The sequence below is a fragment of the Blautia glucerasea genome (assembly GCF_020537505.1).
In the GTDB taxonomy this organism is placed as follows: domain Bacteria; phylum Bacillota; class Clostridia; order Lachnospirales; family Lachnospiraceae; genus Blautia_A.
Genome location: NZ_JAJBMO010000026.1, coordinates 1 through 56556, shown reverse-complemented (window position 1 = coordinate 56556; position 56556 = coordinate 1). Strand labels below are relative to the sequence as shown.

Genomic DNA, 56556 nt, shown 5'->3' with positions numbered 1-56556 from the left:
CCCATTGTCCGAATGCGTCCCTCTTCGACGAACTTTTCAACCCACAAAATAGCAACTATATTGTCTGGCTGGGCGCAGCTCCGAACTGCTTCTTGTAGGCGCGGGAGAAGGTGGTGTAGTCGGAGAAACCACTTAACTGGGCGGCTTTTAGGACGGGAATGCCTTCGGCAATTTTGGTGCGGGCCAGGAGTAGACGCTTGTTGATGATGTAGTTGTGGATGGTGTAGCCAGTTTCGTCTTTGAATTTTCGCATCATGTGGTACTTGCTCAGATAGTATTTCCGGGCAAGGGTTTCGATGGAGAGGTCTTCGGTAAGGTTGTGGTTGATGTACCGGAGAAGCTCTTCCACCTGGGAGTCGCTGCTGTAGGAGTGGGTGTCGTAGATGTACTGTTTCTCCAGAAAAATGCGGTTTACATATACCATAAACTGGGTGAAAAGGGCGGTGCCAAGAAGGTCACTGCCGAATTTTTCGTCTTTTAGGGCAGCTTCTAATTCATAGAGAAGCTGTTTTAATTTTTCCTGGGTGCCAGAGTCAAGGCGGATCAGGTTGAAGCTTCGGTCGATGGCTTTCTGGAAGCAGCGGAGCAGGTCGGTCGCTGCAATATCGTCCCGGATCCAGAGCACGAAGCGCTCGTAGGGGACGGAGAAGTCAATCTCCGGTTTGTGTATGGCGTGACGGTTCACAAGAAGAATGTCCCAGGGCTTTAGGTAGTAGGATTTTCCCTCAATGTGGTAGGCTGCCTTTCCGGAGAGAAAGACGATTACCTTGTGAAAATCATGGTAATGGTAGGAAAATTCCCGTTTGGTCTGATCTTTGATGTGAAAAAGCCGGAAGTTCTGCTCCAGATAGCCGGTTTTTTCCGTAGGCTCATTAAAATAGTTCATAGGCAGCAGCTCCTGTTCTTGAAAGATTAAGGCATGCATGGCAGTATAAGGGGACTGCCCGCAATATCCTGCGAAGCAATTATTACACAATTGGTTGACTGCAATATTATAAGCTGTTCTTATTATAGAATAATAACCGCATTTTTTGCAATATATTTCGCAAGTTCTTCTATATACATTGGAAAAATAAACGATATACTGGATATATAAGATGCGTTTTAGGAAAGAAAATCCAAAGCCTCGGGCGTTTCGCCAGGAAATGGATTTTGAAGGTTACTGTGCCGTGAGTGGCGGTAACGATTTCGGTGAGTATATAAATTCAGTGAGAAAGGGATTGAAAACAATGAGAGACAGCATTATCATGACAAAATATCAGGGCTTTGGAAACGATTATCTGGTACTGGATGCGAAGAAAAATCAATTGCAGCTACAGGGCAAAAAAGTAGCCCTTCTTTGCCAGCGTGGATTTGGTCTTGGCGCAGACGGTGTGCTTTACGGCCCAGTTGAGATGAATGGAAAAATGGGAATGCGCATTTTCAATTCCGATGGAAGCGAAGCAGCTATCAGTGGAAACGGTGTCTGTATTTTTGCAAAATATCTTATGGACAATGAGTATGTGACAGAGAAAAAATTTGCCATTGAAACTTTATCCGGAACAATTGAGGTAGAGTGCCTGAACGCCAGAGCCTCAGAATTTCGTGTAAACATGGGCAAGGCCTCTTTCCTTTCTAAAGAAATTCCAGTAACAGGAGAGATCCGCGAGGTGATCGATGAGCCATTTACCTTCAAGCAGAAGGAATACAAGGCGACCTGTCTTACCGTAGGAAATCCACATTGCATTATTTTTATGGACCAGATATCCCCGGAAAAAGTGCGGGAGCTTGGACCATATGTGGAAAATGCAGACGATTTCCCGGAAAGAGTGAACCTACAGATCTGCCGTCAGATCGACAAGGGCAATCTGGATATTGAAATCTGGGAGCGGGGAAGTGGATATACAAAAGCATCTGGTACAGGCAGCTGTGCAGCAGCTATTGCAGCTTACCGAAAAGGTTTGATGGAGAACCGGATCAATGTAAACCAGCCCGGTGGCATGATCCAGATTGACATCCAGGACGATGGAACTATTTTTATGACCGGGACAGTTGGATATATTGCGGAGATCAGTGTGGCGGAGAGCTTTTTCTCATAAAAAGAACATGTCGCCTATTGGTAACGTCATCAGCAAAATATTGGAAAAAGTGAGTAAGGATTCAGGTATAGAAGTAAGAAGACTTCTGCATCTGAATCCTTTTTTTCGCGGGCAACGAGCCAAAGTCCGGGCTTGCACGAGACCTTGGCGACTGCCGCGAAACCTATGAGAAACACGCTCTGCGAGTTTTTCATAGGTGCGGGCAACGAGCCAAAGTCCAGTTCTTCCTTCTTATTGATAAAAAAAGTACAATGTGTCACGGAAAAAAAGATAGACACATCTAACATAAATATGTTAAATTAACAAATGTTAGATAATACTAATATGAGCTGAAGAGGAGAAAGAGAATGACTGACAAAAAGTTATTTAGAAAAATTGCTCCGATTATCATGAGCGTGGTTGTTGCAATGACCAGCTCACCTGTCGGAGTAATGGCAGAAGACTTTACCTCTGGTGATGTTGCCGTTGTAGAGGAATATACCCAGGAGGAAGAGACAGATACTTATGACGAGTATTCTGAAGACGTAGCTTCTGAAGATGCTGCTGAAAGTGGCTTTGATGCAGCAGAGGAAGAGGACGGTTTTGGCGATGGAGAAACAGAAGATGAATTTACTTCTGATTCCGAAGCAGCGCTGTTCTCTGACGGAGAGACAGAGGTGGAAACACAGTCTGTTGAAGGTGTGGAGTATGTTTTAATGAACATCCCATATGAGGCTTTTTACAGATCCCAGCTTAGCAACAACAATGTAATAGTAGATGCTTTTACCTCAGCTACCTTAAATAAATCCAGAACAGCTGGTATGATGAACGGTAATGCAGCTTATCATACAGATGCAGCAGGAACCAATCTTGCTGGTGTAACGTTCCCGGTAAAGATCAGTGATCCATCTGTCCTTGCAAACCTGAAACAGGTTACAGAGGATACTTCCGTAACCATTTCTGTTACAAACAGAGGACAGACCAGCAACAACACCTACACTGGAAAGAATGCACTGATCGAAAGTGCTGATTATTCTTATTATATCTTAACAGAAGCTCCTTCTTATTATAAAGAGCTGACCGTAGATGAGGCTGGAAACTTCTCATTTGGACCAGTTCAGGGAATGGATGCACAGACAGTTTCTATTGCATCTACATTTACAACAGATACATCATATGGCGATTATGAGTTAGATCTGAATGATGACACCTTTGGAAAGTATATCACTTTACAGTCTAGTGATTCAAATGCAGTTCTTGACAGTGTTTACGGCGCTGTGATCAATACAACAGACGGAACTACCTATGCTCTCCGCCATCTTGAAAATATCTGGAGAGGCGGCCATCTGGCATGGAGCACTGGATTTACCACAACAGTTCACGGCGGTCCGGTAAGCTCAGCGCATTACGTATCCATGATGGGCAAAACCATTTCCAGTGTAACCTACTATACAAGCAAGGGAATCATCAATTTTGATATTGAGGATACCTATGTTCCGGTAACAACTGGAATCACAGCAACAGCAGCAGATGTAAAAACCTCTGATACAGCTCTTAAGGTAGAGCTTTCCGCTGCGCTTCCTTTCGATTTTGCAGTTTCTTATACCGTAGACGGCGTAAAGGCTGAAGGAAAAGATGGTGTTGTAACAATTGACAAGCTGAAAATGGGACAGCATGAGGTTGTTGTTTCTGATGCAAACGGAAAATATGCCCCTATCAGCACAGCATTTGAGGCAAAAACAGATGTTAAGCCAGCTGTATATAACGAATATGATCTGAAGCTGACAGCAGCTACAGATATTACAGCTGAGCAGTTTGCAGCATACATCAAAGCAATTTCCAAAGTAAAAGTTGGGAAAAAAGAGTATGCAGCAACCGGAAGAGGAGCTGTGACAGTTGTTAAGGAAGATGGTTCCTTTGATTTTTCCAAGGCGGCTGTAAATGAAGGTGATACAGTAACTGTATATGCAACAGGATATGAAAATGTAACCTTTACTTACAGCGAAAGCGTTTATGCATACGCAGGTCTTACATGGGCTCAGTACTGGGCTGCTGAAAATGTTCTCAATGCAGGAAGCACAGCTTCCTCTGATACTGCAGACAGAAGAGGCGAGAAAGACCTTGGCGCATTTGACGCAGTAACAAGAGCAACTTCTAATCATGGACTTCATAGAGGAAGCTTCCAGACAATTGCAACAATTTATACAACAGCTGGAAACTCATACAACTTAGCAGGCTGGAAGGATAAATCAACAATGATCCTTACGGACGGAAGTACAGCTTCTTTTGGAAGAGGCACTGTGAATGGAGAAAATATTGATCATTATGTAGTATCTGGACTGAAATACGTTCCTGTAAAAGTGAAGAGAGCAGACTATAGCGCATTTAAAGAAGCTTATACAGTTGTGGAAAATGGCGGAACCTTATTCGGAGGCTTTGGAGAAGATAACTTACAGGCCTATACAGCAACTGCGGCAGTAACCGGAAGTACCAATGGATTAAAGACAGCTGTGAAAGCAGAGGATGGCTCCTTTACTTTCAGCGCAAGAGCAAACGGTTCCGATTCCGGACTGAAGGATACTGCACAGAAAACAGCAGATGGCATTACAGTTACTGTAAAACCTGGAAATGGTTCCTATGGTGAGTTTCTCAGAGTTGACCTTACCGGAAACTATGGTGGTCTTGGTGAGGCCATGCAGGCTGTAAAATGGACCTATTATGGAAATGACAGCACATACAGCACTCCGCTCCAGTCTTATGGAACTAAGTTTGCAGCAGATAACTGGATGCATAGAAAGATGGGAGTACAGCTTGGACTTAGTGATTCCTTAAGATGCCAGCTTCCAGAAGGATATGATGGAACCGGATACTGGACACTGACAGTTTACGGACTTGGCTATGCAGATTACACTGTAAAATTCCAGGCTGCATCTGAAAATATTGCAAAACCTGCAGGCGATGCAGATTCCGCTCCACTGGAAAACATTATCGCAGAAGCAAAAGCTTTAAATGAGGCTGAGTACACTCCTGAGAGCTGGGCTGCTGCAAAAGACAATATTGCAAACGAGCTGGAAGAGTGCGAGGACATGCTTGCAAACATCAGCCAGCAGACAACTTACGGTGTAGAAGAGCAGATCGGACATTTAAGAGAAGCTATTGACAGCCTTGTAAAAGCGGAATTCAAGCTGAGTGCAGAAAAAGCGTCTCTGGATACAGACAAGAACAAAACAACAACACTGAAAGTTACTACCAACATGACAGGTGATGTTACCTGGAAGAGCAGCAATGAAAAAGTGGCAACTGTTGATAAAAACGGTAAAGTAACAGCTGTAAAGGCTGGTACCGCAACTATCACAGCAACACTGGGATTGAAGAGCGCAGCCTGCACCGTTACTGTTAAAGAAGTTGTAAAGCCAACCCCAACTCCAAAACCAGTAGCTCCAACTCCAGCTCCGGTTCTTACAGCAAAAGCACAGGCCGCAACCATTTACGCTGGTGGAACTACAGGAAACACAACTACTATTAATGTAACAAAGAGCGGAATCACAGAAGCTGCTAAATTTACAAGCAGCAACCCAGCAGTAGCAACTGTAGATGCAAACGGAAAAGTAACTGCAAAGAAAGCAGGAAAAGCAACTATCACAGTAACTGCTGGAAAACTTACCGCAAAAGTTGACATCATTGTTGCGAAGGCTGGCGTTACCGCAAAAGCAAATAGCGCAGTGATCTATACAAAGGGACAGAAATCAACAAACCTTACGGTAACAAAGAATGGTATCAGCGGAACTGCAAAATACACATCCAGCAACAAGAAGGTTGCAACCGTTTCTTCTAAAGGTAAAGTAACCGCAAAGAAAGCTGGAAAAGCAGTTATCACTGTAAAAGTTGGAAAATATACCACAAAGGTTACAATCCAGGTTAAGAACCCAACCTTAAAGCTTGCTAAATCATCTGCAACAATTAAGAAAGGCAAGACCGCTACTATTAAGGCAACCACTACTCCAAAAGGAAAAGTAAAATACACATCCAGCAACAAGAAAGTTGCAACTGTTTCCACTAAGGGTGTTGTAACAGGTAAGAAGAAAGGTACAGCAACCATTACAGTTACATGCAATGGCGTATCTAAGAAATTCAAAGTAAAAGTAAAATAATGTTACCGTTCACTCCGTGACCAGTAACAAAATAATGGCTGCTGTTTTACACACAACCATTAAATGATATGAGTGTCAAAAGGTCTTTTGCCACTCATTTGATACCCCGGATTGCTCCGCAGCTACGCTGCTCCCGCAATCCTCCAAATATTCGAAATCCGCTGATTTACTGCGTAAATCGCTACTTTCTCATATTTGGCGTGTCCCAAGTTCAAACGCCTTATCGTGCAAGCACGAACGGCTTTTTGACCTTTTGACACTGGTATCATTAAATAAGGTAAAAGCAGAAACGGGGGCCGTTTAATAACAGCCCCTGCTTTTGCTTGTAAATGGAAAGTAATTTTACAAAGCAATTTATGATGTACCAGGCAGGAGACAGCATGAAAAAAACAGACGACAATAAGAATCACTTTGAAAAAAAGAATCTGGTTAAATTAGCCCCGGCTGTGGTAGTGATCGCAGCAGTGGCCGCCGCAGGTGCCCGGAATATGGATGCAAAGACCAGTCAGACAGCAGATGAAAAAAGCATTGTAAAATCAATAGAGGTAGAAAACTGGCTGAAAACAGCTTATACATATGAAGAAGAGGAAGAAATTCTGAAAAATAATGGAAATCAGTCTTCTTCCAGTAAGAAAAAGAAATCCCAAACAACATTGAAAACAGGTGGAATAAAAAAGGGTTCTGCCAAGACTCTGCCTGTAAGGTCTGCAGAAGCAACTGGACAGGGGCAGGGAACAACCACCACGCCTACCACAGAAGTTCCGAAAGACGGTTACAAAGATGGCACTTATCAGGGAAGCGGAACTGGTTTTGGAGGAACTATCACAGTACAGGTAACAGTATCCGGGGGAAAAATTACGGAAATAGATATCATAAGTGCTTCTGGAGAAACAGGCTCTTATTTATCCAATGCTACAGGCGTGATCAGCAGGATCCTTTCCAGCCAGTCTCCCAATGTGGATGCGGTCAGTGGTGCTACTTATTCTTCCAATGGAATCATCCAGGCGGTACAAAATGCCTTAGGAAAAGCTGCAAACAGTAAGAAGAAAGTAACCCCGACTCCAAAGCCAACAAAAAAGCCACAGCAGGATACTTCTGTTCATTATAAAGACGGGATTTATGAGGGACAGGCAGAAGGCTTTGACGGGCCTGTAACAGTAAAAGTCACCATAAAAAAAGGAAAGATCAAAAAAATAACAAATACCAATACAGATACTCCGGAATTCTTTAACAAGGCATGGAAAAATATTAAAGCAGATGTGCTTGCAAGACAAAGTCTGTCCGGCGTAGATGCGGTCAGTGGCGCAACATTTTCTTCCAATGGTATCCTTGGAGCTATTTCCCAGGCACTTTCCCAGGCGTCTGCAGATCCTGACTCCGGGGAAAAGGGCGAAATCACGCCAGTTCCAACACAGACGCCATCTGATGAAGCGCCGACAGTAACCCCGCAGCCCACAGTTCCCCCAGATACACCATCTGATGATCCGGATACTCCATCTGAAGTGAAGACATTGAAAGACGGCACTTATACGGCCTCTGCCTATGGATATTCAGGTCTTGTTAATATAACCTTGACCGTAAAAGATGGAAAAATTATTGAAATCACAAATACAAATTCAGATACAAGAAGCTTTTTTAATAAAGCATGGAGAAAGATCCAGCCACAGATTCTGGAAAAACAGACCGCAGAAGGAATCGATACGGTTTCCGGTGCAACCTTTTCCTCTACAGGAATCCTGGATGCGTCAAAATCGGCGCTTGAACAGGCGAAAATTACTGAAGTGGAGCCTACTGTAACTCCGAAGCCTACAAGCACACCAAAACCGACAGAAGCGCCGCAGCCGACAGAAGCACCAGAACCAACCAGCACCCCGGAGCCTACCAGTATTCCAGAGCCTACCAGCACGCCGGCACCAGAGGAGACACCGGAACCAACCAGTGCACCACAGCCAACAGAAGCGCCAGAGCCTACCAGTATTCCAGAGCCAACTCCGGCTGGATTTTATAAAGATGGAACCTATACTGGCATTGGGGAGGGCAATGATGGTCCGGATAGTGTGCAGGTAACGGTGACTATTTCCGGTGGTCAGATCGTCAGTGCAACCTATACTTCCTATGATGACGAGGACTATGTGGATGAGGCCTGGAACGGAATTATTGGACAGGTGCTGGGAAGCCAGTCTGTGGACAGTATAGATACCGTATCTGGCTGCACCTATTCCTCCAAGGGAATTATCCAGGCATTTAGAAATGCATTAAACCAGGCAAAAGGAGCATAACCCATGAAATACCAGAGTTTTATTATGAGAGTTTTATGTCTGATCCTGATCATTGGAGCGGTACTTGGCTACAATTCCATGCAGAAAAAGGACAGTGATACAGAAAAAGACCAGCAGATCGCCAGCCTGACCACAAGAGTGGAGGCTTTGGAAAAGCAGCAGGACGAGATCTTAAGTGCAATTGAGGAGGCTTCCAAGGCCCAGGAAGAGGCGAAGAAGAAAGCAGAGGAAGAAGCAAAGAACAAGAATGACAGTGCTGCGAAAAAGGATGCAGATGCTGCTGATAAAGAGGAAGAAGACCAGGCTGACGCAGACAGTGAAGAGGATTCTTCTGAGGAAAGTGAAGACCTTGCATATAAAAATGGAACCTACACAGGAGACGGACAGGGATTTGGAGGAAACATCCAGGTTCAGGTTACCCTTGAAAATGACACCATCACAGACATTCAGGTGGTAAGTGCACCAGGTGAGGACTCCGCATATCTTTCCCAGGGACAGGGCGTGATCAGCACCATTCTGGCTGCCCAGAGCACAGATGTGGATACCATTTCCGGTGCAACCTTCAGCTCCACTGGAATTATCAACGCTGTAAATGATGCACTTGGAAAGGCGGAAAATCAATGAAAAAAAGGCAGAGAAAAATCCGGCTGATCCGCGCCGGAATCCAGCTTCTGTTTTTCATTTTTGCCCCGGCACTTTTTTCTACAGCCTTTGCCGGTGTAAAATCCATTTTCCAGGCAATCGCAGCGCATCAGGCGGTCACATGGAATTCTTTCCTGGATGTGACAGCCGTACTGCTTGTGGTAACCAGTCTGTTTGGACGGCATTTCTGTGGATATGCATGTGCATTTGGCTCGCTGGGAGATGCGTTGTATGAGCTGACCGTGTTTGTGAGACAGAAAGTATTTCATAAGAAGGGACGCCACGGTTATTCAGAGAAGACGATCCGCATTCTTCAGAAAGTGAAGTATATCTGGCTGGCAGTTTTGCTGATTTCCATTCTTACCGGCTGGTATGGACAGCTTCAGGGCATGAGCCCATGGGACGTATTTTCCATGCTGACTGCGGGAAGACTGCCTGGAGCCACTTACAAGACCGGCATTATCCTGCTGATCCTGATCATGATCGGAATGTGCACCCAGGAACGGTTTTTCTGCCAGTTCCTCTGCCCAATGGGCGCAATTTTTGCTATAATGCCTATAGCACCCTCCGCACTTTTTAACCGTGACCGAAACACCTGTCCGGCGAAATGTGGTGCCTGCAAAAAACGCTGCCCGGCCCACCTTGACATTGACGGTGATACCCCTCTTTCCGGAGAATGTATCTGCTGCCACGCCTGCCAGGGAATCTGTCCGAAGAAAAATATCCGGATCGGGATCCCGAAGGTGAAGGAAGAGAGGAAAGCAGTACAGGAGAATGCAGCAAAAGTTTAAGAACAGTAGATTAAAATAACAGCAGAAAGAACAGGATATGAGTAAGAGAAGAAGAGAAGCGGAATTTCAGAATGAAATTGATTTAAATAAGGTATATTGTGAAAAGAAACCAGTGAAAGGCTTGTTACATAGTTGTTTGAGTTCAGTTAGTGGAGGAACTCATTTGAGACAGAGAGGCGTGGTTGGAGTTCTATGCAGCAGTTTGCTGCTTAGTGGTGCCTCGGGAATAATGCCGGGAAAAACAACTACAGTTGTTTACGCAGCCGACATAGAAAAATACACAAATGCAGACTTCGCAATGGACACAGTAGTTTCCGAAACCCTTTACACCTCCGGCGAAGACATCAACATCCAGATTGGCGAAAAGCTCCGCGAAATGGAAACCACCCTCCTTTCCTGGACAGACGAAAATTCCCAGATTTCCCAGCTGAACAATGCCGACGGCGGGACGGTGGAGGTTGACACTGATCTTGCTGCAGACCTTGCGAAAATCTGTCAGCTCTCCCAGGATTCCGAGGGTGCCTTTGATCCCACCCTCGGAAAGCTCATCCGCCTGTGGGACATCGACGGCGAGAACCCTCACGTACCAGACCGGTCTGAGATTGACGCCCTTCTCCCCGAAGTGGGCTACGGGAAAATCCAGCTGAATGGGAACCAGGTAACCCTCCTGGATGGCTGTACCCTGGATCTTGGTGCCGTTGGAAAAGGCATGGGCTGCGACCTGATCATGGATTACCTGAAAACCCAGCCTGACGTTTCAGGCATGATCCTGAACCTGGGCGGCAGCAGCGTTATGACCTACGGCGAAAAGCCCGACGGCTCTCCCTGGAAAGTTGCCCTCACCGATCCCCGGGATACCGAAGGGGACTACCTTGGAGCCATCACCCTGGATGCCGATCAGTTCCTGTCCACCTCCGGCGATTACGAGAAATATTTCATAGAAGACGGAACCCGCTACCACCACATCCTGGATCCCAAGACCGGATACCCTGTCTGGAATGGCCTCACCTCCGTCACCATCGTCTGCGGCCAGGGCTACCTTGCCGACGGCCTCTCCACCGCCTGCTTCGTCCTGGGTATGGACGCATCCAAGCCCCTCCTGGAGAAATATGGCGCAGAAGCGGTCTTTGTAGACGAAGATAAGAATATATATGTGACAAGTGGTTTGATGGATAAGTTTGAATTGATGAAAGACGGATACACAGTAAACGAAGCATAGGATACGCTTACATAAAAAGAACCCTGGTTGATAGCCAAAACTATCGCCCAGAGTTCTTTTTTTCAACTAACAGCATTTGGACTGGGTATATTCCTAAGCGCGCATCCCCGCGTGGAATATACCCAGTCCAAACGCGTACGGTACTAATACCTCACGGAATCCTCTTTAAAACTTCTTTCGTCAGCACTCCGATCAGCAGTCCCGTCACAACTCCCGACACCATCAGCGCCGGAGCATAATAATACAACAGTCCTATGGTATGCGTGGCAGGAATCGCCACCAGCAGCTGCCCGATATTGTGGGAAACACCGCCAGCCACACTCACGCCCAGGTGTCCGAAGTCCACCTTATTTTTCACAAAAACCATCACGATCAAGCTAAGGGTCGCACCCGCCAGGCTATACATAATACTGGACCCGCTTCCAAACATAAACCCGATAATAAAAATCCTCACAACCGAAACCAGCGCCGCCTCTTTCCAGGTATACCTCTCCAGCACAAAAAGCACCGCCAGGTTTGCCAGCCCCAGCTTCATCCCCGGAATTCCTGCAAAAAAGGGAATCAACGACTCCACATACCCAAAAATAATCGCAATCGCCGCAAACAGCCCAAGATACGCCGTCTTCTTCTGATCCATAGACCTACACCACTGCGTCAAATCCACCATCAGAACCCTGTGAATCTGAATCGCCCTCTCCCTGAATGACTACTCTGTTGGGCAGGCACACAATATATCCACCTGCACTGCCAACCGCCGGCTGCTTTATACAAAGATGATCCGGGCAGTCCGCCTCCGTCATCTTCACTTCGCCGTCCTTAATTTCACACACATTGGTATCCCCGATCTGGATCACCTGATCCTCGTCCAGTGAATACGTCCCATAAAGCTCCCCATCCACTGTGATCTGAATAGAACCATGAGTCCCATGGGGAACCACATAAACGAAAATACAAAGCACCACTGAAATAACCAGCAGCGCACCGATAAATACCGCTTCTTTTTTCTTCAAATAAATACCTCTCTAAGAAAATCAGCCTGCTGCAACACGAAGAAATACATAGGATCCGTCCTGCCAGCACGCTACCCTGTTTTTTTATAAACACCAGTTAATGATAAAAGAAATCGAAACATTTTTCAACCCATTCTAAAATCCATTTTTGAGAAAAAATTGCAACAGGAAGACACGGCCGCTTTTTATTGTAATTTCCCCCCGAATATGCTATTGTATAGTTTGAAAGTCTGTGTGCCGCCGGGGCAATTGCTTTAAGTGAGCGGCATTGTTGAAGAAATGTAGCAGTGAAGATATTCCACAGTTACAGAGAAATATAAGAAAGAAGGTGAAGCTATGGTTGAATTAGACCAGTTCAAGAGCATTCTTGCAACATACACAGAACCATTAGTGGAAGTGAGGGATTCACTTTGACCTGGCTAACAAAGAAAAGCGGGTTGAAGAATTAGAGCGCGAAATGGAAGCGCCTGATTTCTGGGACAATGCAGAAGCTTCCCAGAAGAAAATGAAAGAATTAAAGAGCATGAAGGACGACATGGAGACCTATCAGAATCTGATCACACAGAAAGAAGATATGGAAACCCTGATCGAGATGAGCTATGAGGAAAATGATCCGTCCATGATCGAAGAGATCCAGGAAATGTTAGACGAGTTTCAGGCACAGTTTGACAGCATCCGTGTGAAGACACTTCTCTCCGGAGAGTACGACAGCGAGAATGCCATCATCAAGCTGAATGCAGGAGCCGGCGGAACAGAAGCCTGCGACTGGTGCAGCATGTTATACCGTATGTATACACGCTGGGCTGAACGGAAAGGCTTTTCCATTGAGGTTCTGGATTATCTGGACGGCGATGAAGCCGGTGTGAAATCCGTTACCTTCCAGGTAAATGGAGAGAACGCATATGGACTTCTGAAATCCGAGAAAGGTGTTCACCGTCTGGTCCGTATTTCCCCATTCAATGCGGCCGGAAAGCGTCAGACCTCTTTCGTATCCTGTGATGTAATGCCGGATATTGAGAAAGACCTGGATGTAGAGATCAACGACGAAGATATCCGTATTGATACCTACCGAAGCAGCGGTGCTGGTGGACAGCACATCAACAAGACCTCATCCGCCATCCGTATCACACATTTCCCAACTGGAATCGTGGTACAGTGTCAGAATGAGCGTTCTCAGCATATGAATAAAGACAAGGCTATGCAGATGCTGAAAGCGAAGCTGTATCTTTTGAAACAGCAGGAAGCAGAAGCCAAGCTTTCCGGAATCCGGGGCGAAGTAACCGATATCGGCTGGGGCAACCAGATCCGTTCCTACGTTATGCAGCCATACACCATGGTCAAGGATCACCGTACTAATGAGGAGACCGGAAATGTAGATGCAGTTATGGATGGTGCCATTGATATCTTTATTAATGCATATCTGAAATGGATCGCACTTGCGAAGAAGCCTGCGCAGCAGTAAATGAAAAGGCAGCTGCCGGATCTAAGGCTACTGTGCACAAAGTGAACGGTAACAGATTTCTGAATGCAGGCGGCTGTGACAGCAGGAATTTGCAGGGCGCAGTGAAAGTGGAAGGAAATGCAGGATGCCAAAGACAACAGATAAGAATAAGTACTTTGTAGTAAGGGAACGGGCGGTACCAGAAGTACTTCTGAACGTAGTTGCTGCGAAGAAGCTGCTGGAATCCAAGCGTGCGGCCACTGTTCAGGAGGCAGCAGATGCAGTTGGGATCAGCCGGAGTTCTTTCTATAAATACAAAGATGATATTTTTCCCTTCCACGAGGAAGCCAAAGGAAAAACTATCACATTTATTATACAGATGGATGATGAGCCGGGAATTTTATCCAATGTTCTTCGGGCTATTGCGGAAAACCATGGCAATATTCTGACCATACATCAGAGTATTCCCATCAGTGGGATTGCCACTCTTACCTTAAGTGTGCAGATCCTTCAGGGCGAAGGGGATGCAGAGGCAATGGTGGATGACATTGAACAGATGGAAGGAATCCATTATTTAAAAATATTAGGCAGGGAGTAACGGACAGATGATAAATATTGCAGTGTTAGGATATGGCACAGTTGGAAGCGGTGTAGTAGAAGTCATCCGCACCAACCATGAGCTGATTAACAAAAGAGCCGGGGAAGAGATTAAGATCAAGTATGTTCTGGATCTTCGGGAGTTCCCGGGAGATCCGGTAGAAGAGATCCTGGTTCATGATTTTGAGCAGATTGTAAATGATCCGGAAGTTGAGATCGTAGTAGAAGTAATGGGTGGAACCGGTGCTGCCTATACCTTTGCCAAGAGAGCACTTGAAGCTGGCAAGAGCGTGTGTACCTCCAATAAAGCACTGGTTGCCAAATACGGCCCTGAACTTATGGAAATCGCGAAGGAGAAGGAGATCAATTTCCTTTTCGAAGCAAGCTGCGGCGGTGGAATTCCCATCATCCGCGCTATCAACGGTTCTCTTACAGCAGATGAGATCGACGAGGTTACTGGAATCTTAAATGGAACCACCAACTTTATGCTGGATAAGATGAATACAGAGGGGGCTGATTTTAACACCGTTCTGAAGGAAGCGCAGGAGAAAGGCTATGCAGAGGCAGACCCTACTGCTGACGTGGAAGGACAGGATGCATGCCGCAAGATTGCCATTCTTTCCTCTCTGGCATATGGAAAATTCCTGGATTTTGAGAATGTTTACACAGAAGGAATTACCCGGATCACACCAGAGGACATGGAGTACGCAAGAGAGATGGGAAAAAGCATTAAGCTTCTTGGTACAAGCAAGAGAGTTGGAGAAGATTCCTTCTACGCACTGGTTGCACCTTTTCTGGTAGGACAGGAGAACCCTCTTTACAGCGTAAACGGCGTATTTAACAGTATTTTTGTACATGGAAATATGCTGGGCGACGCCATGTTCTACGGAAGCGGAGCTGGCAAACTTCCTACTGCAAGTGCTGTTGTAGCAGACGTTGTGGAGGCTGCCAAGCACCTTCATGATACCATTCCGAATAACTGGAGCAATGAAGAGATGACTCTTATGGAGCCAGATTCTGTAGAAGGCCGTTTCTTTGTCCGCGTGAAGGACACTTCCCTGGACGAGGTGGATAAGGCCTTTGGCAAGGTGGAGGCTGTGATCGAGCCGGATTCCCTTCCGGAAGAATTTGGTTTTGTTACCGGACTTATGACACAGGGCGAGTACAAAGAGCGTGTGAAAGCGCTGGGAGAGAACGTTCTGGGCATGATCCGTGTGAAAGACTGATATAAAATAAAACTGACAGCGTGAAAGGAAAAAATATGCTGATAGTTAAGAAATTCGGCGGTACCTCCGTTGGTGACAAAGAGAGAATGTACAATGTTGCCAACCGTTGTATCGAAGAATATAAAAAAGGAAATGACGTGGTGGTTGTTTTGTCCGCCATGGGAAAATACACAGATGAGCTGATCAGTATGGCTCATGATATGGACGACAAGCCGCCGAAGCGTGAGATGGATATGCTTCTTACCATTGGGGAGCAGATGTCCGTATCTTTGATGGCCATGGTAATGCATAAGCTGGGCGTTCCGGCGGTTTCCCTGAATGCTTTTCAGGTGACCATGCATACCACAAGCAGCCATCAGAATGCAAGATTAAAAAGAATCGACACAGAGCGTATCCGCCGTGAGCTGGATGCCCGCAGGATTGTCATCGTTACCGGATTCCAGGGAGTGGATAAGTATGATGATTATACCACCCTGGGACGAGGCGGTTCTGATACCACTGCTGTGGCACTGGCAGCAGCGCTTCATGCAGACGCCTGCGAGATTTATACAGATGTGGACGGCGTTTACACTGCCGACCCGCGTAAGGTTCCAAATGCCAGAAAGCTGAAAGAGATCACATACGATGAGATGCTGGATCTGGCAACATCAGGAGCGGGTGTACTTCACAACCGTTCTGTGGAAATGGCGAAGAAATACGGAGTGCCCCTTGTGGTCCGCTCCAGCCTGAATAACAGTGAAGGAACGGTAGTTAAGGAGGTAGTTAGCGTGGAAAGAATGCTGATCAGCGGTGTTGCGCTGGATACAGACGCTGTGAGGATCGCAGTACTGGGACTTCGTGATGTGCCTGGTGTTGCATTTAAGGTATTTGATACCCTTGCAAAGAAAAATATTAATGTAGATGTTATCCTGCAGTCTATCGGACGTGCAGGAACAAAGGACATTTCTTTTACCGTAAATAAGGATGATCTGGATGATGCAGTTGCCACTCTGGAGGAGAGCCAGGAGCGCCTTGGCTTCAAGGAGCTTCACTCTGAGCGCAATATCGCCAAGCTTTCCATTGTTGGCTCCGGTATGCTCAGCAATCCTGGCGTGGCTGCCAAGATGTTTGAGAGCCTTTACAATGAAGGCGTAAACATTAATATGATCTCCACATCCGAAATCCGTATTACCGTCCTCATCAATGAAAAAGACGGAATCCGGGCTATGAATGCAGTACACGATGCTTTCGGCCTTGCCGACTGATCGAATATACATTCTAAGGAGGAATTTCTGTATGAAAAGAAAAGTATTGGGAGTGCTTTTTACAGCAATGTGTCTGTGTGCGGTTCCGTCCGCGGCTTATGCAGAGGCACAGGAAGCCGAAACTACAGAGGCAGCAGGAGAGGCTGCGGATGAGCCTGAGGCTGGTGCAGAAACGGTTACAGAGCTGTCCGACAGCCTGTACGATTTTCAGGTGAAGATCGGGGATAAGGTTTACCAGTTCCCTATGTATTACCAGGATTTCGCAGCAGACTGGACACTTGGCAAGAACGAGGACCCGGAGATGGGCGTTGGAACCAATTCCTATGGTTCCATCAGTTTTTACAAAGGGGACGACCGCGTTTCCGTAGATGTGATCAACCTTGGAATCAACCAGCTGCCATTAAACCAGTGTCTGGTTGCGGGAATTGATATTGATGCAAGCTATGATTTTGATGTGGCGGCTACTCCTGTAGAACTGCCTGGCGGAATCGTAATGGGAAAATCCAATTTTGATGATATCAAAGCTGCTTATGGTGATCCAAGCGATACTTACGAGGGAGACCTGTATACCAAGTATTCCTACTCAAAAGACTATTATGAGGAAGTTCATCTCTATGTATATAAGGATGACAATACTCTGAAGCAGGTAGATATGCGTAACTTCGTAGAGCCAGAAGGATATGACAAGGGAAGTGTAAGCGAGGAAGTTCCGGAAATCGTATCTTCCTATACCGCTCCTACTGAGCTGGGAGATGATCTGCTGGCTCCACAGTTGGAATTCTGCGGAGATCTTTATTCCCTTCCGGCTCCGGTGTCTGCATTCCTTGAGAATGGCTGGGAGCTTCAGAATGTGGAAGATGGCGCTTATGTGGCTGGCCGGGATCTGGAATTTGTAGACATGATGAAGAATAACCAGAGTGTGCATTTCAGTGTTTACAATTTTACCCAGGATGCAACTGCCATCGAGAACTGTTTTGTACGGGAGCTTGAGGTAGGCAATTACGACAGTGATGCTCTTACCCTTACTCTTTCCGGTGGATTTACCCTGGGTGCGAAGAAGGCGGACCTGATCGCAGCTGCAGAGGAAAAAGGCTATGCGTGTGATGAGGACGGAGATTACCTGAATATTTATAAGACTGCAGATACCAAGATTGACAACCGGGCACAGTTCTGGTTTAACAAGGATGAGGATCCGGATACAGTGGCAAGTGTTGCGTACAGAAATGAAATTCTTCCAGAATAAGGGAGAACCCGATCTGGAGGTTTTGCAAAATTAGTAACAGGAGGGAAATATGAGCGACTATGTGATCAGCTGCTGTTCTACAGCAGACCTTACGAAAGAACATTTTGAGAAAAGAAATATTTCCTATATCTGCTTTCATTATGAATTAAATGGAAAAGAATATGCAGATGATCTGGGACAGGCTATGCCATTTGACCAATTTTATAAGGCCATGCAGGATGGTGCATCCACCAAGACTTCCCAGGTAAATGCAGATGAATTCGAAGAATATTTCGAAGGATTTCTGAAAGAGGGAAAAGATGTGCTCCATGTCTGCCTGTCTTCAGGAATTTCTGGCGTTATCAATTCAGCTAACGTTGCAAAAGCGGATCTGGAGGAAAAATATCCGGGGCGTAAGATCCTGGTGGTGGATTCTCTGGGAGCATCCTCCGGATATGGGCTTTTTATGGATAAACTTGCAGACCTTCGGGATGAGGGGAAATCCATCGGGGAAGTTCATGCCTGGGCAGAAGAACATAAGCTGAACCTGCATCACTGGTTCTTTTCCACAGACCTTACGTTCTATATCAGAGGAGGCCGTATTTCCAAGGCCAGCGGCTTTTTCGGCACGATGCTGAATATCTGCCCGCTGCTGAATATGGATGATCAGGGAAAACTGATCCCAAGATTTAAGATCCGTACCAAGAAAAAGGTGATCCGGGCTATTGTAGACAAAATGGAAGAGTATGCCGAGGGCGGACTTGACTATAATGGGAAGTGTTATATTTCCCAGTCTGCGTGCATAGAGGATGCCCGGGAAGTGGCAAGGCTGGTGGAAGAGCGTTTCCCGAAATTAAATGGGAAAGTAGAGATCAATAACATCGGAACTACCATCGGAAGCCATACAGGTCCTGGTACGGTAGCGCTGTTTTTCTGGGGAAACAAGAGAACGGCGTAATTAAAAAATTACAGATGTCAGATGGAAGAATGCTATATTGGGAACAACTGGCATGGCTTAATGGAGCAAAAAGTGAAAACAGCGAAATGGTGCTGCAATATATCTGGCCGGGATGCATCAGAATCCCGGCCTGCTGTTTCACTGCAAAGGAGAATGATGATTATGAAAAAAAGAAGTACGAAGGAAATCAAACTGCAGGCAAAAAAGGCATTGCAGGGACATGTTGGAACTGTGATCCTTGGGCTTCTGGCAGTGTATGGTCTGAATACCTTAGGAACAATCCTTTCTACCAATTTATTTTCTGGCACATCCGCGCTGGATCTGGTTCTCAGTGAAGTATTTATGCTGGTGGTGTCACTGATCGTGGGAATCATTTCCGCTGGTCTGGGGTATATGCTTTTGAATATTTCCAGGGGAAAGGAGTTTTCTCTGGGAGATCTGGGCTACTTTTTCAAAAACCAGCCAGACAGGGTGATCGTTGCAGGCTTTGTGCTGGCGCTGATCCAGCTGGTCACAGCAATCCCTTACTATTACGTGAGCTTTACCACAGATCCGGGACTGACTGTGGATTCCCAGATCCAGTGGCTTTCCATGACTCTGGGACTGCTGGCGGTAAGCACTTTGCTGAATTTTCTTATTTCCCTTCCATTTGCCATGACCTACTTTCTCATGGCGGATGACACAGAGCTTGGAGGAATCCAGGCACTGAAAGAGAGCGCAAGGCTGATGAAGGGAAATATCTGGAGATATGTGAAGCTGAATCTCAGCTTTATCCCGCTTTTGTTATTATCTGTGTTCACGTTCTATATTGCACTTTTCTGGATCATGCCTTATATGGAAATGTCCATGGTGGCATTTTACCGGGATCTGGATGGGGAACTGGACTACAGACTGCCGGAAGATAGGACTATTTAGAAATACAAGCAACAAGAGGAGATTGAAAAAATGGATATTTTACAGGCAATCACCCAGGAACTGGGGGTGCAGAAATGGCAGGTAGAAGCTGCTGTTAAATTGATTGACGAGGGAAACACTATCCCTTTTATTTCACGATATAGAAAAGAAGCTACCGGAACCTTAAATGACGAGCAGCTTCGTAACCTGAACGAGAGACTGACTTATCTCCGAAATCTGGAAGACAAGAAGAATCAGGTCCTTTCCAGCATTGAGGACCAGGGCAAGCTGACAGAAGAACTGAAGGCACAGATCCTGGCAGCACAGACGCTGGTAGTCGTAGAGGACCTTTACCGCCCGTACCGTCCGAAGAGACGTACCAGGGCAACCATTGCCAAGGAAAAAGGCCTGGAGCCCCTGGCAAATATCATTATGCTCCAGATGACAAACAAGTCTATTGAGGAAGAGGCAGAAGCCTTTGTGTCAGAGGAAAAAGAGGTTGCTTCTGTGGCAGACGCCATTGCTGGTGCGAAGGATATTATTGCAGAGCATATTTCTGACGAGGCAGATTACCGAATCCACATCCGTGACCTTACTGCAAAGAAAGGAACCATCAGTTCTGTGGCAAAGGATCCGGAGACACAGTCTGTTTACGAAATGTATTACGAATTTGAAGAGCCGGTGAAGAAGCTGGCTGGACATCGTGTGCTGGCGTTGAACCGCGGTGAGAAAGAGAAATTCCTTACTATTAAGATAGCAGCACCGGAGGAAGATATTCTCCGCTACCTGGAGAAGCAGGTGATCACCCGTGACAACCCGTTTACCACACCAATCCTGAAAGAGGTAACAGAGGACAGCTACAAGCGTCTTATTGCGCCGGCAATCGAGCGTGAGATCAGAAGTGACCTGACAGAGAAGGCAGAAGACGGTGCTATCAAAGTCTTTGGCAAGAACCTGGAGCAGCTTCTTATGCAGCCTCCAATCGCAGGGCAGACTGTCCTTGGCTGGGATCCGGCTTTCCGTACCGGCTGTAAGCTGGCTGTTGTAGATCCTACTGGAAAAGTTCTGGATACTACAGTTGTTTACCCGACTGCGCCGACCAATGAGAAGAAGATCCGCGCTGCAAAGGATACCGTAGAAGCCATGATCAGGAAATATCATATTTCCCTGATCTCTGTTGGAAATGGTACTGCTTCCAGAGAGTCTGAGCAGGTGATCGTAGATATGCTGAAGGAGATCCCAGAGGCAAAGGTTCAGTATGTGATCACAAATGAGGCTGGTGCTTCTGTTTATTCTGCAAGTAAGCTTGCAACAGAAGAATTCCCGAATTTTGACGTAGGACAGAGAAGTGCCACTTCCATTGCAAGACGTGTGCAGGATCCTCTGGCTGAACTGGTTAAGATCGATCCGAAATCCATTGGTGTTGGACAATATCAGCATGACATGAACCAGAAGAAGCTGGGTGAAGCCCTGACTGGTGTGGTTGAGGATTCTGTTAATAAGGTTGGCGTAGATTTGAATACAGCATCTGCTTCCCTTCTGGAGTATATTTCCGGTGTTTCCAAAGCAATCGCTAAGAACATTGTAGCTTACCGTGAAGAGAATGGCCGTTTCACAAGCCGAAAAGAACTTCTGAAGGTAGCCAAGCTTGGACCGAAGGCATTTGAACAGTGCGCTGGCTTCATGCGTATTACAGGTGGCTCCAATCCTCTGGACGCTACAAGTGTTCATCCGGAGAGCTACGAGGCTGCTTCTAAGCTCCTTGAGAAGCTGGGATATTCCGCAGAGGATATTGCAGGCAGCAGGTTAGCTGGACTTTCCAGACAGATCAGGGATTATAAGAAGACGGCAGCAGAGCTGGAAATTGGTGAGATCACACTTCGTGATATTGTAAAAGAGCTGGAAAAACCAGCCCGCGACCCACGAGATGAGATGCCGAAGCCAATTCTTCGTACCGATGTACTGGATATTAAGGATCTGAAAGAGGGCATGATCCTGAAGGGAACAGTCCGCAACGTAATCGATTTCGGAGCTTTCGTTGATATCGGCGTTCACCAGGATGGACTGGTGCACATTTCCCAGATGAGCGAGAAATTTATCAAGCATCCGCTGGAAGCAGTAAGTGTTGGGGATATTGTGGAGGTTCGTGTTCTTGGTGTAGACGAGAAGAAGAACCGGATCAGCCTTTCCATGAAGGGGCTGAATAAATAAAAAATGTTGGAAAATATACTTGTTGTATATCTAATTATAATTAATATTGTAGCTTTCGGGATGTATGGCATAGATAAGCAGAAAGCCATCAAAAAACAGTGGCGCATCCCGGAAGCCCAGCTTCTGGCGGTGGCTGCCATCGGCGGCTCCGCCGGCGCCCTTCTTGGAATGCAGTTTTTCCACCATAAGACCAGAAAGTGGAAATTCCGTCTGGGCGTGCCGCTGATCCTGGCGGTGCAGTTGATACTGTGGAGATTTTTGCAGTAGGCGGTGGATAAGCTGCTGAAAAAATGAGTTGACGGTGGAAAACGTGTTAGAGTCCGTTTGAAAAATCATTCCTGCAATCTGCACGCAGAAAGCCTTTTTAAACGTGCTCTGGGAAAGGACTGACGAAAAGGAGATGAGAATTTGGAAGGACAGGTTATAGAAAACGCAGTCCAGGAGACTGTGCAGGAAACAGTAGATAAGGTAAGCTTCAACTGGGAACAGATCAAGACTTACTTTAACGGTCATATTCCGGATTTGATCAGCTTCGGAATGAAAGTAGTTCTTTCCATTGTGGCTTTTTATGTGGGAACCAAACTGATCAAGTGGTTTCTGAAGCTTGCAAGGCGTTCCATGGAAAAGGCAGGAATAGATAAGGGGGTAGCCCAGTTTATCTGTTCTTTTGGAAGATTTCTTCTCTATCTGATCCTGGTATTTAACATTGCAACCAATTTCGGTGTGAAGGAATCTTCGGTGGCAGCTCTTTTGGGAACTGCCGGTGTTACCATCGGTCTTGCCCTGCAGGGCGGTCTGGAGAATCTGGCAGGCGGTGTGATGCTGCTTTTGTTTAAGCCTTTTCAGGTAGGAGATTATATTATCCAGGATCAGGCTGACGGTACAGAGGGAACTGTGTATAAGATCGAAATCTTTTACACTACACTGATCACCATTGACAATAAACACGTGATCATTCCCAATGGAAAGCTGTCCAACAGCACCATTATTAATGTAACAGCCCGGAATTTGCGCAACCTGGAGATCAAAGTGGGAATTTCCTACGATTCCGACATTAAAAAAGCCAAAAAGCTTCTGCAGCACATTTTACAGGAAGACCCCGGAACCAAGTCCGACAAGGACATGATCGTCTTCGTAGATGAACTTGCCGACAGCGCCGTAGTCATGGGCCTCCGCGTCTGGGTCCCCACTGACAAATACTGGAAGACCAAATGGCGCCTCAATGAAAAAATCAAAGAATCCTTCGATGCCAACGGAATTTCCATTCCCTATCCGCAGATGGATGTGCATGTGGTGGAGACAACTACTGTGGAGAAAAGTTCCAAGTAAAACGGTCAATACTTTAACGATGCAAAATATGAAAAAAGCTTACAAACGCCTTGCCTGGAGATTTTTTCTGGAAAATTTAGATTTCATATTGAAATTACAACATATCTATTGTATAATCCACCATGAAAAGAAAATTTCTTCGGGGCAGGGTGATCGAAATCTTTAGAGATCGAAATTCCCTACCGGCGGTATAGTCCGCGACCCGCTTCGGCGGCTGATTTGGTGAAATTCCAAAACCGACAGTAAAGTCTGGATGAGAGAAGAACGCGCAGAATATTTAGATTGGTTGATATTTATATGTACGTGCTCATAGCCCTGGAAGAGATTCCGGGGCTTTTTTATGTGGTTGGAATCGCTTTCTATGCATTGGAAAATGCGTGATAAACAGTAACACCTGTTTTCCTGTATGCTGAAGTGAATTTCATCCCATACTTGCAGAAATTTTCTTTAAATATTATAATTTAAGGAGCGATGAGTATGAGCGAACAAGCAATCAGAAATGGAAACGTAATGGAGCGAAGCCGTACCAGAACCATTGCACAGGTGGCAATGTTAGGTGCTGTGGCAGGTGTGTTGATGAATTTTGAGGTACCGCTGCCGTTTCTTGCACCGTCCTTTTACCAGCTGGACTTCTCCGAGATTCCAGCATTGATTGGTTCTTTTGCAATGGGACCTGTAGCTGGTGTGTTGATCGAGCTTGTGAAGATCCTGGTACATCTGGTAACAAAAGGAACTATGACAGCAGGTGTTGGTGATGTGGCAAACTTTCTCTTTGGCTGTTCTTATGTAATTCCAGCTGGACTGATCTATCGTTATCAACATAAGAAGACAAGAGCACACGCAGTTGCAGGTATGGCAGTTGGCGTAATTCTTACCACAGTCCTTGCATGTTTTGTAAATGCTTTCGTACTGCTTCCGGCTTACGGCAAAGCATTTGGAATGCCAGTTCAGGCGTTTATTGAGATGGGTGCAGCAGTACACAGCGGTGTAACAAACCTTCTTACTTTTGCAATTATGATCCTTGTACCATTCAACTTATTCAAATACACATTAACCTCAGTGATCGTGTTCTTTATTTATAAGAGAATCCGTGTGATCCTCCGCGGTGACTGATGAATCTGTTCCAGGTTAGAATCTGCGAGGCTTGCTGTCCAGATTGATAGGTAACTTCGTCAGACCTTTGCAGTGAACAGTAACAACTGACGAAAAGAGGTTCCTATGGGAAAAATCAACAGCATTACCAAACAGACAGATAATCGTTATGTAAACCTTTACAATGTAAAAGCCACCAGCGTACACAACACCCCGGTAAACTATTTTGTAGCTTCTCGTGCCAAAGACGTAGACAGCTTGAAAATGGTAACTCGGAAGAAGAATCCGGATGGTGTGATCATTTACAGTATTTATGGCGAAAAGCATGATAAAGTAGTTTTAATCCGCCAGTATCGTTATACTTTGGGCGATTATATTTATGAATTTCCAGCAGGGCTTGTGGAATCAAACGAGAATTACCATGAAGGTGCAATCCGGGAAATGTATGAAGAAACAGGGTTGAAACTTGCTCCAATTCCGGTAGCAGAAGCATACCAGAAGCCTTATTTTACCACTGTTGGAATGACGGACGAATCCTGTGCAACCGTATACGGCTATGCCAGCGGCGAAATCAGTTCCAAGGCGCTGGAAGATACCGAAGAGATTGAAGTGGTTCTGGCTGACCGTGAGGAAGTAAAACGGATTCTGAAAGAAGAAAATGTAGCGATCATGACAGCATATATGCTGATGCATTTTCTGGAAGATAAGGAACCCTTTGAATTTTTGAATAAGATAAAATAAAAGCAGGAAAATCAGATTTTGTTATGGAAACGGAAGCTTTTATAATGTTAAATAAGGTTAACTTGTAAAAAGGAAAATCCCCGAAATCATATCTCAGTATTAAGGATCTTTTAAATCCTTAAGAGATAAGAGATTCGGGGATTTGTTATTAATGCTTATTCTTTTCGTCTATGATAATGAATTTTACCTGACAAAGTATACGCATCAGAGAAGTCCTTATTCATAATACTCAATGTCTTGATCAGAAGTATCCTCCGTATAGTCTCCATTGTCTCCATTATCGGAACTGGTATCACCGCTATTATCAATGTAATCCAAGTCCTCACTGTCATCCTGTCCGGAATCATCAGAGGTATCTTCTGTATAATCCGGGATATCGGATGTGTCACTTCCTGAACCATCTTCAGAATCATCTGTAGGATAAGTAATCTGGTCACGATCAGAAGAATCGCTATCAGAAGAATCATAGCTGTTATCGTAGGAACTATCGTCCTGACTGTAATCGTAAGAATCATCATAATTACTGTCCTGACTGTAAATTGGAAATTCTTCCTGCTGTGCAGCCTCCGCTTCTGCGGCTGTTTCTGGAGCCTCTGTTAATGTGGTCTTAGCAGTTGGAACTCTGCTCTCCTTGGGAACAACTACGGAAATTCCAACCATAGCTACACTGAGCAGAATTGCAGTGGATGCAATGTGGAACTCATCTCTGTATTTCATAAACTTTACACCTCGTAAGTAACGATTCAATGTTCTATGTTGAACAGAATCCTAATATTTCTTTTAACAATATTCAACAGATGTCCCCATTATACCATATCTGTCACTGATTTTGTAAAAATAATACTGGAAATTTTCCTTTTCTTTATGCCAAAAACGTCCCCAATAAAGCCAATTACTGCTCCACCAGCGTATCCTCTGCCAGAATATCCAGCAGAATGGAAAATGTGTTGCTGCTGAACGCATTCAGGACCATGGACATATGAGCAGACAGATAATGGATTACCTGCTGGAAAGCAGCAATTTTTCCCTCTTTAAGTAGTATCGTTTTTTACAATACAGATCCATTCACATAAACTATAATATGGACAACTTAAGAAAAAGAACCAACAACGTAAAGACAAAGGCGTCTGCAATTCATTTTGCAGGCGCCTTTTTTCGTACTAGAAAAGGGGGAAATACCATGGGCACACGTATTACGGAGCATCCGATCTTAGGAGTAACGCAGAAGGGAAGATTAGTAAATTTCACATATGACGGACAAAAAATCCAGGGCTATGAAGGGGAACCGATTGCGGCGGCGTTGAAGGCGGCGGGAATTCTGATCCACCGTTATACAAAGAAAGAGCATACACCGCGAGGTATCTTTTGTGCCATTGGCAGGTGCACCGACTGTGTCATGGTGGTAGACGGAGTTCCGAACGTGAGAACCTGTGTAACCCCGCTGAAGGCAGGAATGAAGGTTCAGACACAATACGGTGTATCGGCAGAACCGTTTGAGGAACAGAAAACAGGAGGGCAGACAAGATGAAAAGATATGATTTGATCGTAGTTGGAGCAGGCCCGTCTGGTCTGTCAGCGGCAATTGAGGCAGCAAAAAGAGGACTGAAGGTAGTCGTATTTGATGAGAATGAAAAGCCTGGTGGACAGCTTTTTAAGCAGATCCATAAATTCTTCGGTTCCAAGGAGCATAAGGTGAAGATCAGAGGCTTTGTCATCAGGGAAGAGCTTCTGGCAGAAGCAGCCAGGGCTGGCGTTGATGTAGAGCTGAATTCTACCGTAATTGGAATGTACCAGGAAAAAGAATATGATATTACGAATGTTATAAGAGTAAGAACTGGAGACGAGGGAATTGATGCGTTGTAGGTTGTTCAGGGCGGACGCATTTAGACAAGTGTTATTCCCCACAGACCGGTGCAACGCAACACTTGATCAGTGACGAAGGAGAGTGATTCACATGGAAGAAAAGGACAGAACTTTGGGGCTGCGGAGTGTGGTTTCCATCTCGGTTGGATTAGTTATAGCGACCAGCTGTCTGGTTTCCCTGGGACAGGGAGCTGGAAGTATTGGTGTGGTATTTATCGGGGCGATGGTGATTGCCTGTCTTCTGAATATGACGACCGTGGCATCGCTTTCGGAACTGAATGCGCTGATGCCCAATACTACAGGTGGTCTGGCGCAGTATACACTGGCCTGTATGGGACCTTTTCCCACGCTGATCTCTATGGTGGGAGGATACCTGATCTGCAATATCATGTCATCTGGCGTTGAGGCTTCTATTTTTGCTTATGCCATGGCTTCCACTATTCATTTACCGATTCCAAGTTTGATGTATACGTTCATTATGACGGTGGTGGTTATGATCGCAAACCTGTATGGTGTGGATATGTTTGCCAGGATCCAGGATCTGGTAGCATTTCTTCTGGTAGGGTCTATGCTGGTCCTGGGAGTGATCGGAATGCTGGGGCTTGGAACTGGGGAAGTGGTGCATCAGCCGTATAGTATGGCAGCGCCCCATCTGCTTTACGGTGGAAATCTCCTGGGAAATGCAGGAAAGGTGTGGATGACTTTTGTTTCTGCCCTTGCTGTTGTCAGCACCCAGAACTCTACTGTAAATGGTCTTGCAGGTATCTGCCAGGGAATGGCGAAAATGAACATGATGCCCCGCGTTTTTGCAAAGACAAATAAACATGGTGTGCCATATTTCGGAGTGGTTTTCGTAAGTGTATTTATCTTTGTGTTTGCTGCACTCAGTGACGGATCCTCCGATGCCATCTCCTTCCTGATTCTGGTCGGCTCTGTTTTCTGGATGATCTCCTACATTCTGGCACATATGGATGTGTTGATTTTGCGAAAAAGACTGCCGAAGGCACCCCGCTCCTTCAAGGTTCCCTGCGGCCCTCTTTTCCCAATTATCGGAATCTGTGGAACCGTATATATGATTCTGAATATTTCCACAGATCCGGTAGAGCGAAACATGATCTGGCTGGTAACCGGAATTACCTTCCTGGTGCTTGGGATCTATTCCTTCTTCTGGATCAAATACAAGATGAAAATGCCCGTTTTCAAGAGCGTACCCCTTCAGAAGGTTATGGCTATGGAAAACAGTATGTATTATACCATTCGGAAAAGGCGGGGAATGTGGCGGTAATGGGCAGAATGCGGCGGATAAATAATTTATAAAGAATAAGACGTTTTCTTTTTGGGTAAAGGGGACGTCTTTTTTGTTGTGTACTGGCAATGTTCTGCAAAGCGATTACTGTCGGGCTGTGGACAGTAGCGTCTTTTTAGGCAGGATAAAGGTTATTTATGCAAATAGTATTGTTTTAAGTGAAAAGGAAAGATATAATTATTAATAATAAACAGGAGGTATGTGATCATGAAAACAAACTATGCCAAAAGCGCATACCGAACCTTCCTATTCTGGGGAGTATGCTCTTCTCTGGGAGTTACCGTATCTACCCTTGTGGATGCAACCCTGGTAGGAAATTTTATAGGCAGTACCGGACTTGCAGTAGCGAATATTGCCACACCGGTATTTCTGCTTTATTTACTTATGGGAATCACCATAGGCGGTGGTGCAGGCGTTTTAATTGGGAAAAAACTTGGTGAAGCGGATCTGAAGGGTGCAAATCGGGTTTTCGGCTCTGTATTAAGTGCAGGCCTGATAATAGGTGTGCTTTTTGCAGCAGTGGCACTTATATTTCGCAGCTCCTTGTGCAGACTTCTGGGTGCCACACCGGAACTTTTGCAAAATGCTCTGCAATATTTAACTGTGGTATTCGCCTTTGCCCCAATCTATGTGTTATATAATATTCTCTCTATTGCAGTGCGGACAGACGGAGCGCCAAAGCTGGCAGCCATTTCTTCCGCAGGTGTGATTATTACTAATTTAAGCCTGGATCTGCTCTTTATGAAGGTCTGGAACTGGGGACTTGTAGGTGCATCTGCGTCCCTGTGTATCGCGGAAACAGTGGGAACTTTGCTTTTGCTCACTCATTTTTGGAACAAGCAGGCGCTTTTAAGCCTTCATTTTCAAATTCCCACCTGGAATGAGATCAAAGAATATGTGGAAAATGGATTTGGCGTTGGCTCTGCTTTTATTTTTCAGGCGGTGGTTATGCTGGTGTTTAATACCATGCTGTTAAAGGGCGCTTCAGAAGACGGTACTTTTTCCGTAGCAGTATTTGGCGTTATCTATACCATGAGCACCATTCCAGGCGCTATGTTTGACGGAGCCGGAGCAGCCGCTTCCACGGTTATCTCCATTTTAGGAGGGGAAAAGGACTGGAAAGGAATGCTTGCGGTGTACCATGACGGACTGCGGATCGTGGTGGCAGCAGGTCTTGTAATTGTGTTATTTTTTGTGGTTGGAGCAAAGCAGATACTGGTTTTCTTCGGCCTGAATGATAGTGCAGCACTGGGAACAGCAGTCACAGCCTTTCGGTTTTATGCATTAAGCGTAGCTCTGGCAGGCGTGAACGTGGTAACTACATCCTTCTGGCAGACAATCGGAAAGACGAAATGCGCCTCTGTTTTATCACTTCTGCGCAACTTTATCCTTATGCTGGTGACGGGATTCCTGCTGATTAGCAGAATGGGAATTGTGGGACTGGCCCTGGTGTATGTAATAAGCGAAGCCGTATGTCTGTTGCTTGTTTTGGCAATCCAGATATTTGGAAAAATAAAAGATTACATAAAAGAAAAATACAGCTTTACCAACCGGGTTTTCGAAGAATACTATCCCATTGAGGAAGGCAGTATGGAAAAAATGTCCCAGAATCTGGAAGGACTGTGCGACGAATGGGAACTTGATTTTAAACAGTCCTTCTTCATCCATCTGATCGTGGAAGAACTGCTTTTGAATATTATGAAATTCGGTATTGGAAAAACAGATAAGAAATATTATGTATCCGTAAAAGTAATGGACAACAACGGTGAATGCATCCTGCGGATCCGCGACAATGTCAATTCCTACAACCCCTTCGACCTCCGCGGTGACGAGGTTGACCGGGCCGTAATGGAAATGATCAAGAAAAAGGCGAAATATTATGAATATCAGAGGAAGCTGGTGTTTAATTATCTTTATGTGAAGATATAACTTGTTTTGCATACATCAGAGAAAATACCTGCTTCTGCTTTAGAATTATGTGACAGATGTGTGCCTTACCGCTTGCGCCGGTACTCATTAGGAGTCATTCCAGGGTGTTTTCGATTCCGCTATTTTTGGGGCAAAAGTATAACTAGCCTTTGCCAGAAGATTATACAGTCCTTCAAGGCTGTCCAGCCTTTCCGAAGCCTGGATAAAATAATCGGAAAGCTGATAGGCACTGTCATAATCCAGACCACCTTCTATTGCAGCACGGGTACAGATGGTTGTAGTGATGATGATATCATTCTTCAGCTGGCGAAGTACCGTAGAACCGGTAACACCCAGATGATAATTGCTGTCACTGAATTCAATATTTTTAAATCCCTGGTAGTTACCAGTCCGCACAAGCTTATCCGAATAAATTTGGAAAAGAACATCCGGTATTCATGTCCCTGAATTATGAAAACGGAAAATTTCAATAGCAGCTATTTATCCCACTTTTCTTTCCGATATTCCCCAGGGGTTGTCTGGTAGTGTTTTTTGAAAGCTCTACAAAAATAATCTACATTGTGAAAACCAGTTTCGGCTGAAATGGTGCTGACTTTTTTCTCTGTATGGGAAAGCAGAAGGGCAGCCTGTTTCAGCCGATAGTTTATGAGATAATTGACCGGCGTGATGTGAAGATAGCTCCGAAAAAGGTTTAAGGCAGAGCTTTTGCTGATCATAGACTGTGCAGCAATCTCATCCAGGGAAAGATTTCTTCTGTAATTTTCGTGAATAAACTGCATCATCAGCTGGAGCCTTGCGCGGTTTACAGAGAACTGTCCAGTGATTTCCGGCGAAGTGGAAAGGTCTGTATGCTTGTATATTTCCAGCCAGAGCTGTTGCATAAGGGAAGAGGTCAGAAGATGGCAGAAAGAACCGGAAGTCTGCGCAGAAATAATCTGCTTCATAAGATCAAGAACCCTGGCCTGCCAGGAAATCTCCCTGCGAAAAATCCAAAAAGGAATATTCGATGAAATGATAGGCTTCACATAATTCTGGTAAATATAGCTGTCTGTAGCTACAAGGAAAGAGGGCATGCAGAGAAAGTTTGGGATGACAGCATCCACAGGTGAGGAAAAACGGTGAAGGAATTTGGAATTAATAAAAATGCCGCTGTCAGCTGTCAGCTCCAGCTGTTTTTCCCCAATCCAGACAGTTACGGTTCCGGATTGAACATACACAAATTCCAGCTCCGTATGCCAGTGCCAGTCTATGCAGTTAAAATCAAACTGGGCTAAATGCTCATAATAGTAGCGAAAGGGATAGTCCTGGCTTCCGTGTGGAAGAGTTTCCATTAAATTTTCGTCAGTAATAATTTTGGTATATACGTTGGTTTCTTTCATGTCTTGTTTATCCTCAAATCGAGACCTGGAGCCTGTTTGAAAATCATTCCCGCAATCTGCTCGCCTCACTTTGCGGTATATTTTGCAGAAAACCTTTTTCGAACATGCTCTGGGAAGTGCCCCGAAAAAATAGTAAATTATTGTTTTTACGATATTGTACAACAAAAATCATAAATAATCCAATGAAAAACACATTCAAATATAATATAATCCAATAAGACAAAAATCTTCTTTAAAGAAGAAAAAAGGAGAACTAATCATGCCAAATTACAAGAAAACCAAACGAGCCTGTTATATGGGCTTTATCACCCAGGCTATAGCAGCAAATTTTGCACCTTTGCTGTTTCTGAAATTTCACACAGATTATCATATTTCCCTTGGAAATATTGCACTGATCTCCACCTGCTTTTTCTTTACCCAGCTGTTGATTGATTTGTTTTGTGCCCGGTTTGTGGACAAAATCGGATATCGCGTGTGCATTGTGACCTCTGAGATCAGTTCCGCTTTAGGACTGGTGGGGCTGGCATTTCTTCCGGAGCTTTTGCCAGATCCTTTTGTGGGAATTATCATCAGTGTTATTGTTTATGCTGTTGGAAGCGGACTGATTGAAGTGCTTTGCAGTCCCATTGTGGAAGCCTGTCCTTTCGAAAATAAAGAGGCAACCATGAGCCTTCTTCATTCCTTCTACTGCTGGGGATCTGTGGGAACCATTGCAGTTTCCACCTTGTTTTTCGCGGTTTTCGGAATGGATAGCTGGAAGTGGCTGGCAGTTTTGTGGGCAATCGTTCCGGCCGTTAATGTTTACAACTTTGCTACTTGTCCCATCGAGCATCTGGTGGATGAAGGGGAAGGCATGAAAATCGGGGAACTGTTTCGTAAGCCTGTATTCTGGATTGCCGTGTGTCTGATGGTGTGTTCAGGAGCATCAGAGCTGTCCATGTCCCAGTGGGCATCTGCTTATGCAGAGGCGGCACTTGGACTGTCAAAGATCATTGGAGACCTGGCCGGTCCCTGCATGTTTGCCATTACGATGGGAATTAGTCGTGTGATCTTTGGAAAATACGGAGATAAAATGGACTTGACGAAATTTATGGCTGGCTCCGGAATTTTATGCGTATTCTGTTATCTTCTTGCATCTCTGTCCTCCAATTCGGCAGCAGGATTGATTGGCTGTATTGTCTGCGGATTTTCCGTTGGAATCATGTGGCCTGGCACCATCAGTATTTCTTCTAAGAAATTTCCGGCTGGCGGAACAGCCATGTTCGCCCTTCTTGCCATGGCAGGAGATCTTGGAGGCAGTATAGGCCCTGGAATTGTGGGACGTGTCACACAGAATGCAGGAGATAATATCCGCGTGGGTATGGGCGTAGGACTGATTTTCCCAGTGGTGCTGCTGGTGATGATTTTTCTGCTGAAAAAGGTGAAAGTAGAGGAAAAATAACTGATATTTGAATGCTTTACAATCTAATAAGAAGGCTGAGGTATTATTTAAAACGGGTTGGCGTAAATTAAAGATAAGTATATTCTGAGTATGCATATGCTGCAAAATGGAGGGAATATGCCAGATCAGAAGCTGGATAATCTTTTAAACCTTGCAATGGATGCTACAGAAGAGGAAAGAGAGAAATCCCGGAATCTGAATGTGGGGTATGAGAAGCAGACACGAAAGTGGGAAATTATTGTGAAGTATAGTGAGGTGGGGAACGCTAATGCTGGGAATGCTGGTGCGATAAGATCTGGGAAAACGGAAAATATAGGAAATATAGAAAAGTCTATGCAGGAAAAATCTAATGGTTCGTTAGGTTGTGAAATGGGTGATTCTGTTAAGGTGTTGCTTGGTGGACCCGAAATCTCCGTGGTCCCTCTCCTTGGCGGGTATGCCATTGTGACGCTTCCTGAAAGCATGCTGGATGAATATTCCAGGCGTCCCCAGATAGAATTTATAGAAAAGCCCACCCGTCTGTATTTCGAAGACTTGTTTTCCAAAGAGGCAAGCTGTATTACCCAGGTGCAGCGCGATGAACCTGGAAATCTACAGCTGACAGGGCGCGGCGTTTTGATCGGAATTGTGGATTCCGGTGTGGATTACCGCCATCCTGCATTTCTCACAGCAGATGGAAAGTCCAGAATATTGCGTTTGTGGGATCAGAGTATTCCCGGTAATCCCCCGGAAGGCTATGCAACAGGAACTGAATATACCAATGAGGAAATCAATGAGGCATTGTCCCTCTCTGTGCAGGAGGGACGGCGCCTTGTTCCGTCTGAAGATGTAAGCAGTCATGGAACCGCTGTGCTTGGAGTGGCAGCTGGCAGCGATTTTTCCCGTGGTGCAGTGAACCGGGGCGTGGCATATGAAAGTGACCTTCTGGTTGTAAAAATGGGAATTCCAAGACAGGATTCTTTTCCAAGAACTACAGAGCTGATGCAAGGCGTGGATTATCTGGTTCGGCAGGCCATACGGCTTGGAAGACCAATTGCGATCAATTTAAGCTTTGGAAATAATTATGGTTCCCACAGAGGGGATTCTCTGTTAGAAACCTACCTGGACAACGTGTCCGGCATGGGGAAAAATGTGATCTGTGTAGGAATGGGCAACAATGGAAATGATGCTCTGCACGCTGGAGGAAAGCTTTCGCCAGGTGAAATCCAGGAAATTGAACTTGGTGTTGGTGCCTTTGAGCCTACCTTAAATGTGCAGCTTTGGAAAAATTACGAAGATGAGATGGAAATCTATCTGGAAAATCCAGCCGGGGAGCGTGTTGGCCCCCTTTTTGAAACACTGGGCGCCCAGCGTTGGCAGGCGGGAAATACGGAACTTCTGATTTATTATGGAAAACCGGCACCCTATCATGTGACGCAGGAGATTTATGTGGATTTTCTGGCGCAGGATGAGAAAAATCCCTATGTAGACAGTGGTGTGTGGAAAATAATCTTAGCAGCAAGAAGTATAAAAAGCGGGGAATATTTTCTGTGGCTTCCAGGTGGCAAAACTTTAAATCCAGGCACAGCCTTTTATCTTCCTCGTCCCCAGGGAACTCTCACAATCCCTGCCACCGCCAGGCGCGTGATCAGCGTCGGCGCCTACGACGCCCGTCAAAACACCTATGCCGATTTCTCCGGCCGCGGCTGTAGTGCTCTTCCATACCCCAAACCCGATCTTGTCGCCCCTGGTGTTGACATCTACGCACCTCGCTTTGGTGGAGGCTATGCCGCCTTTACTGGCACATCCTTTTCCACACCTTTCGTCACTGGAGCCGCCGCTCTTCTTATGGAATGGGGAATCACCCGCCGAAACGATCCCTACCTCTATGGCGAAAAACTAAAAGCCTATCTCCGCCGTGGCGCAAAAGCCTTGCAAGGATCAGAAAAGTTGCCGAATGACTTAATTGGGTGGGGGGCCTTATGTACAGCTAAAAGTCTCCCTCATATGTGAAAGCTAAATGTATTCATCTTGGAATCAATATACATGCACAATACCCCGGATGTGGCTGAAAGCAATAAATAGTCAGGTCTTTCCCGATTTCCGGACTGTAATCATGTAAAATGACCTTTGTACCGTTTAAAGCTACGTCGGCATAAGTAACCAGCCATTTTTTATCTCCATTTTCAAAAACCTCATAAAACGAATTATTCAGCATTTCTGAAACTGGAATTCCCTCTACAACAGCCATTTCCTCATTACAATAACGAAATACAAAATCTACTCCCCTGCCGTTCGCATCAAATACAAGTTCAATAACACAAAAAGCAAGCGGCATGTCATTGAGAATACTACATTTTTCCAACAATTCAAGGGGGATCATTTTCTCTGTTTTTTCATTCTGTTCTTTAGACAATCCTAACGCCTGTCTGAGCTGTTTATGTTGACTGATATTCCTTTTTCGTCCCTGAAATACACTTCCATCTGTCATGGCATATAATCCGTCATCTGAAATATTTACAATCTGTGATTTTCGAAGAAGAATACCTTTTGTAATATTCACAAATTCTTTATCCGGAAGATAAAGTGCAATCTCTTTCACCGGAATTGCAGTCAGGATCTCTTTCCCATCAAAAAATGTAATTTTTGTAAGTGGATTTTGACGTGTAAGATAAAGAATATTAGATATATCAATATTTTTACGTTCAAAAAAATGAAGTACATTATATCTCATGTAAAAATACCTGCTTTCTGTTCATTAATAATTTTCTGACTTTAATGTTACTATAAATTTCTTCAAAATACAATAAAACTTTTCATGATTTCATTTTAAACTCTTGATAATAGATAATTATTTTGATCTTAAATTAATATATTGAAAAATATCTAAAATTTACATGTATTTACTCATTTTAAAATTATAGAAATATTGTTGTTTAAGTGCGTTTATGCTAAAATAAAAACAGTGAGGATGAGGATATAAAATACGGAAGGAGGAAAAGAAAAACGAAAGCTAATTCAGGTTTGAAAAAGAACAGAACAAAGGGGGAAAGATATCATGAAAAGAAAAAAAGTTATTACTATGATTGCCGCTGCATTGGCATTTACCATGACTGTCTGTGGCAGTTCAACCGCAATTGCAGCATCAGAATTAACAGCGGAAAGCAAACCGGCTACCCAGTATACGATTGATGCAAATCAGGAAGTTTATGCATTGCTTGATTTTGAAGATACTACGGAGTTTGAGAATGCGACCAAAGGTCTGCTTGCTTCTCCGGATACTCTGGATATTTGTGATGAAAACGGGAAGGTTGTATGGAGTCAGACGGCATATGCTTTTCTGGATCAGGACGCTCCGGATACAGCGAATCCCAGCCTTTGGAGAAATACACAGCTGAATCATATTTATGGCCTTTTTGAAGTAACCGATGGAATTTATCAGGTGCGTGGCTATGATATGTCCAATGTCACATTCATAAAAGGTGATACAGGATGGATTGTAGTAGATCCATTGATGAGTGTAGAGTGTGCACAAGCGGCTTTTGCCCTGGTGGAAGAGAATCTGGGCACTTTTCCTGTAAAGGCAGTGATCTACAGCCATTCCCATGTTGATCATTTCGGTGGAGTCAAGGGAATTGTTTCGGAAGAAGAGGTACAAGCCGGCAATGTGCAGGTAATTGCACCGGAAGGCTTTGAGAAGCATGCTGTCAGCGAGAATATTTATGCAGGTACTGCTATGGGACGAAGAGCAAGTTACCAGTATGGAACAATGCTTGAGGGTGGTGAAACAGGATCCCTTGCCATTGGTATTGGTATGGGACAGTCCAAGGGCAGCACAAGTTATATTTCTCCTACACTTGAAATCACACAAACTGGTGAGAAGCATACCATTGACGGAGTGGAAATTGAATTTCAGCTTACTCCGGGCACCGAAGCACCGGCAGAGATGAACTTCTGGATTGGATCGAAAAATGCTTTGTGGATGGCTGAAAACTGTACAGGAACACTTCATAATCTGTATACACTCCGCGGAGCCCAGGTGCGTGACGGAAACGCATGGGCAGAGTACATCATGGAATCTCTGGCTCTTTATGGCGATAAAGCTGATGTGGTATTCCAGTCCCATAACTGGCCACATTGGGGAAATGACATTATTCAGGAATATATGATCAATACGGCAGCTGTATATAAGTTTATTAACGACCAGACATTGCTTTATATTAATGAAGGTTATACGGAAACAGAGATTGCCAATATGATCCAGCTTCCCGAGGAACTGGAGAAAGTCTGGTATACCCGTCAGTATTACGGTACAGTTTCTCATAATTCGAAGGCAGTATATGAGAAATACATGGGCTGGTATGATGGTAATCCTGTCCATCTTGCTGAACTTACACCATCGGATTATGCCAAAAAGCTGGTAGAATATTTTGGTAATACAGATGCGGTTCTTGAAAAAGCAAAAGAAGATTTTGCCAAGGGAGAATATCAGTGGGTAGCCCAGATTACCAATACGCTGGTTTTTGCTGATCCGGAAAATACGGATGCACGTTATCTGTGTGCGGATGCATTGGAGCAATTGGGATATCAGGCAGAATCAGGTCCATGGCGCAGTGCTTACCTTTGTGCCGCACAGGAACTGCGAAATGGTACAAATACCGATGATGCAACGCGAAGTAACGGTAACGGTGATGTTTTCTTACATATGACACCGGATATGATTCTGGATTATCTGGGAATTCTTGTAGATACGACGAAGATTCCAGATCTGACCTTTACAGCAAATCTTATATTGCCGGAAGGTAATTATGTACTCCGTGTGGAAAATGGTGTACTTCTTTATCAGAAAGATACACAGGATGCGGACGCGGATGTGACATGGACTACCAAACGTGCCGGACTGCTGTCTATTATTCAGAAAAACGCGGAGAATGTTGCAGCTTTGATCCAGCAGGAGGGTGATGAGACCTGCCTGACACGATTGATGGATGCGGTTACTGTTACGTCAGAGTATAAATATTTTAATATTATTGAACCATAAAGTTTTGGGGCGGAAAGGAAAGATAATATATGAAAAATAAATTATGGAAAATAATGATTGTGAATAGTATCCTGATTTCAGCAATTACACTGTCAGGTAAAACAACGGTAAGCGTTCAGGCAGAAGAAACAGAGCTTTCAGCAGAAAGTGAAACGGATCAGCAGATCCTCTTCGATGATGCGGTTGAAGATGCAATGATCATTGACAAGGATGAAATTCTTCCCGTAGTAAGTCTGGAGGAGGGACAGCCATATGCCGTTTACGATCAGGAGGGCAGAATCCTTCTTTATACATTTCATAAATATCCGGACAGTTATCCGGATGGCGCAGATGTAAAACTGGAATGGGGAAATGTATGGACGTTTACAGGCGGCGAACTGGAAGAATGGTATCAGAAAAATAAAGAGAATGTGACAGATTGGCAGACAAGAATAAAAGAACTAATTGGTCTGCGCCCGGATAATGAATCCGATTATTTTACGGCTATGTGGGCAAAACCGGAAGACGTTTTCCGCCCGGCATATGTCTCAGATATCGGAACAATAGAAATGACGGATGCATTTTCGGAGGAAGTTGATGAGGACTATAAAGAATGGTTTGATTCAAATATTATCTCCAGTTATTTTGATGGGAAATATCCATGGACGAGACTGGGATATACATATGACTGGGCAGATAACGGCTCAGAATATGGGCTCTCTGAATTTATCATCAAAAAAGACAGCGATGTAAAGGTTGCATATACTGTTGATCTGAAGGAGATGCTGAATAAATTGGATAATAATTCCTGGAATCCTGCTGGACTGTAAATAAAATATTTGTTGAAATAAGAAGAAAATGGAAGGATAAAATTTTAGCAATGACATAACATCCTCCCCACCTACTTTGTGACAATTAACAATTGTAATTGTACGCTGGAGAAAAAACAGGCTGTAAACGAATAATTAAACAGTAATCTGGAGACATAAGTCCCCCTTTTAAATCTGGAAAAAGCAGAGCAAGGAATCTGTAAAAGTTTCAGAGAAAAAGGGGGATTTTTTATGTGATTTTTGTCTTGCAGAGTGAGGGAAAATTATTTATTATGAAGGAAGGTGTAATAATAGGAAAAAGGAGGACTGGCATGATCAGCATTGCGATTGTAGAAGATGAAGAAATGTATGCAAAGCAGCTTCAGCAGTTTCTGCATCAATATGAAAAAGAGAACAAAGAGATGTTTGACATTACAGTCTATTCAGATGGCGATCAGATTGTAAATAAATATAAATCCCAGTACGATATTATCCTGATGGATGTGGAAATGAAATTTATGGACGGAATGTCTGCCGCTGAAGAAATCCGCAAAATTGACACGGAGGTTGTGATCATTTTTATTACGAATATGGCACAATATGCGATCAGGGGATATGCGGTGGATGCGCTGGATTATGTACTGAAGCCGGTGTCTTATTTCGCATTTTCCCAGAGGCTTAACCGCGCCATCAGCCGGATGAAAAAGCGGGAAACGAAGATTATCATGGTGAATATGAAAGGTGGCATGGTCAGAATCAATGTTGCAAATATTTATTATATTGAAAGTCAGGGACATACTCTGATACTCCATACCATACTGGGTGACTATGAGACAACAGGGAAAATGAAGGAGATGGAGGAAAAGCTTTCGGAGATGAATTTCTGCCGTGGAAATAAGGGATATCTGATCAATCTCCAGCATGTAGACCGGATCCAGGATGGATGTGCTTTGGTGAAGGGAGAAAATCTGACATTAAGCCGTGCACGCAAAAAGGTCTTCATGGAAGCCCTGACCAGATATTGGGGAGAGGTGATAAAATGACAGAATATTATCTGCCAGATATTCCAAGACTTTATACGGCACTTGCAGAGTGGATGGCTTGTATGATTTTTATTCTGCCCTTAAAAAAAAGATTTTCACCGGCTGTAACAGGCTGCTTTGCAGCAGGGACGTTTGGAATACAGAGCGTATTCCTGATCTCTACCGGTGGGGTAAGGCTGATTTTCTGGATCCCCTGTATGATATTTGCGGTTTTTCTGATGGTTGCTTTTGTTTTTTGCTGCTGTGAGATAAGGCTGACAGATGCTGCGTATTTTGGAATGATTGCTTTTGTAGCAGCTGAATTTATGGCTTCTGCCGGGTGGCAGATCCTGTGTTATACAGGGAAAGAAGCATGGATGTCCTGGTGGCAGCAGGGAATGGCAATTCTTCTGATCTATGGTGTGATTGCAGTGATATTGTACAAAATTCTCCATGTTCATCTGCCAAAGGATGGACAGATGGAAATCACAAGAAGGGAATATTTTTCCGGACTCCTGATCAGTATTGCCGTATTTGCTGTCAGCAATATGAGTTATGTGAATGTGAACACGCCATTTACAGGCAGATATTCTTTTGAAATAGGAAATATCCGTACTATAGTAGATGTTGCAGGAATTGCAATCCTATATGCACATTTGATACAGTGCTGTGAGCTTCGGGTAAGAAAAGAACTGGAGGCGGTACAGAATGTGCTTCAGAATCAGTATGCGCAATATAAGCAGTCAAAGGAAAGTATTGAGCTGATCAATTATAAGTATCATGATCTGAAGCATCAGATCGCGGTGCTAAGAAGTGAAGCTGATCCTGAAAAAAGGGAAGAATTTCTGGATAAAATGGAAGCAGATATAAAGAAATATGAAAACCAGAACAAAACAGGAAATAAAGTGCTGGATACCGTGCTGACTACCAAGAGTCTTTATTGTGCAAAGCATAACATTACCTTTACCTGCGTTGCAGATGGAACCTTGCTGGATTTTATGGATGTTATGGATATCTGCAGTATTTTTGGAAATGCACTGGACAATGCCATTGAATGCGAATTGAAGATTCCTGCTAAAGAAAAAAGGCTGATACACGTCAGTGTCTCAAAACAGAAAAACTTTCTGCTTCTCCGGTTTGAAAATTATTATGATACGGAACTGAATTATCAGGGTGGAGCGTTTATCACAACGAAACGAGACAAGGAATTTCATGGTTATGGACTGAAAAGTATCCGCTATACGGTAAATAAATATGATGGCGCTGTATCCATTGATACCAAGGAGAATTGGTTTGATCTGAAGATACTGATACCGGTCAGCGAAAAGAAAATGGAGACGTGGAACAGCTGACTTTCATATATGGTGATGTCGCCAACAGGCGACATGTTCGTTTGGATAATTGTTAGAAATTCAGATAATTGCTGAAATTTCAGACAATTGTCTTGACACAAGATGTACATAAGCGTATACTACGAATAACTTAATACATACACACAGAGAAGAGCGATGTTGTTCAAACATGGCTCTTTTTGTAGTTTTTGCAATAATGAGTAAAAAACTCATGCTAAAGTGTGTTTGAAAAAGGTTTTCTGCAAAATATACCGCAAAGTGGGCGTGCAGATTGCGGGAATGATTTTTCAAACAGGCTTTAGAGTGTGTATGTAAAATTGCAGAAGGAGGTTATGCAGTATGGAGGACTTAAACGAGATCGTAACAAGGATTGATGATTTTGTATGGGGACCGGTTATGTTGATCCTGCTTGTAGGAACAGGAATATTTCTGACAGTGCGAACCCGGTTCCTTACCTGGCGAAATCTGGGCTATGCGTTGAAAAGCACTCTCAGCAAAGAAGCTCGCACGAAAAGCAGAGGAGAGGGCGATGTATCTCCGTTTTCCGCTCTGACCACAGCTCTTGCAGCAACCATTGGAACCGGAAACATTGTAGGAGTTGCCACTGCCATGGTTTCTGGCGGCCCGGGTGCATTGGTATGGATGTGGATTTCCGCAGCATTTGGTATTACTTCCAAATTCAGCGAGTGTATGCTGGCCATCAAATACCGTGAGGTAAATGCCAAAGGAGAAATGAGCGGCGGTCCCATGTACACTATGAAAAAAGGCCTGAAAAATAAAACACTGGGCGTGATCCTGGCATGGCTTTTCGCATTTTTCGCAGTAATAGCATCCTTTGGCATTGGAAACATGACTCAGGGAAACTCCATTGCAAGCGCTCTTCATGCAACCTTCCATGTGCCAATGAAAATCTCCGGAATTATTATAACAATATTAACATTATTGATCATTGTTGGTGGAATCAAATCTATATCTAAGGTTTCTTCAGTGGTAGTTCCGGTAATGGCAATTTTCTATGTAATCTGCGGACTTATTGTAATCCTTGGAAATATTTCAAATCTTCCATCCGGACTTGCAATGATCTTTAAAATGGCCTTTTCCGCAAAAGCAGTTGGCGGCGGTCTTTGCGGAACTATCACAGCCTCTATGATGAGTGCCATGCGATATGGTGTTGCCCGGGGCGTTTTCTCAAATGAAGCTGGCATGGGCTCCGCAGCAATCACAGCGGCAGCAGCTACTACGGACAATCCGGTACGTCAGGGATACATAAATATGACCGGAACCTTCTGGGATACCATTGTGGTATGTACCATTACAGGACTTGCAATTGCATCTTCCGGGATGCTTGGAGCCACAGACGCAGCAGGAAATCTGCTTACCGGATCGGATGTAACAATCGCGGCATTTGAAACGGTCCTCGGTAGTGCCGGCGGCTGGCTGGTAACCATCGGCATTACCCTGTTTGCCTTTTCCACCATTCTTGGCTGGGAATATCATGGGGAAAAGGCTTTCGAGTATTTGCTTGGCAGTCATAAATATAACATGATCTACCGAATCGTATTTTCTCTGGTAGTCTATGTAGGCTGCACTCAGACACTGAGCCTGGTATGGAATTTCTCAGATATTGCCAACGCATTGATGGCAATTCCAAACCTGATCTGTATGCTGCTTCTCAGCGGGGAAATTGCCAGGAATATTGAGGCGTTTCAGCCGGAAATAAAGAAAAAATCGCGTTCGAAACACAGTTAACTGTCTTCGATAATTATAGAGAAGAGTAAGTGATTCTGTAAGAAAAAACCATACACAAAATGCACAAAAACAGATTGATAAAATCGTACAATATGTACAAAAAAGTGTATTGCAATTTTCTAAAAAAAGTAGTAAAACTTTAATTAAATAAAGAGAAATGCATGGAACAGGACAAATTACAAAAGATAACCGGAACACAGAGAGCCGCAGGCTGGTGAGAGGCGGCAGAAGGTATTTTGTGGTATCACCTGGGAGCATCCCACTGAATTTAGTAAGCTGGGACGTAGTCTTCACGTTACAGAAGAAGCTGTTTATATAGACAGCAATGAGTGGTCGTATTTAGTAATAGATACGATAATACAAAGTGGTACCACGGAAATTCCGCCTTTGTTATCCATTGGATAGCAAGGGCGTTTTTAATATATATTAACCACTTGACTACAAATGAAAGACGAGGAGAAAGATTATGAGTGGAATTATGATGATGGTAATTGCTATCGTAGTTCTGGGCGGCGCCTATCTTCTGTATGGCCGTTACCTTCAGAACAAATGGGGAATTGACCCGAAAGCAAAAACTCCGGCTTACGAAATGGAGGATGGAGTTGACTATGTACCGGCTGATACCAATGTAGTATTTGGACATCAGTTTGCATCCATTGCCGGTGCCGGTCCGATCAACGGACCAATACAGGCTGCAATTTTCGGATGGCTTCCGGTACTTCTTTGGATCCTGATCGGTGGTGTATTTTTCGGAGCAGTTCAGGATTTTGCATCTATGTATGCCTCTGTAAAGAATAAAGGACGTACAATCGGATACATTATTGAAGCGTACATTGGAAAACTTGGAAAAAAATTATTCCTTTTATTCTGCTGGCTGTTCTGTATTCTGGTTGTTGCGTCATTCGCAGATGTTGTAGCCGGAACCTTTAATGGATTTGCTACAAGCGACGCAGGAGAAGTTACAAAAGTGGCAGCAAATGGAGCTGTTGCCACTACTTCTATGTTATTCATTTTTGAAGCAGTTGGACTTGGATTTTTCCTGAAATATACAAAGTTCAATAAATGGGTTAATACTGCTTTTGCAATTGTGCTGTTGGTTGCAGCAATTGCGCTGGGTCTTCAGTTCCCAATGTATGTAAGCCTTGGAACCTGGCACATTATTATCTTTGTATATATTCTGATAGCCAGTGTAGCTCCTGTATGGGCGCTGCTTCAGCCGCGTGATTATCTGAACAGTTATCTGCTGATCTTCATGATCGTGGGCGCTGTTATCGGTGTATTTGCGGCGAACCCGGCATGTAATCTTCAGGCATTTACAAGCTTTAACGTAGATGGACAGTACATGTTCCCGATCTTATTTGTAACAATTGCCTGTGGTGCAGTTTCCGGTTTCCATTCCCTGGTATCTTCCGGTACTGCTTCCAAGCAGATTAAAAATGAAAAGAACATGCTGCCGGTTTCCTTTGGTGCAATGCTTATGGAAAGTATGCTTGCAATCATCGCATTGATCGCAGTTGCATCCTTTGGACAGGGCGAGGCTGCTGCACAGGGACTTACCACTCAGCCGCAGATTTTCGCAGGTGCGATCGCAAACTTTCTTTCCGTGCTCGGGCTGCCACACTCCCTTGTGTTCACCCTGATCAACCTTGCAGTATCTGCATTTGCGCTGACCTCCCTTGATTCTGTAGCCAGAGTCGGACGTTTGTCCTTCCAGGAATTTTTCCTTGATTCCGACACAGATGAGGAAAATATGAGCTCATTCCAGAAAGTGGTAACAAACAAATACTTTGCAACCATCATTACACTTGTACTTGCTTACATGCTTACCAAGGTTGGATATGCAGAAATCTGGCCACTGTTCGGTTCTGCAAACCAGCTGTTATCCGTACTGGCACTGGTAGCCTGCGCCGTATTCTTAAAGAAAACCAAGCGTCAGGGCTGGATGCTCTGGGTACCAATGGTATTTATGATGGCAGTTACCTTTACCGCACTTGGAATGACAATCGTAAAGCTTTCCAAAGCATTTGTAACAACAGGTCTGGATCTTGGAAATTCTTTACAGCTGGTATTTGCAGTATTACTGTTAATACTGGGTGTGCTGGTTGCAATCCAGGGTATTAAGAAGCTTTTGGAAAAACCAGAAACCGAAAAAAAAGCAGAACGGGCGTAATAAGAATAACCCGTCACAAAACAAGTCCCCTACGCAGTACATTTTACAGACTGCGTAGAGGACTTGTTTTTACTTATTGCCTGTTATTGATTTTTTTGTTGAAATACAGAAAGAAAATCACATTAAGCAAAATTCCTACTAATGTAGAGGATGGTGCCGCCAGGCCAATCTTTGTCAGACTGGCATCAGGCTGAATGCTCATATAATATGACATTGGAAGACGTACCAGAAGTGTCTGAAACAATCCCTGGAACATAACCCACAAGGTCTGATTATTTCCGTTAAAATAACCTACCATACTGAACATAATTGCTGTTAAAATTGTTTCAGGAGCGAAGCCCTTCAGATACTCAAAGCCTTTCTGGATAACGGCTGCATCCGTTGAGAACAGGCTGGCAAGTACATCACCCTTCAATAGAACCAGAACAAAAACCAGACATCCGAATAGCAGTCCGACTCCGATTCCGGTGAACATAGACTGCTTTGCACGCTTTGGCTTTCCTGCGCCTACGTTCTGGGAAACGAAGGAGGCCATGGACTGCATCAGTGCACTTGGAATCAGCATGGCAAAGTTTACAATTTTGCAGGCGACCCCATATCCGGAGGAGGCTTCCAGCCCCAGTCTGTTTACAAATGCACAAAGTGCCAGGAAGGACATCTGGGTAAGAAATTCCTGGAGAGCCAGAGGAAGTCCGATTCCCAGAAAACGTTTACATTGGGAATTAAAACGGAAGTCGGATTTTTTGATGGAAAAGGGCAGCTTCTTTTTCAGCAGGAGGACAATTGCACAGACTACACTGACCGCCTGTGCGAAAACGGTTGCGAGAGCTGCGCCGGCGGCATCCAGATGAAGTCCTGCAACCAGAAACAAATCTCCGAAAATATTTACAATACAGGCTACCAGAACGAATAAAAGCGGCGATTTACTGTCACCCAGCCCACGAAAAATAGCAGCGAGCAGGTTATAGGCAACAATGAAGAAGATGCCGCTTCCACAGATTCTTACATAGCTTGTGGTAAGTGAAACAGCCTCCACAGGAGCCTGCATAAGCACGGAAATAGGGTGGGCGAAGGTAATCATTACAATAAAAAGTATGGCAGAGATAACAGCAAAAACAACTGCAGCACCGCCAATGACAGAGCCAATCCGTTCAGGCTTTTTTTCGCCAAGATAGCGGGCTATGAGGACTGTGATTCCCATAGCAAACTGTGTTACCACAAAAGTCACAAGGTTCAGTACCTGGCTTCCGGTAGAAACAGCAGATAATCCAGAGGTGGAGCCGAAGCGTCCAACTACCAGAAGGTCTACGGCACCATATGCTGCCTGCAGTACAAGCGCTCCCAGAATCGGCAGCATAAAAAGGGCAAGCTTTTTCAGAATGCTTCCCTGGGTAAAATCATTTTTTTCATTTGTCAAGGTCAATTCTCCTTTCACACATAATCTTATAAAATTTCTCCATGGTCCGGATGGTACACAGAATGTCCTCCTCTGGAATCCTGTCAACATAACCGGACAGGATAGTAAAGTACTGCTTATTGTACTTCCCTGAAAGGGCTTTTCCAGCTTCTGTGACAGTCAGGTAGGTAACCCGGCCGTCCTCGGCGGAGGCAAACTTTTTCACATAGCCTTTGGCTTCCATGTCCTTCACTGTACGGGTTACACCGGGACGCGGGAGAGAAAGAGCGTCACTTACATCTGATACCTTCACTTGAATTCCCTGTTTTTCCAGCTTTTCAATGATATCCAGATACTGAATATAGGAAGATGCAACTCCATCTGGCAGAGGCGGCAGCATATCCCGGATCCGCTTGCCCTGATAACAGGCATCCATCATACGCTTGATAAGTTCAATATCCATAGGTATTTCTCCTTATAAAAAATAATTACCATTGTTAATTAACAGTGGTAATTATAAGAAGATGATAAACTTTTGTCAAGAAAAATGTGTAATTACATGCTTTGCCTTGATTTTTAAGTGTTAAACCGAATGGATAAATTTTTCCACATAAAAAAGTGCAGCCCCGATCGCCGGAGTATACTGTCCATGTGTTCCCACAAGAAGCTGCTCTTCTTCCAGTTTAAAAGGAGTCATGGAATTAATCTGTTCCAGAAGATAATCGGTGTCTTCTTCTGTAAAATAAGGTGCCAGATATCCACTGATAATGATTGGTGCATCAATAATCAGATTCAGGTTTTTCATTGCAAAAGCCAGATGATTGAGATAATCCTCCCAGATTTGTATAAGCTGAGGGGATTTTTTTTCTTTTAAAAGAGGGAAAAATTCCTTTATAGCCATGCCGCTGGCCTGTTCCAGAGAGTTAGCAGAGCAATAGGTTTCCAGGCAGCCCCGTTTTCCGCAGTAGCAAAGCGGTCCGTCGGGGTTGATGCATATATGCTCAATTGTTCCGCTGTGCATGGAACGTCCCTGGTGAATCTGGTGATTGGTGATAATGGCACCGCCAAGATTTCGGTTCAATAAAAAAACAACAGCACTGTCAAGCTCCGGATGATTCCATAATTCCAGAAAAGCAGCTGATTTGGAGTCGTGCTCCAGGTGGCAGGGATAAGGCAGATGCCTGGAAAAATCCTTCAGACGCATACCTGTGTTGTTCATAATGTTTCCGTAGATAACAGTGGTATTATCCGGGGAAGTAATTCCCTGGGTAGCGATGGAAACCCCTAGAATTTTGTCCTCCGGATACTGTTTTTTGTCAATAAAGTCTTTGACTTTGTCAGTGATCTGCTGATAATACGCAGCTGTGTTTGAGTAGGTAAGCGGAATGGTATCGGTACAGATTGTATTTCCATACAGATCGATGGCGGTGATATGAAACATATTTTTTAATATGCCAACACCAATGGAAATTTTGAAATCCGAAACAATCTGAATGGCATTGGCCTTTCGTCCTCCGGTGGAAGCAAAGTAACCATTTTTCTCAATCAGCCCTTCATTTTCCAGAAGATTTAAATTTTGGCTGACAGTAGACAGACCCATCTGCAGATCCTGGACAATCTGTAGCTTGGAGGTCAGTTTGCTCCGGTAAATGTATTGGTAAATCTTGGAACGGTTTATCTTTTTTAAAGCAATGGTGGTTAATCCTTTTTCACTCATGATAGTCTCCTAGTTATGTTCTTGGTACAACGTAAGGTTAGTAACTGTTAACAAATACTCAAATACGTAATGCTGCTGTCCACTGGTAACAAAGCGCGTATTGCAGACCATGAAGTGAACAGTAATCACGTAATCTTTACTTTATCAGATAATGTTAAGTCTTACTTGCATTTTAGTATAGAACAGTTAAAAAAGCAATAAGTAGAAAACTACTGGTAAAACCATACAAAAATTGGAAACAAAAATTATAATTTCTGTCAATGGATTTTTTTAAAAGAAAGATATATACTCAACTTACAGTTAAGACATACACATAAGTTAAAACAAAAAGAAATATAAAGAACAACAAAACAGATTGGGATTGAGAATCAGATCTGTACAAGAAGAAAATCAAGGAGGAACAGAACATGAAATTAACATTAACAGGAATCAAAGATCGTGAAGCATGGGAAAAGGCAGGAATCCAGCTACCTGGCTATGATGTGGAGAAAATATCTGCCAAGGCGAAAGAAGCTCCGGTATGGGTACACTTTGGAATCGGCAATATTTTCCGTGTATTTATCGGCGGTATTGCAGACGGACTTCTGGAGGAAGGAATTCTGGACAGGGGAATCACCTGCGTGGAGACTTTTGACTATGATGTAGTGGATAAGATTTATGAGCCATATGATAATCTTGGATTAAATGTAATCCTTCATGGAGACGGAACCCGTGAATATAAGGTTCTGGGCGCTCTGGCAGAAGCAGTAAAGGCTCAGTCTTCAGACCTGGCTCAGTGGAACCGCCTGAAAGAAATTTTTACCAGCAAATCCCTTCAGATGGTATCCTTTACCATCACGGAAAAAGGATACGCATTACATAAAGCTGACGGAACCTGGTTCCCATTTGTACAGGCTGATATCCAGAATGGTCCGGACAAGGCCACAGGTGCCATGGCAGTTCTGGTGGCAATGCTTTATGAGAGATATAAAGCAGGCAAATATCCGATTGCTCTTGTATCCATGGACAATTGCTCCCAGAATGGTGCAAAGCTTCGTGAGTCTGTGCTGACCATGACAGAAGAATGGAAGAAAGCAGGATTTGTAGATGATGGATTTGTAAGCTATGTAAGTGATGAGAAAGTGGTTGCTTTCCCATGGACCATGATCGATAAGATCACACCTCGTCCCAGTGAGCAGATCGCAGCTGACCTTGAGAAGCTTGGCGTGGGAAGCATGCAGCCTGTTATCACAAACAAGAAAACATACATTGCACCATTTGTAAATGCTGAGAAACCACAGTATCTTGTAATCGAGGACAGCTTCCCCAACGGACGTCCTGCTCTGGAAAAAGGCTTCGGCGTATACATGGCAGACAGAAATACAGTAAACCTTTCTGAGCGAATGAAAGTAACGGTATGTCTGAATCCGGTTCATTCTGCAACTGGTCCTCTTGGCGTGGTTCTTGGATATGACCTTTTTGCCCATATGCTGAATACAAATGAAGACATGATGAAAATGGCACGTATGGTAGCCTATGGTGAGGGTCTTCCGGTAGTTGCTGATCCTGGAATCCTTTCCCCACAGGCATTTGTGGATGAGCTCTTTAACGATCGTTTCCCAAATGAATACCTTGGCGATACCAACCTTCGTCTTGCTGTGGATGTATCCCAGATGGTTGGAATCCGTTTTGGAGAGACTGTGAAGGCATATGTGAAGAGATTCGGGGATGCATCTAAGCTCACAGCAATTCCTCTTGGAATCGCTGGCTGGTTAAGATATATGCTGGCAGTGGATGATGCAGGGAATAAATATGAACTGGCACCAGATCCGATGAATGAGGAACTCCAGGAACAGTTAAAGGATATTGTTATTGGAAAGCCTGAGACTTTTAAGAATCAGCTGAAACCGATCCTTTCTAACGAGCGCCTGTTTTTCACAGATCTTTACAAAGCTGGTGTGGGAGAGAAGATTGAGAACATGTTCCGGGAAATGATCGCAGGACCAGGAGCTGTGAGAGACACAATCCATAAATATGTTGCGGCGTAATAAATTTATCTGGGATGCACGATGCTGATAAGTCCCGAATATAGGATTGTAAAAATGCGGGTGTTGATAGTGGTTTAACTGTAGACTATTGAATGAGAAATTTGGGGAGGAAATACAAAATGACAGAACCGGTATTTGCGGCGGAGTCAACCAGACTGCTGATCGCGGCAGCAGCAGGAATTATATTGCTTCTGCTTCTTATCATTAAATTTAAGATTCATCCGATTTTATCACTGCTGATTTCAGCGCTGGTTATTGGACTTGGAGCTGGAATGCCGGTTCCAACACTTGTAAGCACAGTGGAAAAAGGTGCCGGGGATACCCTGCAGGGAATTGTCCTGTTAATTGGACTTGGCTCTTTGTTTGGTGGAATTCTGGAAGTATCCGGAGGTGCACAATGTGTTGCCCAGACTTTGATCAATAAATTCGGCGAGGAAAAATCCGGAATTGCACTGGGAATCACAGGGCTGGTAGTTGGTACAACCGTATTCTTTGAGGCTGGTGTGGTGATTCTCATTCCACTGGCATTTGGACTTGCAAAAAAGACAAAGAAATCTACTTTATATTATGTGATTCCTCTTCTGGCGGGACTTGCCACAGGCTTTGCCTTTATTCCACCATCTGCCGGCTCTGTTCTGGTGGCAAATATGCTGAACGTGGATCTTGGCATTATGATCGCAGTTGGTGTGCCTGTTGGAATTCTGTCACTGGTTTTTGCCGGTATTTTAGGGTCAAAATTTATCGGCAGTAAAATTGATGCAGGGCTTCCTTCAAACATTCAGGAGATTCGGGAAGCTGAAGAAGGAAATCTTCCGAAGTTTTCTACGGTGTTATGCATTATCCTTGTACCGTTGGTATTGATTTTGTGTAATACAATTTCAACTTATATTCCTGGTATTGATCCCGTGAGACCAGTACTGGAATTTCTGGGAACTCCATTTGTAGCGCTGATCATAGCTGTGCTGTGTGCCATGTACTTTCTTGGTAAAAAGCAGGGGTATGATGGAGAACAGTTAAAGAAAATTCTGGACCGTTCCCTTCGCCCTACAGGACAGATCCTTCTGGTAATCACTGGCGGTGGGATTATCCGCTGGGTGCTTCAGGACTGCGGCATGGGAACTATCATCGGACCAGCCCTTGAAAAAAGCGGTCTCCCATTAGTATTGGTTGCCTTTCTCATCGCAGCACTGATCCGCGCATCTGTTGGAGCTGCAGTGGTAGCCATGACAATGGCTGCGGGAATCATGGCTGCCATGCCTGGAGTAGCAGGACTGTCACCACTTTATCTGGCTGCCATGGTCTGTGCCATCAACGGAGGCTCGACCGCTTTCAGCCATGTAAATGATTCTGGTTTCTGGCTGGTCAGCTCCCTTCTCGAGATTGATGAGAAGACAACCTTGAAATCTTGGACTATGATGGAAACCATCATTGGAATTACAGGTCTGGTCTGTGCTATTGTGATCAGTCTGTTTGCGTAGGAGCGTGAAAGCGATGAAAATAAAAGTAATATTGGGAACTATGCAGAATGCAAGTAAATTGGTCAGTATTGTAGAAGCAATTGCATATGATGTGGATTTATGCTATGGCCGTTATATAGTAGATGCAAAATCCATGCTGGGAGTTTTAAGCCTGCCGGATTTTGCCTATGGAGAATTGCAAATTCCAGTTGAAAGCGAAGTGGAAAAGAGGCAGATTTTAGAAAAGCTAGACGAAGCCGGGCTGTTATATGAGAAAAAACAGGGAAAATAATGTTAAGAGTTTTCACTATGCTGGAGGCTGAGTTATTTTGCTTTTCAAACATAGTCAAAATCTCATCCACAGACTCTGCCATTTTCCGGCGGGGCCACTCAATCACCCATCCATAAATCAAGTAGGAAAATGCAGAAAGGGCATATGCCATCGCACCTGGAGTATCCGGTGTGATGGCATATGCCCTTTCTGCAATCTGCACGCCACACTTTGCGGTATATTTCGCCCGAATTCGCTCTAGTCAATCTATTTTTATCTATCCTTGCTCAAAAAATGAAAGAGTGATATGATAGAGAAACATATACTACAAAACTGGGGCAAATGATATGATTGACGCTCCTTTTTCAGACACAGTCTAGAGCCTGTTTCCCTGTCATCGGGGAGTGAACCATATGGGAAGACTGGCGCTGGGCTGGACAGAATAGAAGTGGCTGCTGAAAGGGGAAGGAGTTACGCTGAAAGAAAATGGGTGTGTAGATTTGAAGAAATATTTGTGGGAATGTTGAGAAATATGATTTTAGAAAGGGTGTATAACGATAAAGAAAAATCTAAAACGAATACGGAATATATTTCTATGGTTTCTGCTCATCGTAGTGCTGGTAAACGTTTTTGCACCGCTGTATTGTAGGAAACCAGATGAGAAATTTGTGGAAACGCTGAAACAGACAGAGTTTACTTCCAATACGCCAGGGGGCGAACGGATCCGATGTATTGATGACAATGAAGAGGCGCTTCTGTGGAGGCTGCGGATGATTGGGAATGCGAAGAAGAGTATTGTGCTGGCGACTTTTGATCTGCGGGCGGATGAAAGTGGGACGGATCTTCTGGCAGCGCTGAATCATGCCGCTGAAAAAGGTGTGGAAATTAAGCTTTTGATCGATGGGATTTATCAGCAGCTATTTCTAAACGGAAGCAAAGAATTCCAGGCGCTGGCTGCACGGAAAAATGTGAAAGTAGGTGTCTACAACCCAGTGAGTCCAGTAGGTTTATTTAAGCTCAATTACCGTATGCATGATAAATACGTGATCGTGGATAATGAAATGTATCTTCTGGGCGGCCGTAACAGCAATGATATTTTCCTGGGAGATTATACCACGGATATCAATGTGGACCGGGATATTCTGGTGTGGGATACTACGAAAGGCAAGGGGGAATCCCTGCAGGAGCTGGAGGCATATTTTCATCAGGTATGGAATGAAGATTGCGTGAAAATAAAGGGCGGAAGAAAAAAGAATATTTCAGAAAATCGGACACAAAAGGAAAAGAATATGGAAAATGGAATAACAGACGGCACGCAAGGATATCTGTCAAAGTACGAAAAACAGTATCAGTCCTTAGAAGCCCGTTACGCTGCTCTGACAGAAAAATCCCCTGATATTGAAACCTACAATTCCTGGGAAAGGGATACCATCCCAGCAAACAAAATTACCTTGCTCAACAACGGAACCCAGGCTGGTCCCAAGACACCGCTGGTACTCCAGGCAATCCGCTATCTATCCCAGGAAGCAGACAATGTAACCATCCAGACTCCATACGTAATCTGCAATGGCTACATGTACGATACATTAAGCGAAATCTCCTCCCACGCCCAGTTGAAAATTATTCTCAATGCAGTAGAAAAAGGCTCCAACCCCTGGGGCTGTACCGATTATTTAAACCATAAAAAGAAAATTCTGGAAACCGGTGCCGACGTATATGAGCTGATGAACCAGGTTCCAGTACATACCAAGGCTGTTCTGTCTGACGAACGATTGTCCATTGTGGGATCCTATAATCTGGATATGAGAAGCACTTATCTGGATACAGAGTTAATGCTTGTCATCGACAGCAGGGAACTAAATCAGCAGATCCAGTCTACTGAGAACGTTTATATGGAAAAAAGCAAGGAAGTCCTGTCAAACGGACAGGAGACCGAAGGGGCGCAGTACGAAACGAAAGTGCTGAACTGGCAGAAAAAACTGTTCTATGGAGTGCTGCGGATTATAATCAGACCATTGCGCCAGCTGTTATAAAAAACAATACAAGAAAAAGGGCTTAAGGGCATATAAAAACTATAATAATACGATTAAAATCTGTCAATATCTTCATTTGCTGTTCCCTAAATCCACATAAAACCACACGCTCTAGTATTGTAAAGAAACGGAAAGGAAAAGGAAAAAAATCAGTGAAAAATCAAATAAATAGTAAATTAGGAATTGATTTTTTGTATAAAAGCAGTTAGAATGACCTGTGGGGATAAAAGAAGTTCCCCATAAATAAAATCTAAGAACAAAGGCAGGTGAACAGAATGGATAGTTGCGATTCTCATGGGCGAAGTAGTTGCATAGGATGGAAAAACGAAATGACAGATGAGTGCAGCGTGCATTCTGTTCTTTCATTATAATAGAGTGTGGTGTGAGCCGACTTTCTGATCACATTTCTTTTTTCAATCCTATGAAATCCACAAAGAAATTACAGTGCCAATAAAGGGACTTATCTGATAACAGCAGAGGAACGATTGTGATTCTGCGCCTTTTTGGTGTGTATATTTGTGCTGTGTCCAGGTGAAAATGATAGTTATCTGGATCACTTCATATGCCCTGTGCGGGATCCAATATTCCCTGAAAAGAACAGAAGAGATTCTGTTTGAATACGGATTTTACTATCCGTAAAAATGGACTTTGCCAAGTCCGCTGAAAAATACATAAGATAAACACTACAGAGCTTTTTATACGCTCAGAACAGGTGAACTGTCTTATTGTCAGATTGGAGAAAGTAGGATGGAGAAAAGAGTGCAAGACTACACCCAGGACATTCTGGCTGTAGTAAGAAGTAATACTTCTCCAGCTGCTATGAGCAACAAGCTGGAGGATTTTCATGCCAACGACCTTGCTGACGCAATGCCGAGGCTGACCGTTCAGGAACGTTATAAACTGTACCGTATTCTGGACTTGAACATGCTGTCTGATATTTTTGAGTATACAGACTCAGACAATGCAGCAGAATATGTGAAAGAGATGGATGTAAAAAAAGGTGCCGCTATTCTTTCACGCATGGAGACCGATGCCCTTGTAGAGGTACTCCAGAAAATTGATAAAGCCAAAAAGAAATTATTGTTCGAATTAATGGATGATGATGTCCGCCACGATATCGAAATGATCGCTTCCTTTGACGAGGACGAGATCGGTAGCCGTATGACAACCAACTGCATCATCATTCGTGAGAATCTGACTGTAAAGCAGGCTATGAACAGCCTTGTGGAGCAGGCTGCCAGGAATGATAATATTTCTACAATCTTTGTGGTAACAGAATCACAGAAATTTTATGGAGCCATTGATCTGAAGGACCTGATCATTGCCAGACAGGATAAGTCCCTGGACGATCTGGTGGCAACCTCTTACCCATATGTATATGCGGAAGAGGACATTGACGACTGTATTGAAGAACTGAAAGCTTATTCCGAGGATTCCATTCCTGTACTGGATAATGACAACCGCCTTTTAGGTGTTATCACATCTTCCAACATTATCGACCTGGTTGATGATGAGATGGGAGAAGATTACGCCATGCTGGCAGGTCTTACTGCAGAGGAGGACCTGAAGGAGCCCCTGAAAGAGAGTATGAAGAAACGTATGCCATGGCTGATCGTTCTTCTTGGTCTTGGCATGGTGGTATCCTCTGTAGTAGGTGTCTTCGAGAATGTAGTTACCCAGCTCCCCATTATCATGGCCTTCCAGTCTCTTATCCTGGATATGGCCGGAAACGTTGGTACCCAGTCCCTGGCTGTTACTATCCGAGTTCTGATGGACGAGTCCCTCACCGGCAGGCAAAAGCTGGAACTGGTATTGAAGGAAATGCGGATCGGCCTTTGCAACGGTGCATTGCTTGGTATTTTGTCCTTCGTACTTATCGGACTTTACATCTATTTATTTAAAGGAAAAACACTGTTGTTTGCATACGCTGTATCCGGCTGTATTGGAGTCGCCCTTCTTCTAGCCATGCTGATTTCCAGTGCCGTAGGTACCTGCATCCCTCTGTTTTTCAAAAAAGTAGGCGTAGACCCCGCCGTAGCCTCCGGTCCCCTGATTACTACTGTCAACGACCTTGTTGCCGTTGTAACCTATTACGGCCTTGGCTGGGTATTCCTTATCGGGGTTTTGCACCTGGCAGGTTAATAACATTGTATATTGAAAGCTCTTTAGGAAAATTTTCTTAAAGGGCTTTTGCTATTTAATGTGTTGGTCGTTATCCCGGACGCGATTTCACAATGTATATTCACCGCCGCGCGGAGCAACGTTCCGGCGAGCTAATGACTAACTACGACTAAGACGCTCAGGAGAGCCTTCGCGCCTAAGTCTCCGTAAGTCATGGATCTCGCCTCCACTAAAACCGCTCCTGAAATGCGCGGCTACGTGAATATACATTGCAAAATCGCTGGTTACTGGCAGAGGGAAGAAAGAAACAGTAACGGCAACAATGGGGTGGGTGACGTAGCTGCTATCCCGCATATTTACTGGCTTTTCTAATCTACCGTTGCCAAAAGGTATCGGGAAACCAACACATGT

At 44.3% G+C, this 56556-nt stretch carries 46 protein-coding genes, 1 pseudogene, 1 riboswitch and 1 other annotated feature; of the genes and pseudogenes, 36 read left to right on the top strand and 11 right to left on the bottom strand.

Translation table 11 applies throughout. The features are described 5' to 3' along the window. Nucleotides 1–55: 55 nt before the first annotated feature. A complete protein-coding gene (locus tag LIQ05_RS16210; RefSeq protein WP_226822345.1) occupies nt 56–886 on the bottom strand; it encodes a helix-turn-helix domain-containing protein in 831 nt (276 codons plus the stop codon). Between the two features lie 343 nt (nt 887–1229). Here LIQ05_RS16210 and dapF point away from each other — a divergent pair, with 343 nt between their 5' ends. The 6 genes from dapF (at nt 1230) to LIQ05_RS16180 (ending at nt 11139) form a co-directional block, all read left to right on the top strand. Further along, a complete protein-coding gene (dapF, locus tag LIQ05_RS16205) occupies nt 1230–2078 on the top strand; it encodes a diaminopimelate epimerase (RefSeq protein ID WP_226822347.1) in 849 nt (282 codons plus the stop codon). A gap of 347 nt (nt 2079–2425) precedes the next feature. Beyond that, entirely contained in the window at nt 2426–6208 is a 3783-nt protein-coding gene (locus tag LIQ05_RS16200; RefSeq protein ID WP_226822343.1) for a penicillin-binding Tp47 domain C-containing protein, read from the top strand. A 380-nt stretch (nt 6209–6588) separates the two neighbouring features. Beyond that, the gene (locus LIQ05_RS16195; RefSeq protein ID WP_226822341.1) at nt 6589–8487 is read left to right on the top strand and encodes an FMN-binding protein; all 1899 of its coding nucleotides are present in this window, start codon (nt 6589–6591) and stop codon (nt 8485–8487) included. A 3-nt stretch (nt 8488–8490) separates the two neighbouring features. Next, nucleotides 8491–9111: an FMN-binding protein gene (locus LIQ05_RS16190; RefSeq protein WP_226822339.1), complete on the top strand. Its 621-nt coding sequence runs from the start codon at nt 8491–8493 to the stop codon at nt 9109–9111. Further along, nucleotides 9108–9920: a 4Fe-4S binding protein gene (locus LIQ05_RS16185; RefSeq protein WP_226822337.1), complete on the top strand. Its 813-nt coding sequence runs from the start codon at nt 9108–9110 to the stop codon at nt 9918–9920. Before LIQ05_RS16190 ends, LIQ05_RS16185 begins: the two co-directional genes overlap by 4 nt. A gap of 163 nt (nt 9921–10083) precedes the next feature. Beyond that, entirely contained in the window at nt 10084–11139 is a 1056-nt protein-coding gene (locus LIQ05_RS16180; RefSeq protein ID WP_226822335.1) for an FAD:protein FMN transferase, read from the top strand. A gap of 151 nt (nt 11140–11290) precedes the next feature. On the opposite strand, the gene LIQ05_RS16175 is transcribed toward LIQ05_RS16180, so the two are convergent. Together LIQ05_RS16175 and LIQ05_RS16170 are read right to left on the bottom strand one after the other, a co-directional pair. Then, nucleotides 11291–11776, bottom strand: coding sequence for a Gx transporter family protein (locus tag LIQ05_RS16175; protein WP_226822333.1), 486 nt, complete (start codon nt 11774–11776; stop codon nt 11291–11293). Nucleotides 11777–11780: 4 nt separating this feature from the next. Next, nucleotides 11781–12149 (bottom strand): NusG domain II-containing protein, encoded by a 369-nt coding sequence (locus LIQ05_RS16170; RefSeq protein ID WP_226822331.1) that lies wholly within the window; start codon nt 12147–12149, stop codon nt 11781–11783. Between the two features lie 336 nt (nt 12150–12485). Here LIQ05_RS16170 and prfB point away from each other — a divergent pair. From prfB to LIQ05_RS16110, 12 genes are all read left to right on the top strand, one after another. Then, a protein-coding gene (prfB, locus tag LIQ05_RS16165) for a peptide chain release factor 2 (RefSeq protein WP_226822329.1) occupies nt 12486–13611 on the top strand; the annotation gives its coding sequence in 2 pieces (ribosomal slippage) (nt 12486–12560 and nt 12562–13611; 1125 coding nt in all). A 124-nt stretch (nt 13612–13735) separates the two neighbouring features. Beyond that, entirely contained in the window at nt 13736–14188 is a 453-nt protein-coding gene (locus LIQ05_RS16160; RefSeq protein WP_226822327.1) for an ACT domain-containing protein, read from the top strand. A gap of 7 nt (nt 14189–14195) precedes the next feature. Beyond that, nucleotides 14196–15413 carry a homoserine dehydrogenase gene (locus LIQ05_RS16155; RefSeq protein WP_226822325.1) on the top strand — a complete coding sequence of 406 codons (1218 nt, stop codon included), beginning with the start codon at nt 14196–14198 and terminating at the stop codon, nt 15411–15413. Nucleotides 15414–15448: 35 nt separating this feature from the next. Beyond that, entirely contained in the window at nt 15449–16657 is a 1209-nt protein-coding gene (locus LIQ05_RS16150) for an aspartate kinase (protein ID WP_226822323.1), read from the top strand. Between the two features lie 31 nt (nt 16658–16688). Then, nucleotides 16689–17900 (top strand): hypothetical protein, encoded by a 1212-nt coding sequence (locus LIQ05_RS16145; RefSeq protein WP_177290067.1) that lies wholly within the window; start codon nt 16689–16691, stop codon nt 17898–17900. 49 nt (nt 17901–17949) lie between these two features. After that, nucleotides 17950–18837 carry a DegV family protein gene (locus LIQ05_RS16140; protein ID WP_226822321.1) on the top strand — a complete coding sequence of 296 codons (888 nt, stop codon included), beginning with the start codon at nt 17950–17952 and terminating at the stop codon, nt 18835–18837. A gap of 162 nt (nt 18838–18999) precedes the next feature. Beyond that, nucleotides 19000–19752, top strand: coding sequence for a DUF975 family protein (locus LIQ05_RS16135; RefSeq protein WP_226822320.1), 753 nt, complete (start codon nt 19000–19002; stop codon nt 19750–19752). A gap of 30 nt (nt 19753–19782) precedes the next feature. Beyond that, nucleotides 19783–21942 (top strand): Tex family protein, encoded by a 2160-nt coding sequence (locus LIQ05_RS16130; RefSeq protein ID WP_226822318.1) that lies wholly within the window; start codon nt 19783–19785, stop codon nt 21940–21942. A gap of 3 nt (nt 21943–21945) precedes the next feature. Next, nucleotides 21946–22209: a DUF1294 domain-containing protein gene (locus LIQ05_RS16125; RefSeq protein ID WP_226822316.1), complete on the top strand. Its 264-nt coding sequence runs from the start codon at nt 21946–21948 to the stop codon at nt 22207–22209. Between the two features lie 141 nt (nt 22210–22350). Continuing rightward, nucleotides 22351–23271 carry a mechanosensitive ion channel family protein gene (locus LIQ05_RS16120; RefSeq protein ID WP_226822314.1) on the top strand — a complete coding sequence of 307 codons (921 nt, stop codon included), beginning with the start codon at nt 22351–22353 and terminating at the stop codon, nt 23269–23271. A 131-nt stretch (nt 23272–23402) separates the two neighbouring features. Further along, nucleotides 23403–23540, top strand: a riboswitch (FMN riboswitch). A 208-nt stretch (nt 23541–23748) separates the two neighbouring features. Next, a complete protein-coding gene (locus tag LIQ05_RS16115) occupies nt 23749–24384 on the top strand; it encodes an ECF transporter S component (RefSeq protein WP_226822312.1) in 636 nt (211 codons plus the stop codon). A gap of 105 nt (nt 24385–24489) precedes the next feature. Beyond that, nucleotides 24490–25104 carry an NUDIX hydrolase gene (locus LIQ05_RS16110; RefSeq protein ID WP_226822310.1) on the top strand — a complete coding sequence of 205 codons (615 nt, stop codon included), beginning with the start codon at nt 24490–24492 and terminating at the stop codon, nt 25102–25104. Nucleotides 25105–25320: 216 nt separating this feature from the next. Here LIQ05_RS16110 and LIQ05_RS16105 read toward each other — a convergent pair whose 3' ends face one another. Further along, nucleotides 25321–25821, bottom strand: coding sequence for a hypothetical protein (locus LIQ05_RS16105; RefSeq protein WP_226822308.1), 501 nt, complete (start codon nt 25819–25821; stop codon nt 25321–25323). A 463-nt stretch (nt 25822–26284) separates the two neighbouring features. Here LIQ05_RS16105 and LIQ05_RS16100 point away from each other — a divergent pair, with 463 nt between their 5' ends. The 4 genes from LIQ05_RS16100 (at nt 26285) to LIQ05_RS16085 (ending at nt 30202) form a co-directional block, all read left to right on the top strand. Next, entirely contained in the window at nt 26285–26632 is a 348-nt protein-coding gene (locus LIQ05_RS16100) for a (2Fe-2S)-binding protein (RefSeq protein WP_226822306.1), read from the top strand. After that, nucleotides 26629–26967 carry an FAD-dependent oxidoreductase gene (locus LIQ05_RS16095; RefSeq protein ID WP_264292793.1) on the top strand — a complete coding sequence of 113 codons (339 nt, stop codon included), beginning with the start codon at nt 26629–26631 and terminating at the stop codon, nt 26965–26967. Before LIQ05_RS16100 ends, LIQ05_RS16095 begins: the two co-directional genes overlap by 4 nt. 91 nt (nt 26968–27058) lie before the next feature. After that, nucleotides 27059–28252 carry an APC family permease gene (locus LIQ05_RS16090; RefSeq protein WP_226822304.1) on the top strand — a complete coding sequence of 398 codons (1194 nt, stop codon included), beginning with the start codon at nt 27059–27061 and terminating at the stop codon, nt 28250–28252. A gap of 228 nt (nt 28253–28480) precedes the next feature. Beyond that, nucleotides 28481–30202 (top strand): MATE family efflux transporter, encoded by a 1722-nt coding sequence (locus LIQ05_RS16085; protein WP_226822302.1) that lies wholly within the window; start codon nt 28481–28483, stop codon nt 30200–30202. Nucleotides 30203–30289: 87 nt separating this feature from the next. Here the strand turns inward: LIQ05_RS16085 and LIQ05_RS16080 are convergent, their stop codons facing one another. After that, nucleotides 30290–30598, bottom strand: coding sequence for a hypothetical protein (locus LIQ05_RS16080; RefSeq protein ID WP_226822301.1), 309 nt, complete (start codon nt 30596–30598; stop codon nt 30290–30292). 80 nt (nt 30599–30678) lie between these two features. Further along, the gene (locus LIQ05_RS16075; RefSeq protein WP_226822299.1) at nt 30679–31581 is read right to left on the bottom strand and encodes an AraC family transcriptional regulator; all 903 of its coding nucleotides are present in this window, start codon (nt 31579–31581) and stop codon (nt 30679–30681) included. Nucleotides 31582–31840: 259 nt separating this feature from the next. On the opposite strand from LIQ05_RS16075, the gene LIQ05_RS16070 reads away from it, so the two are divergent. Together LIQ05_RS16070 and LIQ05_RS16065 are read left to right on the top strand one after the other, a co-directional pair. After that, nucleotides 31841–33022 (top strand): MFS transporter, encoded by a 1182-nt coding sequence (locus LIQ05_RS16070; RefSeq protein ID WP_226822297.1) that lies wholly within the window; start codon nt 31841–31843, stop codon nt 33020–33022. Between the two features lie 117 nt (nt 33023–33139). Next, nucleotides 33140–35014: a S8 family peptidase gene (locus LIQ05_RS16065; protein WP_226822295.1), complete on the top strand. Its 1875-nt coding sequence runs from the start codon at nt 33140–33142 to the stop codon at nt 35012–35014. Between the two features lie 13 nt (nt 35015–35027). On the opposite strand, the gene LIQ05_RS16060 is transcribed toward LIQ05_RS16065, so the two are convergent. Continuing rightward, on the bottom strand, nt 35028–35735 hold the full coding sequence (locus LIQ05_RS16060; protein ID WP_226822293.1) for a hypothetical protein: 708 nt from the start codon (nt 35733–35735) through the stop codon (nt 35028–35030). A 324-nt stretch (nt 35736–36059) separates the two neighbouring features. Between LIQ05_RS16060 and LIQ05_RS16055 the strand changes: the two genes are divergently transcribed. The 7 genes from LIQ05_RS16055 to LIQ05_RS16030 all read left to right on the top strand — a co-directional run bounded on the left by LIQ05_RS16055 (nt 36060) and on the right by LIQ05_RS16030 (nt 45123). Then, nucleotides 36060–38042, top strand: coding sequence for an alkyl/aryl-sulfatase (locus LIQ05_RS16055; RefSeq protein WP_226822291.1), 1983 nt, complete (start codon nt 36060–36062; stop codon nt 38040–38042). A gap of 29 nt (nt 38043–38071) precedes the next feature. Further along, complete coding sequence (locus LIQ05_RS16050) at nt 38072–38851, top strand: hypothetical protein (RefSeq protein ID WP_226822289.1); 780 nt, start codon at nt 38072–38074, stop codon at nt 38849–38851. Between the two features lie 311 nt (nt 38852–39162). Then, nucleotides 39163–39873, top strand: a complete 711-nt coding sequence (locus tag LIQ05_RS16045) for a LytR/AlgR family response regulator transcription factor (RefSeq protein ID WP_226822287.1) — start codon at nt 39163–39165, stop codon at nt 39871–39873. Then, entirely contained in the window at nt 39870–41204 is a 1335-nt protein-coding gene (locus tag LIQ05_RS16040) for an ATP-binding protein (RefSeq protein WP_226822285.1), read from the top strand. Before LIQ05_RS16045 ends, LIQ05_RS16040 begins: the two co-directional genes overlap by 4 nt. Nucleotides 41205–41423: 219 nt before the next feature. Next, nucleotides 41424–41519, top strand: coding sequence for a DUF6783 domain-containing protein (locus tag LIQ05_RS20755; RefSeq protein WP_416386006.1), 96 nt, complete (start codon nt 41424–41426; stop codon nt 41517–41519). Between the two features lie 24 nt (nt 41520–41543). Beyond that, nucleotides 41544–42953: an alanine/glycine:cation symporter family protein gene (locus tag LIQ05_RS16035; RefSeq protein WP_226822283.1), complete on the top strand. Its 1410-nt coding sequence runs from the start codon at nt 41544–41546 to the stop codon at nt 42951–42953. A gap of 153 nt (nt 42954–43106) precedes the next feature. Next, nucleotides 43107–43345: a binding site (T-box leader), on the top strand. A gap of 74 nt (nt 43346–43419) precedes the next feature. Further along, nucleotides 43420–45123 (top strand): carbon starvation protein A, encoded by a 1704-nt coding sequence (locus LIQ05_RS16030; protein ID WP_226822281.1) that lies wholly within the window; start codon nt 43420–43422, stop codon nt 45121–45123. A 73-nt stretch (nt 45124–45196) separates the two neighbouring features. Here the strand turns inward: LIQ05_RS16030 and LIQ05_RS16025 are convergent, their stop codons facing one another. The 3 genes from LIQ05_RS16025 to LIQ05_RS16015 form a co-directional block, all read right to left on the bottom strand. Then, entirely contained in the window at nt 45197–46540 is a 1344-nt protein-coding gene (locus LIQ05_RS16025; RefSeq protein WP_226822280.1) for an MATE family efflux transporter, read from the bottom strand. Continuing rightward, nucleotides 46530–46982 (bottom strand): MarR family winged helix-turn-helix transcriptional regulator, encoded by a 453-nt coding sequence (locus LIQ05_RS16020; RefSeq protein ID WP_226822278.1) that lies wholly within the window; start codon nt 46980–46982, stop codon nt 46530–46532. The genes LIQ05_RS16025 and LIQ05_RS16020 overlap by 11 nt, the downstream gene beginning before the upstream one ends. Before the next feature lie 120 nt (nt 46983–47102). Beyond that, nucleotides 47103–48236, bottom strand: coding sequence for an ROK family transcriptional regulator (locus LIQ05_RS16015; RefSeq protein WP_226822276.1), 1134 nt, complete (start codon nt 48234–48236; stop codon nt 47103–47105). Nucleotides 48237–48643: 407 nt separating this feature from the next. Here LIQ05_RS16015 and LIQ05_RS16010 point away from each other — a divergent pair, with 407 nt between their 5' ends. The 3 genes from LIQ05_RS16010 to LIQ05_RS16000 all read left to right on the top strand — a co-directional run bounded on the left by LIQ05_RS16010 (nt 48644) and on the right by LIQ05_RS16000 (nt 52012). After that, nucleotides 48644–50263 (top strand): mannitol dehydrogenase family protein, encoded by a 1620-nt coding sequence (locus tag LIQ05_RS16010; RefSeq protein WP_226822274.1) that lies wholly within the window; start codon nt 48644–48646, stop codon nt 50261–50263. A gap of 119 nt (nt 50264–50382) precedes the next feature. Beyond that, nucleotides 50383–51741 carry a GntP family permease gene (locus LIQ05_RS16005; protein WP_226822272.1) on the top strand — a complete coding sequence of 453 codons (1359 nt, stop codon included), beginning with the start codon at nt 50383–50385 and terminating at the stop codon, nt 51739–51741. Between the two features lie 13 nt (nt 51742–51754). Beyond that, nucleotides 51755–52012, top strand: a complete 258-nt coding sequence (locus LIQ05_RS16000; protein WP_226822270.1) for an HPr family phosphocarrier protein — start codon at nt 51755–51757, stop codon at nt 52010–52012. Between the two features lie 187 nt (nt 52013–52199). Here LIQ05_RS16000 and LIQ05_RS20750 read toward each other — a convergent pair. Then, nucleotides 52200–52250, bottom strand: a pseudogene (locus LIQ05_RS20750) (DUF6783 domain-containing protein); the annotation flags it as partial. Between the two features lie 409 nt (nt 52251–52659). Here LIQ05_RS20750 and LIQ05_RS15990 point away from each other — a divergent pair. Next, nucleotides 52660–54024, top strand: coding sequence for a phospholipase D-like domain-containing protein (locus tag LIQ05_RS15990; protein ID WP_226822268.1), 1365 nt, complete (start codon nt 52660–52662; stop codon nt 54022–54024). A 747-nt stretch (nt 54025–54771) separates the two neighbouring features. Continuing rightward, entirely contained in the window at nt 54772–56166 is a 1395-nt protein-coding gene (mgtE, locus tag LIQ05_RS15985) for a magnesium transporter (RefSeq protein ID WP_226822266.1), read from the top strand. The last annotated feature ends 390 nt before the right edge of the window (nt 56167–56556 follow it).

Coding starts and splice junctions, on each gene's coding strand:
- dapF (WP_226822347.1), top strand. CDS start 1,230: ATGAGAGACAGCATTATCATGACAAAATATCAGGGCTTTGGAAACGAT.
- LIQ05_RS16050 (WP_226822289.1), top strand. CDS start 38,072: ATGAAAAATAAATTATGGAAAATAATGATTGTGAATAGTATCCTGATT.
- LIQ05_RS16130 (WP_226822318.1), top strand. CDS start 19,783: ATGGATATTTTACAGGCAATCACCCAGGAACTGGGGGTGCAGAAATGG.
- LIQ05_RS16060 (WP_226822293.1), bottom strand. CDS start 35,735: ATGAGATATAATGTACTTCATTTTTTTGAACGTAAAAATATTGATATA.
- LIQ05_RS16195 (WP_226822341.1), top strand. CDS start 6,589: ATGAAAAAAACAGACGACAATAAGAATCACTTTGAAAAAAAGAATCTG.
- LIQ05_RS16155 (WP_226822325.1), top strand. CDS start 14,196: ATGATAAATATTGCAGTGTTAGGATATGGCACAGTTGGAAGCGGTGTA.
- LIQ05_RS16000 (WP_226822270.1), top strand. CDS start 51,755: ATGAAAATAAAAGTAATATTGGGAACTATGCAGAATGCAAGTAAATTG.
- LIQ05_RS16090 (WP_226822304.1), top strand. CDS start 27,059: ATGGAAGAAAAGGACAGAACTTTGGGGCTGCGGAGTGTGGTTTCCATC.
- LIQ05_RS16055 (WP_226822291.1), top strand. CDS start 36,060: ATGAAAAGAAAAAAAGTTATTACTATGATTGCCGCTGCATTGGCATTT.
- LIQ05_RS16135 (WP_226822320.1), top strand. CDS start 19,000: ATGAAAAAAAGAAGTACGAAGGAAATCAAACTGCAGGCAAAAAAGGCA.
- LIQ05_RS16105 (WP_226822308.1), bottom strand. CDS start 25,821: ATGAAATACAGAGATGAGTTCCACATTGCATCCACTGCAATTCTGCTC.
- LIQ05_RS16140 (WP_226822321.1), top strand. CDS start 17,950: ATGAGCGACTATGTGATCAGCTGCTGTTCTACAGCAGACCTTACGAAA.
- LIQ05_RS16095 (WP_264292793.1), top strand. CDS start 26,629: ATGAAAAGATATGATTTGATCGTAGTTGGAGCAGGCCCGTCTGGTCTG.
- LIQ05_RS16100 (WP_226822306.1), top strand. CDS start 26,285: ATGGGCACACGTATTACGGAGCATCCGATCTTAGGAGTAACGCAGAAG.
- LIQ05_RS16210 (WP_226822345.1), bottom strand. CDS start 886: ATGAACTATTTTAATGAGCCTACGGAAAAAACCGGCTATCTGGAGCAG.
- LIQ05_RS16070 (WP_226822297.1), top strand. CDS start 31,841: ATGCCAAATTACAAGAAAACCAAACGAGCCTGTTATATGGGCTTTATC.
- LIQ05_RS16015 (WP_226822276.1), bottom strand. CDS start 48,236: ATGAGTGAAAAAGGATTAACCACCATTGCTTTAAAAAAGATAAACCGT.
- LIQ05_RS16010 (WP_226822274.1), top strand. CDS start 48,644: ATGAAATTAACATTAACAGGAATCAAAGATCGTGAAGCATGGGAAAAG.
- LIQ05_RS16035 (WP_226822283.1), top strand. CDS start 41,544: ATGGAGGACTTAAACGAGATCGTAACAAGGATTGATGATTTTGTATGG.
- LIQ05_RS16065 (WP_226822295.1), top strand. CDS start 33,140: ATGCCAGATCAGAAGCTGGATAATCTTTTAAACCTTGCAATGGATGCT.
- LIQ05_RS16110 (WP_226822310.1), top strand. CDS start 24,490: ATGGGAAAAATCAACAGCATTACCAAACAGACAGATAATCGTTATGTA.
- LIQ05_RS16075 (WP_226822299.1), bottom strand. CDS start 31,581: ATGAAAGAAACCAACGTATATACCAAAATTATTACTGACGAAAATTTA.
- LIQ05_RS16005 (WP_226822272.1), top strand. CDS start 50,383: ATGACAGAACCGGTATTTGCGGCGGAGTCAACCAGACTGCTGATCGCG.
- LIQ05_RS16145 (WP_177290067.1), top strand. CDS start 16,689: ATGAAAAGAAAAGTATTGGGAGTGCTTTTTACAGCAATGTGTCTGTGT.
- LIQ05_RS16200 (WP_226822343.1), top strand. CDS start 2,426: ATGACTGACAAAAAGTTATTTAGAAAAATTGCTCCGATTATCATGAGC.
- LIQ05_RS16020 (WP_226822278.1), bottom strand. CDS start 46,982: ATGGATATTGAACTTATCAAGCGTATGATGGATGCCTGTTATCAGGGC.
- LIQ05_RS16045 (WP_226822287.1), top strand. CDS start 39,163: ATGATCAGCATTGCGATTGTAGAAGATGAAGAAATGTATGCAAAGCAG.
- mgtE (WP_226822266.1), top strand. CDS start 54,772: ATGGAGAAAAGAGTGCAAGACTACACCCAGGACATTCTGGCTGTAGTA.
- LIQ05_RS16030 (WP_226822281.1), top strand. CDS start 43,420: ATGAGTGGAATTATGATGATGGTAATTGCTATCGTAGTTCTGGGCGGC.
- LIQ05_RS16175 (WP_226822333.1), bottom strand. CDS start 11,776: ATGGATCAGAAGAAGACGGCGTATCTTGGGCTGTTTGCGGCGATTGCG.
- LIQ05_RS16040 (WP_226822285.1), top strand. CDS start 39,870: ATGACAGAATATTATCTGCCAGATATTCCAAGACTTTATACGGCACTT.
- LIQ05_RS16190 (WP_226822339.1), top strand. CDS start 8,491: ATGAAATACCAGAGTTTTATTATGAGAGTTTTATGTCTGATCCTGATC.
- LIQ05_RS16115 (WP_226822312.1), top strand. CDS start 23,749: ATGAGCGAACAAGCAATCAGAAATGGAAACGTAATGGAGCGAAGCCGT.
- LIQ05_RS16125 (WP_226822316.1), top strand. CDS start 21,946: ATGTTGGAAAATATACTTGTTGTATATCTAATTATAATTAATATTGTA.
- LIQ05_RS16150 (WP_226822323.1), top strand. CDS start 15,449: ATGCTGATAGTTAAGAAATTCGGCGGTACCTCCGTTGGTGACAAAGAG.
- LIQ05_RS16085 (WP_226822302.1), top strand. CDS start 28,481: ATGAAAACAAACTATGCCAAAAGCGCATACCGAACCTTCCTATTCTGG.
- LIQ05_RS16185 (WP_226822337.1), top strand. CDS start 9,108: ATGAAAAAAAGGCAGAGAAAAATCCGGCTGATCCGCGCCGGAATCCAG.
- LIQ05_RS16160 (WP_226822327.1), top strand. CDS start 13,736: ATGCCAAAGACAACAGATAAGAATAAGTACTTTGTAGTAAGGGAACGG.